This is a genomic window from Draconibacterium halophilum (assembly GCF_010448835.1).
Taxonomy (GTDB): Bacteria; Bacteroidota; Bacteroidia; order Bacteroidales; family Prolixibacteraceae; genus Draconibacterium; species Draconibacterium halophilum.
On the sequence record NZ_CP048409.1, the window covers coordinates 3,637,501 to 3,695,171 of the forward strand.

The window sequence follows — 57,671 nt, forward strand, 5'->3', positions numbered from 1 at the left end:
TTCAACCTGCCCATGGGTAGATCACAGGGTTTCGCGTCTAGCGCCACTAACTTTACGCCCTATTCAGACTCGCTTTCGCTTCGGTTACGGATCTTAAATCCTTAGCCTTGCTAGTGACGACTAACTCGTAGGCTCATTATGCAAAAGGCACGCAGTCACTCCTATAAATAGAAGCTCCTACCGCTTGTAAGCGTACGGTTTCAGGTACTATTTCACTCCCCTGTTCGGGGTGCTTTTCACCTTTCCCTCACGGTACTTGTTCGCTATCGGTCTCTCAGGAGTATTTAGCCTTACCGGATGGTCCCGGCAGATTCAGACAGAATTTCTCGTGTTCCGCCCTACTCAGGGTACTGCTAGGATAGTATTTCTTTTCTGTACCGGACTGTCACCGTCTGTGGTAGGCTTTTCCAAAACCTTTCCAGTTCAAAATATTTCTCCATATCGCAGCCCTACAACCCTGACATTGCCGAAACAATATCAGTTTAGGCTGTTCCCAGTTCGCTCGCCACTACTATGGGAATCATTATTATTTTCCTTTCCTCCGGGTACTTAGATGTTTCAGTTCCCCGGGTTAGCCCCCTTGCGGGTACCCTTGCGGGTGGGTTGCCCCATTCGGAAATCTTCGGATCGATTCATATTTGCTAATCCCCGAAGCTTATCGCAGCTTGTCACGTCCTTCTTCGCCTCTGAGAGCCTAGGCATCCTCCGTACGCCCTTAGTAACTTTCTTTTAGAGAATCCTCGTATTGATTCAATTGTATCTCTGTAAAATTGTCGTCTCTATCTTGTGATTTGATTTGACTCTCGATAATTACATTGTAATTATCAAAATTATTTTTTTCCCAACATGCCAAAGAACTTTTTAACCTCCTGAAAGTTGTCTCAGTAACTCGTACCAAGTACATTTTCCCGGTGTTAACCGTAGATAACCAGGGAATCGAACCCCAATCAAGGCGCCAGCCTTATCTCGTGACAGCCGCAAGTTGTACATCCCTGTACTTTTATATAAACTTGTTCTGTCTTTCAGTATTTCAATTTTTTTTGAACGTTTGCCATTTTCATGGTCTTTCTTCTTTTTCGACTTCCAACCTTATCGGTCTTCTGTCTTTCAACTTTTCAGTCTCTCGTGGAGAATAAGGGAGTCGAACCCTTGACCTCTAGAATGCAAATCTAGCGCTCTAGCCAACTGAGCTAATCCCCGGGCTTTTGAAGATTAGAATGTTGGAGTTTTGAAGATTTGAATGATTTGTGTTTTCACATTTTCTCATTCAGCTATTCTCATATTCCATTATTCCAATATTCCAGTAGTCCCGCCCAGACTTGAACTGGGGACCCCTACATTATCAGTGTAGTACTCTAACCAGCTGAGCTACGGGACTGTTTTACTAAACTCAAGCTCAGAGCTTGTAGCTTTTAGCGCAGCCCCCGCTTGTAACTCTAGTGTAATATTATAAAAAAAAGCAAGGACAACCGTTGTCAATCTCTTCATAGATCACAGTAAACCTGTGCTCCAGAAAGGAGGTGTTCCAGCCACACCTTCCGGTACGGCTACCTTGTTACGACTTAACCCCAGTTACCAGTTTTACCCTAGGACGCTCCTTGCGGTCACATACTTCAGGTACCCCCAGCTTCCATGGTTTGACGGGCGGTGTGTACAAGGCCCGGGAACGTATTCACCGGATCATGGCTGATATCCGATTACTAGCGAATCCAACTTCATGGAGTCGGGTTGCAGACTCCAATCCGAACTGGGATCGGCTTTAGGGATTGGCATCCAGTTGCCTGGTAGCTGCCCTTTGTACCGACCATTGTAACACGTGTGTAGCCCTGGACATAAGGGCCGTGCTGATTTGACGTCATCCCCACCTTCCTCTCACCTTACGGTGGCAGTCTCGCTAGAGTCCTCAGCATTACCTGCTAGCAACTAACGATAGGGGTTGCGCTCGTTATGGGACTTAACCCGACACCTCACGGCACGAGCTGACGACAACCATGCAGCACCTTGTAAACAGCCCCGAAGGGAAAAAGTATTTCTACCTTATGCAGTCTACATTTAAGCCCAGGTAAGGTTCCTCGCGTATCATCGAATTAAACCACATGTTCCTCCGCTTGTGCGGGCCCCCGTCAATTCCTTTGAGTTTCAACCTTGCGATCGTACTCCCCAGGTGGATCACTTAATGCTTTCGCTCAGCCGCCTACAGTGTATCGCAGACAGCGAGTGATCATCGTTTACGGCGTGGACTACCAGGGTATCTAATCCTGTTCGCTCCCCACGCTTTCGTGCCTCAGCGTCAATCGTAGCTTAGTAAGCTGCCTTCGCAATTGGCGTTCTGTGTCATATCTATGCATTTCACCGCTACACAACACATTCCGCCTACCTCAACTACATTCAAGATCTTCAGTATCAATGGCAATTTTACCGTTAAGCGGCAAGATTTCACCACTGACTTAAAGATCCGCCTGCGCACCCTTTAAACCCAATAAATCCGGATAACGCTTGGACCCTCCGTATTACCGCGGCTGCTGGCACGGAGTTAGCCGGTCCTTATTCATTTGCTACCGTCAATACGCTACACGTAGCGTCCTTTCTTGGCAAACAAAAGCAGTTTACAACCCATAGGGCCGTCATCCTGCACGCGGGATGGCTGGTTCAGGCTTGCGCCCATTGACCAATATTCCTCACTGCTGCCTCCCGTAGGAGTCTGGTCCGTGTCTCAGTACCAGTGTGGGGGATAATCCTCTCAGAACCCCTAATGATCGTTGCCTTGGTGAGCCTTTACCTCGCCAACTAGCTAATCATACGCATGCCCATCTTGTACCGCCGAAACTTTAATCACAATAACATGCGAAATTGTGATACTATGAGATATTAATCCACGTTTCCATGGGCTATCTCTCTGTACAAGGAAGGTTGCATACGCGTTACGCACCCGTGCGCCGGTCGTCAGCTGGTGCAAGCACCACTGTTACCCCTCGACTTGCATGTGTTAGGCCTCCCGCTAGCGTTCATCCTGAGCCAGGATCAAACTCTCCGTTGTAAATATAAAAAGTTTAATATCTTTCGCTCCAGGTTTACTTATCTCTCAGAAATCAACAAAGTTGTTTTAAATTAACCTTGCTTTTTTTATGCTTCAAAATTTTAAAGAACTCGCGTAAAAAAACCAGCATCTTAATTATTACCTCGCAATGCCGGCCATTTACTTTTCTATTATATCTTACTGGCTTTCTCTTCTCCTCTTAATCTCTCTCGTTTGCCAGAACTCATTTCCCTTTTAACGGGGCGACAAAGGTAACTACTTTTTCAAAACCTCCAAAACTTTTTTAGCTTTTTTTGAAACTTTATTTCTAATGCTCCATGCGGCTTTGACGTGATTTCTACAACCATTTTACCGGCCGTTTTGTTCACTCGTTTTTACTCTCATTATGTCGCCTGAACGTTGCTTCGTTTTAAAAGCGGGTGCAAAGGTAATTGCTTTTCTGAATCCTCCAAAACATTTTTTCATTTTTTTGAAATTTTATTTTGAAGTCTTTTGCGGTCGATCACTTGAATTTTAACAGCTCGTTTGCCGTCTCACCCAAACTCTCTTCCTTTCATCATTTTCCCTTTGAACGTCGCTATCTGTTAAAGCGGCTGCAAAGGTAAATCTATTTTTGTCTCTGCCAAATACTTTTTTAAGTTTTTTAGAAACTTTTTTGCCGAACCGATTTACCGCTGTAAAGACCGAAATCCTTACTCCTTCCACCTGCTCTCCTTTGCCGTCCTATATCCCATCTTTTCTATGAACTCGCTTCTCTTAAAGCGGCTGCAAAAGTAATCAAGGTTTTTAATCTTCCAAACTTTTACCTCGCTTTTGTGCATCTTTTTTTCGTCTTTTTGCTAATCAATTGAAATTCAGAAGCCATCAAATTTCAAAAAAAATAGAGACGGATAAACTGATACGAGAAGGACAGTGAAGAGTTACACTTCTCGCCCTAATAATTGGAGTAAAATTGACACCTCTATAAGAAGCAAAGAAGCCCCGGGAAATCTATTCCAGGGCTTTAATACATTATAATAATACTTCTGCTATTTCAGGAAAAGCTCAATTACCGGTATCTCAACATTCGGTTTATTTACGGGTAACTGCAGATTAATATCGTTTTCAGCCTGTTCTTGTTCTACCCAATGCCCGTATGGTTTCCCCATTTTGATTTCGGATGCATCGTGCAAAAACTGCGCATATTTCACTTTATCGCCATAACCGCGCATCAGAAAATTCCTCATTGGATAATCCAACAGGTGCACATACAAACGGTTTGTTTCAGGATTGTATGTTAATAATGTGTTATCCGGCGCTTCAAATTCATCGGGCGCCTGGGTACAATTATATATAGACCTGTCGTTGTATTTCATCCACTCCCCCATTTCAGCGAGTGCTTTATCGGCCCGCTCATCAAAAGTGCCGCGTGCTGTTGGCCCTACATTTAATAACAAGTTACCTCCTTTACTCACCGATTCTATTAATAATACAAGCAACTGCTTATTGTCTTTCCAGGTATGTTCGTCGCGGTAATATCCCCACGAACCGGAAAAAGTCTGACAGGTTTCCCAGGGAATACGCACGCCGTTTTCTTCGGGCCACTTATCTACCTTAAACTGTTCGGGTGTTGTAAAATCCCATCCGCCCCAATAATCTTTCAAGTCGGCACGATCATTTACAATAATACCCGGTTGCAATTCACGAACTAATTTCATTAATTCAACCGATCCCCAGTCCTCTCTTCCTTTGCCAAATTCTCCGGGGAACGAATAATCCAGCCAAAGAATATCGATCTTACCGTAATTGGTTAGTATCTCACGCACCTGGTTTTTCAAATATTCACGATAAATACTCATGTCGCGATCTTTGTTCAGCTCATCATATTCCTCTTGTGTAGCTGCACTCTGCGGATGCACCCGATCGATCGTATATTCAGGATGATGCCAGTCGATTAAGGAATAATAAAAACCAATTCCCAAACCTTCGGCACGAAAAGCGTCCACCCATTCTTTTATAATGTCTTTTCCGTAGGGCGTATTCATTATATTATAATCGGTATATTTTGACGCAAACATGTTAAAACCCTCGTGATGTTTGGTTGTAATAACCGCATATTTCATCCCGGCAGCTTTTGCCTTTTTTGCCCATTCGGCAGGATCAAAGAGATCGGGATTGAAAATTTCGAAGTATTTTTGGTAGTCTTCATCAGAAATCCGCTCTCTTTTCTTCACCCATTCGTGACGTGCAGCCTGCGCATACAATCCCCAGTGAATAAACATACCGAAGCGTGCATCGGTCCACCATTTCATTCGCTCTACTTTTTCCTCCTGAGTTTCGTCCCAAATTTTCTTTTGCGAGAATGCCGGTTGAAATCCAATAAGCATTATCATGATCATCAAAATTGTCCGTTTCATATTAATAGGTTTAGTTTATATATATTATTGTGTAGTGACATCGAATTCTGCAATTCCTAATTTGCCATTTTCTTCGGCCGGCGAAACAGCTGTAAATTTTATATAGCGAGCAGCAACCGGATCAAAACTTTTTGTTTGCCAAACCGGACTGTTTCGAATATTCGAAAACTCACCTTCTGAAACCGGTTGTTTCCAGTTTTTGCCGTCGGAACTTAAATACAACTTGTAATTAAAGATAATACCGGGATCAAATCGTTGCTGATCGGGCAAGTATTTAAAACCTTTAATTGTCAAGCTTTCTCCAAGATCGACAACAAAATCAACCGGTGCTTTTTCATCAACTGTAAATGCTGTCTTTTCATTGCCATCGAAAATCAAATTCGCCCTTTCAGCATTTTCATATTTTCCAACTAATTTCCATTTTGTTTTTGGCACGTCAAAATCAACGACAGAAACTGTACTTGTTTTGTTCTCATTCGGATCAACAACAATAGCTTTAACGGTTGCCTTTTGAGACAACTCAAAAGGTTCATTATATTTTACATCCGGGCTCGAACCATCTATCGTATAATATATATCGAGTCCACTATCAAACGCCTCTATACTAACAACACCATCTTTCGATCTTGAAATTTTGGGCTCAACAATAACTTTTGGTGCATGATAAATACCGATTTTTGTAATTACCGGACAAGCTTTTGAATCCTCCACTGAAAATCTCACTTTTGAGGCTGTGGTTTCAGGCAGCCGAAGAATCCGTTTTCTACCAATAGTAGTTTGAGAATCGATCTGCTTCCACTTATTATTAATATATGCCTCCACTGAAAATTTCTTTACCCGCTGCCCTAAACGAATATCTTCCTTAACCAGAAAACGATTAAATGTTGTTTCTTCTCCTAAATCAATAGTCAATGAAGCTTGAACAACACCATCGTCGGTTGCCCAGTAGGTATCCGGATCGTCATCAATTACATTTAGTGCATTGAACTTTTTTGAATTACCTCGTACATTTGATGCTTCTGCCGTTCTAACGGCTGCAAGATCGTGTGCCAAGTCAGCCTTCACTGCTTCGGCCAGTTTAAGTATCTGCTCTTCGTCTTTTTCATGAATCAATCCCCGCGTATCAACCGGAAAGTTGATAAGCAACGATCCATTTCTACCTATACTATTATAATATATGTCGAGCAGCTGAGGTAAGGTTTTCACTTTGTGATCTTCGTATGGATGATAATACCAACCCGGACGAATGGAAACATCAGCCTCGGCAGGCACCCAGTGAGTTCCATTCTCCTGCCCCTTACTGTATTTTTTTGAATATTCGGGCATGCCACCGTAAATTTCATCTCTCATTAAATTCGACCAGGTTGTTGGATAAGCATAGCCATGTTCATTTCCTACCCATCTCACATCGGGGCCTGCATCGGAAAAGATTACAGCACCAGGCTGCAATTCTCGAATAATTTTATACGTGTTATCCCAATCGTAATAAGTAAGTTTATCTACTCGGCGCTCTTCGTTTGCACCACCATAATACCCGGTTCCACCGTTGGCTCCATCAAACCAAACCTCGAAAACGTCACCATAATTTGACATCAATTCACGCAACTGTGCTCTGAAAATGTCAATGTACTCATCATTACCATATTCCGGATTATTACGATCCCACGGCGACAGATAAAGTCCCAACTTCAGATCGTATTCTTCGCAGGCATCAGCTAGTTCACGCACCACATCTCCTTCTCCATTCTTCCATGGCGAATTTATTACCGAGTGTTCCGTTGTTGCTGTCGGCCACAAACAAAACCCATCATGATGCTTGGCAGTAAGAATAATGCCTTTCATTCCAGCCTCTTTACAAATTCGTGCCCATTGTCGACAATCAAGTTCGGAAGGATTAAACAATTCCGGACTTTCGTCGCCAAATCCCCACTCCATATTAGAAAAGGTATTCATATTAAAATGAATAAACGCATAATATTCCATGTCGTTCCAGGCCAACTGCCGTTCGGAAGGAACGGGCAGCACCGGCTCCGGAGGAGCAACATTACTGCACGAAACAGCAATTAACAGCAAAACCAGCCAAAATAATCTGTTGATCATCGATTTTAGATTTTAATTTTTTTATAAACTTCGTAAATCATTAGTGTCCACTAAAAATTAAACAACGTTCTTTGAAACAATTGTAAATCTATACTTTACGCGGCTTTTTTGAGCGTGACGATTTGAATCAGTTAAGTTCGTGGATTTTAATTATCACATGAACACCGGAAAATACGTTTTCGCTCAACTAATAGGTTTTTTACCACAAAGGGTATTCGATAAATTTGTTACCAACTATTCCGGCAACAAGTATGTAAGGCACTTTACCTGCTGGAACCAGTTGCTTTGTATGATTTTCGGTCAACTGACCAATCGTGATAGTTTGCGCGATTTGATAGTTATTATTCATGCTCACCGAAGCAAAGCTTATCATCTTGGTTTTGGGAAATCAGTAACAAGAAGCAACCTGGCCAAAGCTAACGAAAAGCGCAATTACAGAATCTTTGAAGATTTTGCTTATTACATGATTGACTTGGCCAGAAAAAAGCTTGCTAACGATGATTTTGAAATAAAAGGAAAAATTTATGCTTTCGATTCTTCAACCATCGATTTGTGTTTAAGCGTTTTCTGGTGGGCGAGTTTTCGTAAAACAAAAGGAGGTATAAAGCTCCACACGCTTTACGATATTACCACGCAAATACCAGCATTTATACACATTACGGCAGCTTCGGTTCACGATGTCAATGTAATGGATGTTATTCCATACGAAACAGGAGCATATTACATTTTCGACCGTGGGTATGTTGACTTTGAACGCCTTTATCGGATAACAACACTTTCTGCATTTTTTGTAGTAAGGGCAAAAGCAAACCTGAAGTTTAACAGGATGTATTCGAATAAAGTCGATAGACAATCAGGTCTGATTTGCGATCAGATTGGAAAATTGTCTGGTTTCTATGTCTCAAAAGATTATCCTGATAAATTACGGAGAATCAAATTCTTTGATGCTGAAAGTAACCGCTACTTCGTTTACTTGACAAACAACATGGAATTGACAGCCGAAGAGATTGTGCTCCTATACAAAAACAGATGGCAGGTTGAATTATTCTTTAAATGGATAAAACAACACCTGAAGATTAAAGCATTCTGGGGTACGTCAGAAAACGCAGTCAGGATACAAATTCATTCAGCGATTATAGCTTACTGTTTAGTTGCCATTGTAGGTAAAGAGTTAAAAATTGAACGCTCAACCTACGAAATATTACAGATTTTAGGAATATCCCTACTGGATAAAACGCCTATAAATGAGCTTCTTACAAATATAGATTACAAAAATGTCAAAGAACTAAATTATAAACAGCTGTCCCTCAATCTATTTTAAGTGGACAGCAATGACAGTAAATATATAATGATTTCTCAACTAAGTGAAAACTTCTGTTTGATGATAGCATAATATACATTCCAGTACCTAAGAACTTATTTAGATATACAATTTTCTATGCTTTACTATTAAGTGCATATTGCTTTCGTATTGCATATTTCTGTGGCAAAGTCTATTTATCTATTAATTTATTGCCCATTTCAAGCCCGGGAAATAAATTTAATATAAAAATACTTACAGGTGTGTATTTTGTCTCTAAGAGAGTTTTGTCCCACCCGGGACATTCTAAGCACAAATCAATAACACTTAATGCACTGTTTTTCTGCATGTTAAAAACATAGGCATATCATTTGCTTACTGTAGAGTACAAGCGTACTAAACATTATTAAAAAGAGATATGGACAACACAAATCACAAATTTAAATTTGCATTTTATAACATTAAGTCATAATTTGCATAAGTAATTTATTGATACTGAAATTTAAAGAAGGTAGGAAATAAGGGGTTATCGAATCTTTCCAAGAATTTCACATCAAATCTTTTTAAAACACAACACACAATATAATAAGCTTATGCTTATTGATTGATGAATCTTCTTATGCGGTGAAATGATATAGTTAATAATCAAAATCTACCGATATGAGAAAGTTTATACCCAATCCGATTTTAACACGAACTCTACTACTGGGGTTGGTGTTTTTGTTTTTAGGAGTAACAAAAGGTTATTCTCAATATCCCCTTGACGGGAATTATGATGTAGCAGAATATGAAGATGGACAATCACTCATAATTAATCCAACAGCATCTGGTACATGTGAAGTTGGAGAAGTATTCGCTGTTGTGAAAGATACAATAGTATTAATCGGATTTCAAAACGGAAATGCAGGCAACGCCATATTCCGCTACTACTTTAATATTGATCCTGACTTTGGACTTGAATACGAAGTTTTTAAAGGAGATACAGTATTTACCAACGGAGCAGATATGGTATTACAACTGCAGGCGAATGACGGATCAACTCTTGAAGTATTCCAGCTGGATTCCGTTACACAAACATGGCAACAAGATGGAAATGGAATTACTGCAATGGTTGGTGATTATGATCCTAGTGACGGAAAATTCATTGAAATAATGATTTCACTTGGAGAGAGTACATTTTATAACGTTTGTGATTTGGAGAATGACGGAGCCATTGATTTAGCAACTTATGTTTCCTTCTCCGGCGGAAGTACTAAGTCCAATCCCTGCTACTTTGAAATAGTTGGATTCACAATTAATCTAAACGGTGCCGTTACATCCGACGAAGAGTTCTGTATTGGGGAAAATACATCACATACCCTATCTTTGTCTGGAGAATGGGATGAAATAGTTCGTTGGGAGTCAAGTACAGACAGCCTTTTATGGAGTCCAATATCAAACACTTCATCTTCATATACAACTCCCTCTAATCTGATAGAAACAACTTATTATCGAGCAATAATAAAAGGATCTTTATGTGATGACATCGAACTAGAATCCTCCACAGCAAAAATCACGCTTGAAGAATGTTGTACCGAAACTGTTTCAGCTTCAGCATTAGATTCTTCAGTATGCGAAGATGAAACCATTTCGTTAAATGCTACTTTTTCCGATGGAACAAACTACAATTCTATTACATGGAATGGTCCAAACGGATTTTCTTCTTTAGCAAAAGACACTACTTTTGATGCATTATCAATAGCTGCTTCCGGTGATTATATCGTTACTGTTTATTATGGTGATGGCTGTGTGGCAGTGGATACAGTTAATGTAATTGTATATGCGTTGCCGACTGCTGTTATTACTCAGTCACATATTGAACTGACTTGCGATACCTCTTCCATTAACCTGGATGCAGCTACCAACGATGCTTCATACTTGTGGAGTACAGGTAGTACTGATCCTGATATCGATGTAACAACAATTGGTGAATACAGCGTGATTGTTACTGATTTGACCAGCGGATGTATGGCTTATGATACGGTAACAATCGGACAGGATGTTAATACACCGACTGCTGTTATTACCCAGTCACATATTGAATTTACTTGCGATACCACTTCGATTAACCTGGATGCAGCTACCAACGATGCTTCATACTTGTGGAGTACAGGTAGTACTGATCCTGATATCGAGGTAACAACAATTGGTGAATACAGCGTGATTGTTACTGATTTGACCAGCGGATGTATGGCTTATGATACGGTAACAATCGGACAGGATGTTAATACACCGACTGCTGTTATTACCCAGTCACATATTGAATTTACTTGCGATACCTCTTCGATTAACCTGGATGCAGCTACCAACGATGCTTCATACTTGTGGAGTACAGGTAGTACTGATCCTGATATCGATGTAACAACAATTGGTGAATACAGCGTGATTGTTACTGATTTGACCAGCGGATGTATGGCTTATGATACGGTAACAATCGGTCAGGATATAAATACACCGACTGCTGTTATTACCCAGTCACATATTGAATTTACTTGCGATACCTCTTCCATTAACCTGGATGCAGCTACCAACGATGCTTCATACTTGTGGAGTACAGGTAGTACTGATCCTGATATCGATGTAACAACAATTGGTGAATACAGCGTGATTGTTACTGATTTGACCAGCGGATGTATGGCTTATGATACGGTAACAATCGGTCAGGATATAAATACACCGACTGCTGTTATTACTCAGTCACATATTGAACTGACTTGCGATACCACTTCGATTAACCTGGATGCAGCTACCAACGATGCTTCATACTTGTGGAGTACAGGTAGTACTGATCCTGATATCGATGTAACAACAATTGGTGAATACAGCGTGATTGTTACTGATTTGACCAGCGGATGTATGGCTTATGATACGGTAACAATCGGTCAGGATATAAATACACCGACTGCTGTTATTACTCAGTCACATATTGAACTGACTTGCGATACCTCTTCCATTAACCTGGATGCAGCTACCAACGATGCTTCATACTTGTGGAGTACAGGTAGTACTGATCCTGATATCGATGTAACAACAATTGGTGAATACAGCGTGATTGTTACTGATTTGACCAGCGGATGTATGGCTTACGATACGGTAACAATCGGACAGGATGTTAATACACCGACTGCTGTTATTACCCAGTCACATATTGAACTGACTTGCGATACCTCTTCCATTAACCTGGATGCAGCTACCAACGATGCTTCATACTTGTGGAGTACAGGTAGTACTGATCCTGATATCGAGGTAACAACAATTGGTGAATACAGCGTGATTGTTACTGATTTGACCAGCGGATGTATGGCTTATGATACGGTAACAATCGGTCAGGATATAAATACACCGACTGCTGTTATTACTCAGTCACATATTGAATTTACTTGCGATACCACTTCGATTAACCTGGATGCAGCTACCAACGATGCTTCATACTTGTGGAGTACAGGTAGTACTGATCCTGATATCGAGGTAACAACAATTGGTGAATACAGCGTGATTGTTACTGATTTGACCAGCGGATGTATGGCTTACGATACGGTAACAATCGGTCAGGATATAAATACACCGACTGCTGTTATTACTCAGTCACATATTGAATTTACTTGCGATACCACTTCGATTAACCTGGATGCAGCTACCAACGATGCTTCATACTTGTGGAGTACAGGTAGTACTGATCCTGATATCGAGGTAACAACAATTGGTGAATACAGCGTGATTGTTACTGATTTGACCAGCGGATGTATGGCTTATGATACGGTAACAATCGGTCAGGATATAAATACACCGACTGCTGTTATTACTCAGTCACATATTGAATTTACTTGCGATACCACTTCGATTAACCTGGATGCAGCTACCAACGATGCTTCATACTTGTGGAGTACAGGTAGTACTGATCCTGATATCGAGGTAACAACAATTGGTGAATACAGCGTGATTGTTACTGATTTGACCAGCGGATGTATGGCTTACGATACGGTAACAATCGGTCAGGATATAAATACACCGACTGCTGTTATTACTCAGTCACATATTGAATTTACTTGCGATACCACTTCGATTAACCTGGATGCAGCTACCAACGATGCTTCATACTTGTGGAGTACAGGTAGTACTGATCCTGATATCGAGGTAACAACAATTGGTGAATACAGCGTGATTGTTACTGATTTGACCAGCGGATGTATGGCTTACGATACGGTAACAATCGGTCAGGATATAAATACACCGACTGCTGTTATTACTCAGTCACATATTGAATTTACTTGCGATACCTCTTCCATTAACCTGGATGCAGCTACCAACGATGCTTCATACTTGTGGAGTACAGGTAGTACTGATCCTGATATCGATGTAACAACAATTGGTGAATACAGCGTGATTGTTACTGATTTGACCAGCGGATGTATGGCTTATGATACGGTAACAATCGGTCAGGATATAAATACACCGACTGCTGTTATTACTCAGTCACATATTGAATTTACTTGCGATACCACTTCGATTAACCTGGATGCAGCTACCAACGATGCTTCATACTTGTGGAGTACAGGTAGTACTGATCCTGATATCGATGTAACAACAATTGGTGAATACAGCGTGATTGTTACTGATTTGACCAGCGGATGTATGGCTTATGATACGGTAACAATCGGTCAGGATATAAATACACCGACTGCTGTTATTACTCAGTCACATATTGAACTGACTTGCGATACCACTTCGATTAACCTGGATGCAGCTACCAACGATGCTTCATACTTGTGGAGTACAGGTAGTACTGATCCTGATATCGATGTAACAACAATTGGTGAATACAGCGTGATTGTTACTGATTTGACCAGCGGATGTATGGCTTATGATACGGTAACAATCGGTCAGGATATAAATACACCGACTGCTGTTATTACTCAGTCACATATTGAATTTACTTGCGATACCTCTTCCATTAACCTGGATGCAGCTACCAACGATGCTTCATACTTGTGGAGTACAGGTAGTACTGATCCTGATATCGATGTAACAACAATTGGTGAATACAGCGTGATTGTTACTGATTTGACCAGCGGATGTATGGCTTACGATACGGTAACAATCGGTCAGGATATAAATACACCGACTGCTGTTATTACTCAGTCACATATTGAATTTACTTGCGATACCTCTTCGATTAACCTGGATGCAGCTACCAACGATGCTTCATACTTGTGGAGTACAGGTAGTACTGATCCTGATATCGATGTAACAACAATTGGTGAATACAGCGTGATTGTTACTGATTTGACCAGCGGATGTATGGCTTATGATACGGTAACAATCGGTCAGGATATAAATACACCGACTGCTGTTATTACTCAGTCACATATTGAACTGACTTGCGATACCTCTTCCATTAACCTGGATGCAGCTACCAACGATGCTTCATACTTGTGGAGTACAGGTAGTACTGATCCTGATATCGATGTAACAACAATTGGTGAATACAGCGTGATTGTTACTGATTTGACCAGCGGATGTATGGCTTACGATACGGTAACAATCGGACAGGATGTTAATACACCGACTGCTGTTATTACCCAGTCACATATTGAATTTACTTGCGATACCTCTTCCATTAACCTGGATGCAGCTACCAACGATGCTTCATACTTGTGGAGTACAGGTAGTACTGATCCTGATATCGATGTAACAACAATTGGTGAATACAGCGTGATTGTTACTGATTTGACCAGCGGATGTATGGCTTATGATACGGTAACAATCGGTCAGGATGTTAATACACCGACTGCTGTTATTATAGGCAGTCTTGAAATCTGCTCAAATGAACAAACAATCTTAGATGCAAGTTCTTCTATAACCCAGGAATCGGCGATATATGCTTGGTTCAAAGACAATAGTCTTTTAGCAGGACAAATAGGTGACACTCTAGTTGTAACAGAATCTGGTGATTATACTGTAGAAATTACTGATAGTAGAAATGGATGTACAAATACAGATACTGTAACTGTAAAAGTTAACGAATTACCAATTCTTGAAGAGCTTATCGCAGATGTGGAAGAATGTGATTCGTATGAATTGCCTGAGCTTCCTGAAGGATTTGCATATTATGCACAATCAATGGGTGTTGAGCCGGTTTCAGGTCCGATTACTGAAGATTCTACAATCTACGTATTCGCTGCTACCGGTACTGACAACTTATGCTGGGCAGAAGATACTTTCAACGTAGTAATAAATACGACTCCATCTATCAAGCCTTTAGCAGATGTGGAAGAATGTGATTCGTATGAATTACCTGAGCTTCCTGATGGTTTTGCATATTATGCACAATCAATGGGTGTTGAACCGGTTTCTGGTACAATTACTGAAGATTCTACAATCTTTGTTTTCGCTGCTACTGGTACTGACAACTTATGCTGGACAGAAGATACTTTCAACGTAAGTATTTTAAAAAGCACTGAAGCAACTATCGATACTACTGTTTGTGACGAACTGGTAATCAACGGTGAGACATTTACATCTAATGATACTTATATTCAGAACTTAACTAATGCAGCAGGTTGCGACAGCACACTGACAATTAACCTGACCGTATTGGAAAGTACTTCCAGCAGAGTTGAAGTTGCCGAATGCGATTCATACACATGGAACGGAACCACTTACAACGAAAGCGGTACTTATACATTCGAAACAACAAATGCTGCCGGTTGTGATTCTGTTGCAACGCTGGTATTAACCATACTTGAAAGTGGAGAACAAACCATTACAAGAACGGAATGTAACAGTTATACATTTAACGGAACTACATACAACGAAAGTGGAACATACACCATTATCACTGAAAATAACAATGGATGTACACTTACAACTACATTAAATCTAACAATTCTTGAAACTACTTACGGTACAGATACACAAACGGTTTGTAAAGAGTTCACCTGGATTGACGGTAACACTTATACTGAAAACAACAACACTGCAACTTACACCATAGAAAACGCTGCAGGTTGTGATTCGATTGTTACATTAAATCTGACAATTCTTGATCCGATTGAGTTAACCAGCGAAGCAAGCGACTTAACAGTTGAATGCGACGGACTGGGTAATACTGCTGAGTTCGAGAATTGGCTACTTTCAAATGGTGCTACAGGAACTGCCGACGTTGGAGTTGGAGACATCACCTGGAGCAACGATTATGAAGGTTTAACTTCAGGTTGTGGTAACACAGGCGAAACAACAGTTACATTTACCGCAATGGACGAATGTGGGAACACTGTTTCAACAACAGCTACATTTAGAATTGAAGATACTACCGCTCCTGATGTAATCTGTAACGATATAACCGTTCAGTTAGACGCCAACGGCGTGGCATCTATTTCTGTTGACGATATCGACGGTGGAACAACTGACAACTGCGGTGGTATCGACACTATATTTATCAGTCAGGAAAACTTCTACTGTGAAAACCTTGGTGAAAACGTAGTAACATTAACTGCAATTGACGAGTGTGGAAATGTTTCAACCTGTACAGCTACAGTAACTGTTGAACAAGGAGAATACGATTGTGGTGTTCAACCATTCAACGCAAATGATGATATACTCACCTTGATTTACTGCCCGGGCGGTACAGTTTCAGGTAGCATTGACTTATTTGCCAACGATGAAGGGTTTACCCGCGAAAATGTAAGTTTCAACATACTTACTGACCTGCCGGATGGCGTAAGTGTTACCGATGGCGAATTACTTTACGTGAACGAAGCAGCAAATGAAGCTGTTCTTACTTTCACTTATTCAGTTTGCCATACCGTTAATACTGAAAACTGCGACACGGCAGAGGTAACAATCCACGTTCTTTTAGATACAGACTGCGACGGTATTCCTAATAGGGATGACATCGACGATGACGATGATGGTATTTTAGATATTATCGAAGAAGAAAATGCATTAAATCAAACAACTCTGGATTCTGATGGCGACGGTATTGTTGACCGTTTGGATATAGATTCTGATAATGACGGAATTCCTGATAATATCGAGTGGCAACAGAACATCGAAGAAGGTATTCTATACGGTTCTTACTCTTATGGTACTGATATGGGATACGATTATTACCCGCCACTGGGTACCGATGAAAACAGCGATGGTTGGGACGACCGATACGATAGAGATGGTTTCACTTACGAACCTGTCGATATGGATGGCGACGGAACACCAGACTACCTTGATATAGACTCGGATGGCGATGGACTTGAAGACTGGATAGAAGGTTGGGATGCTGCTCCGCACGATACAATTGCCGATACAGATATTGGCGCTACTGATTCTGACGGTGATGGTTTATTCGACAATTACGACTCGTACGACACCAGCGAAGAATGGTTGCACGGATTAAATGCAATTGGTTCGTTTGCTCCGCTACAGGATATGGCCGCTGATACTGCCAATAACATCCGCGACTGGAGAGATGTTATCGAACCTTCTGAGCAAACTCCGGAACCATTGGCTAGTTTCCCATATATCCCTGACGGATTCTCACCAAATCAGGATAGTTATAATGATTACTTCCAAATTGTAATGCGAGATGAAGCCGGAACTACTTTCGATAATTTTGGTGAAGCATTCCCTGATGCAAAAATAGAAATCTATAACCGCTGGGGGAATCGAATATATCAAAAGGCTAATTATGGAAACTATAATGAATGGGGAACCACAGAAGCGTGGTGGGACGGAACATCGATGCACGATATGCAGATTGGCAACGACAAACTGCCAACAGCTACTTACTTCTACATTCTCTACCTGAATAATGGAAGTGAACCAATTACAGGATCAATATTCCTAAATAATTAATTGATTGATAATTAATGAATGTTAAATCTGAAAAAATTAAAATGATGAAAGCAAAATTAAATATAATCAAAGGTTTAGGGATTCTGGCAATAGTAGTAGCTGCATTTACCTCAAATGCCCAGCAAGACCCAATGTATACACAATACATGTTCAATACTCAAACCATTAACCCGGCTTATGCCGGTACATGGGAATCGGTAGGATTTATGGCGCTTGGCCGCCACCAGTGGACCGGATGGGACGGTGCTCCCGAAACATATACATTTACATTTCAGGCACCACTAAAGAATGAGCGTGTTGCTCTGGGGCTTGACCTGATCAGCGATAAAGTGGGATTGGAAAAACGATTCTATATGTTTGCCGACTATTCCTACCTGGTGCCGATTAGTGAGAAAACGAATCTGCGATTGGGGCTAAAAGGTGGGTTTACCAATTATTCAAATAATTTAAATGAATATGGTACTGTTGATCCGGGTGATCCTAACTTTGTTGGAGAAATAAAAAATGCCTTCAAACCTAATTTCGGAGTTGGTGCTTTCTTATACAGTAAAAGAGCTTTTGTTGGATTTTCGATTCCAAAACTGGTAAGTACCAAATTCGAAAACGACATGGAAACGTTTTCGGTAGAAGGCGAATTGAGACATTACTTCCTGATTGCAGGAGCGGTATTCGACCTTGGTGAGAACTTAAAGTTTAAACCTACTGCTTTTACAAAAGCCTCGTTTACTTCTGAAACCGGAACTCCTGTTCAGTTCGACCTAACAGGAAACTTCCTGATTAAAGAAAGACTGTGGTTAGGAGCCATGTGGCGATCGGGCGATTCTTACGGATTTATTGCGCAGTTCCTTTTTGCCGATAAACTTCGATTGGGCTATGCCATTGATTTTTCAACATCAAACCTGAAAAATTACAACAATGGGACTCACGAAGTAATGATCTCTTACGAGTTAAGATTTAAGAAAGAAAAAGTTGTATCGCCTAGATACTTCTAGAAAAATATTTTGATGTTGTGTTTAAAACCCGAGTCGCAACTTTCTTTGTTGTGGCTTGGGTTTTGTTTTTTTATGATCTTCAACCAAATCATCAATAAAACAATATGCACGAAAGATACATAGTTTTTAAATTTCGAATGAACTTAGAAAATACGAAATACAATTGGGAAGAAGAGAAGTCCCAAAACAGGAAGAACGGTTCATTTAACTTCTCGCAATTAACCTGAGGGTTCAAGCGTAAAACGTACCATATAAAATGAAATTTTTAGAAAAAAGAGCTGCAATAATCCCGAATATCTGAGAATAAGATATTAACCACTACCAAAAAATAAAAATCGCAATCTCCAACTCCTTATACAACCATTAGCAATTTTCTTGATTGCATACCATTCATAACAGATCTAATCAATCCGATTATCGATTTTAGATCAACTGCACACTTTTGTCCCATTTTGAGACCAAACCAATCCTTTCCCCAATCGACTATATGCCTGAACTACTGAACATTAGGTCACGCGGCACAACTATTGATATAATTCTATCAAACGTACTAAACAAAACAATACAGAGTTATGGATGGATTCAATCAAAAAATATTATTTGGATAATATATTTTTTAGTCATAATTTGTGTGACGAAATGTAAATATTTTGAAATTTAAAGAAGGTAAAAAATAAGGGGTTATTTAGTTTCTTTCCGAAAATTTCAATCTAGATTTTTTAACCAAACGGACAATAGATGCAATTCAATTGTATTTAAACTCCATGCTTTTAGGTGCTCTAATAATTAGAGACATACTTGTAAATGCTTAATACATACAATATGAAAACATTTTTACCCAAGCTTAAAATTTCGCAAACCTTATTACTCGTAATAGGTTTTGTATTATTTATTCCTACAGTCAATTATGCTCAGGTGGATACAACCACTCAAATAGTAGATCAGTTTTTTGACTATGATCAGTTAGGAGGTCCGGTTTATATTGGAGAAGTAGAACCATTTACTTTACCAGCGGATAACACGCTAATGAAATCGGCAATGATAAAAACCAGTCCGATTTTATTAAAATCGACAGTGCATACAGAACTGGAATGGCCTGATCCTGGTTCGGTTCATATTGAAAAATATGCCACACCAACGGGAACGGAAGGTCGTTGGAAGATTACGGTTAAAGTTGAAGGGAAAAATATACCTACTACTACTGATGTTGTTTTAGTAATTGACGATTCGGGTAGCATGGGAACCACCAAAATGAACGCGGCAAAAAATGCCGCAAGCGATTTTGTTGATGAATTATTAACGGGAACCACGGGAATAAGAATTGCGGTTGTAACAATTAATGGAGGCTCGGCAGGTTCGGGAACACCAGAAGTTGACCAAGGTTTTACCAGCAATATTGGATATCTGCAAGGAGCTATTGATGACATTGATTCAGATGGTGGAACAAACTTACAAGGTGGTTTTTACGCTGCAAAACAATTGGTTGCTTCAAGTACTGCCGATAAACAAGTTGTTATTTTACTTTCTGATGGAGTTCCTACATATAGTTATCAATCAAATGTTACTTCTTCTGTTACGCCTGTGTTAACACAGTGTTGGCCGCCAGAATGGGATTATACACCTGACGAAATTGAAGATAATTACTTGTTTGTTAATTCAAGTAATTATAACAATGTAGTTGGGTCAGGAGGAGACTTCGATTTTACACTTTTTTCAGTACAGGAACAATGCTACAATGGTGGTTGGAGAACAAGAACATTCAGTGCCGGAAACCATGGCATACCAACTAAATATGAAGCTGCCTTAGTTATGGCAAATGCAGATGTTTATACCATCGGTTTTGATGTTCCTTCTAATGGCGATGCAGAGGATGTATTGATGGGGTCACAAAACAAAGGCTATTTTCCGGCCAACAGTGGTAACATAAGTAACATTTACTCAGAGATACGCTCCAACATTTCGTTTGCAGCAAGCAACTCAATTCTTACCGACCCCATGAGTACCTATATTGTTTTGGAAGCAGGCGGTGCTCCTACCTATACACAACTTCCTACCACAACTGGTGATGTTGTTGTTACCAAAGGATCAGTAACCGCAACACAAAATGGATATGTTTTAAATGATCCGGATAATCCTGCAAGTGGCAACAGTAGCATTATTAAATGGCAGCTAGCCTGGAACATTGGTACTGTTTCGGAACAAGGCGACAGCATGTATTACTATGTAAACATGGCGCCAAATACCGATCCTACTATCTTATATCCAGCCAATGATAAAACATACCTGGACTATACTGATGTTAATGAAGACCCCAATGCTCATCAGGAAACAGAAGGCGACTTCTCCGTACCTTGGGTAAGTGGTGGTAAAGGATCGATTGAAATACATTATTATCTTGTTAATTCGTCGGGGCAACCAATCAGCAGCAACGGAACAGTGGTTACCGACCCAAAATTTGCCTATCAAATTCCCCAAAGCGGAAGTTCAAGTAGTCTGTTTAACGATGGTAGTGGAACCGCATTAGACGTGAATCAAAGTTATTCAGTAGCTCCACAAACGCCCTTAAACTCTTCAAATGGTACAACTTATGTTGTTCATAGTAATTATAATACATCTCAAAACATTACACTTACGTCATCAGAACCAAACAAAGATGCTTGGTTTGGATATACAATTGGTTGCATTGGAACAGTTAATGCCACTTATACATCGACTTGCGTTGGTTCTCCATTACAGTTAACTGCAACCACTACAAATATTACTGATGGAACATATTCGTGGACAGGACCTGATGGTTTCACATCAGACCAACAGAACCCAATCGTTCCCGCAGGGGTTGCAGGAACATATTCGGTAGGCATTGAATACAATAATGGAAATTGCACCATAAGTGATGATGTTGTTGTTACACTCGAAGAAGGTCCTGCAGTATCGATAGAAGGTGATGTGCATGTTTGTGCAGGTAGTGACATCAATCTTTATGAAGTTGGCGGGGAAGCCACCTCATGGTCATGGACTGGGCCTAACGGTTATACTTCTACTGATTCTACACCAACATTTGCAACTACTACATCCGATAATTTTAGTGGATTTTTTGTTGTTACTGCCAGCAATGGAACCTGTACAACGAAGGATTCTATTCAGGTAATTGTAACCAACAGTGTTATTTCAAAAACAGGGTGTCCAACAGACATTGTTGAATGTGCAGACGAAATTGTTGACAATAATCTTGTAAAATATATTGAGTGGCAAACTCCTAATTTTGGATTAAACTGTTTAGGAGGCGAATCGGGCAATTACAGTTTTGTGATGGAATTTGGTCTTCCTGAGGTTAAATGGGCATGCTGGGAATTTAACTCAGTGCAACGTGTTGGGAACAACTCAGGAGTTGTAAATCTTTGGCAGTCAAATGGAACAGGAGATCCTTACATATTAAGTCCAACAGTATATCTGGAACCAGGACTTGACGTTTTCATGGATATTTATGCGCCAACGGGAGAAAATTTTGATTGGACCTTGATTTTAGTAGATGAAACCAATCAGGAACATGTTGTGAACTCAACCCCTATTACTGGAGATAATACCACAAAGAATTATTCGATTTCAATACCAAATACTTTTGTTGATGGAGCATACAAACTAAAATTTAAATTTTCTGAAAACGGAAGTGGTGAACCAAAGAAAAGTGTGGTTGACAATATTTATTTTGATGCAATTATACTTGATAATGCAGGCTGTGAAGGTGGAATAGAATTTATTGTAGAAGGCCCACGACCTGGATACTTTCCAATAATTAATGATTCAACGTTAACATATACTGCTACTTATACTCCATCGAGTGGAGATCCCATCGTTGAAACTTGCAGTTTTAAAGTTACCGTTGAAGGTATTGATGCATCCTCAAGTTCGACTGATGCAAAATGTGGAGAAGACAATGGAACAATTACAATTAATGCTACTCCTTATTCATCAAGTCCCAATTTAGAGTATTCATTAAACGGTGGAATCTGGACTTCTTTTTCAGGAACCAATACCACGATTGAAGACTTGGCTCCCGGTAATTATACAATTAACGTTAGGGACATTTCTACTGCAGGAAATTGCGAACTCCTTTCTCTTTTAAATGAAGAAATTGAGGCTTTACCTCAAACAGATGTAACAATTGGCGAATTTGGACCATATTGTTCGGATGCTCCAAGTATTACACTAAACGGACAGCCCGCAGGTGGAATTTATAAAGGTGATGGCGTTAACCAAAATGGAGAATTTACTCCTACAAATAGTTTAGTTGGATTTAATGTTATTTGGTATGTTTATGAAGATAATAATGGTTGTACTGATTCTGCTTCAACCGTTATTCAGGTTGAAAACTGCTGTACTGAAACAGTTACGGCATTAGTAGATGACAATGAAGTTTGCGAAGGGGAACCATTTACTTTAAGTGCACAACTTACTAATGGTACTTCAGGAACTTATCTGTGGTATGACATTAATGAGAATTATTTATTTGCAGGAGATTCAACGATTGCTTCAGCAAATCTTGCTGATGGTAAAGCTTATATTGTAGAGGCTACATATAATTCTTCTTGTGTGGATAGAGATACTGTGGTGGTTGAAGTTAACGAAACCTATACAGTAAACGAAAATGCAGAAGTTGATACAACAATCTGTGAAGCCGATCTTCCTTTCAATTATGAAGGAACTGAATTTACTGCTGCCGATTCGAAAGACATTACTTTCCAAACCGTTAATGGTTGCGACAGTATTGTTACGGTGAACTTAACAGTAAATCCGACTTTCCTGGCCAGCGAAACAACGCCGGTTGATACCACAATCTGTGAAGCCGATCTTCCTTTCAATTATGAAGGAACTGAATTTACTGCTGCCGATTCGAAAGACATTACTTTCCAAACCGTAAACGGTTGCGACAGTATTGTTACGGTGAACTTAACAGTAAATCCGACTTTCCTGGCCAGCGAAACAACGCCGGTTGATACCACAATCTGTGAAGCCGATCTTCCTTTCAATTATGAAGGAACTGAATTTACTGCTGCCGATTCGAAAGACATTACTTTCCAAACCGTTAATGGTTGCGACAGTATTGTTACGGTGAACTTAACAGTAAATCCGACTTACCTGGCCAGCGAAACAACGCCGGTTGATACCACAATCTGTGAAGCCGATCTTCCTTTCAATTATGAAGGAACTGAATTTACTGCTGCCGATTCGAAAGACATTACTTTCCAAACCGTAAACGGTTGCGACAGTATTGTTACGGTGAACTTAACAGTAAATCCGACTTTCCTGGCCAGCGAAACAACGCCGGTTGATACCACAATCTGTGAAGCCGATCTTCCTTTCAATTATGAAGGAACTGAATTTACTGCTGCCGATTCGAAAGACATTACTTTCCAAACCGTAAACGGTTGCGACAGTATTGTTACGGTGAACTTAACAGTAAATCCGACTTACCTGGCCAGCGAAACAACGCCGGTTGATACCACAATCTGTGAAGCCGATCTTCCTTTCAATTATGAAGGAACTGAATTTACTGCTGCCGATTCGAAAGACATTACTTTCCAAACCGTTAACGGTTGCGACAGTATTGTTACGGTGAACTTAACAGTTAATCCGACTTTCCTGGCCAGCGAAACAACGCCGGTTGATACCACAATCTGTGAAGCCGATCTTCCTTTCAATTATGAAGGAACTGAATTTACTGCTGCCGATTCGAAAGACATTACTTTCCAAACCGTTAATGGTTGCGACAGTATTGTTACGGTGAACTTAACAGTAAATCCGACTTACCTGGCCAGCGAAACAACGCCGGTTGATACCACAATCTGTGAAGCCGATCTTCCTTTCAATTATGAAGGAACTGAATTTACTGCTGCCGATTCGAAAGACATTACTTTCCAAACCGTAAACGGTTGCGACAGTATTGTTACGGTGAACTTAACAGTAAATCCGACTTACCTGGCCAGCGAAACAACGCCGGTTGATACCACAATCTGTGAAGCCGATCTTCCTTTCAATTATGAAGGAACTGAATTTACTGCTGCCGATTCGAAAGACATTACTTTCCAAACCGTAAACGGTTGCGACAGTATTGTTACGGTGAACTTAACAGTAAATCCGACTTACCTGGCCAGCGAAACAACGCCGGTTGATACCACAATCTGTGAAGCCGATCTTCCTTTCAATTATGAAGGAACTGAATTTACTGCTGCCGATTCGAAAGACATTACTTTCCAAACCGTTAACGGTTGCGACAGTATTGTTACGGTGAACTTAACAGTAAATCCGACTTACCTGGCCAGCGAAACAACGCCGGTTGATACCACAATCTGTGAAGCCGATCTTCCTTTCAATTATGAAGGAACTGAATTTACTGCTGCCGATTCGAAAGACATTACTTTCCAAACCGTTAACGGTTGCGACAGTATTGTTACGGTGAACTTAACAGTGAATCCGACTTTCCTGGCCAGCGAAACAACGCCGGTTGATACCACAATCTGTGAAGCCGATCTTCCTTTTAATTATGAAGGAACTGAATTTACTGCTGCCGATTCGAAAGACATTACTTTCCAAACCGTAAACGGTTGCGACAGTATTGTTACGGTGAACTTAACAGTTAATCCGACTTTCCTGGCCAGCGAAACAACGCCGGTTGATACCACAATCTGTGAAGCCGATCTTCCTTTCAATTATGAAGGAACTGAATTTACTGCTGCCGATTCGAAAGACATTACTTTCCAAACCGTAAACGGTTGCGACAGTATTGTTACGGTGAACTTAACAGTAAATCCGACTTTCCTGGCCAGCGAAACAACGCCGGTTGATACCACAATCTGTGAAGCCGATCTTCCTTTTAATTATGAAGGAACTGAATTTACTGCTGCCGATTCGAAAGACATTACTTTCCAAACCGTAAACGGTTGCGACAGTATTGTTACGGTGAACTTAACAGTTAATCCGACTTTCCTGGCCAGCGAAACAACGCCGGTTGATACCACAATCTGTGAAGCCGATCTTCCTTTCAATTATGAAGGAACTGAATTTACTGCTGCCGATTCGAAAGACATTACTTTCCAAACCGTAAACGGTTGCGACAGTATTGTTACGGTGAACTTAACAGTAAATCCGACTTTCCTGGCCAGCGAAACAACGCCGGTTGATACAACAATCTGTGAAGCCGATCTTCCTTTCAATTATGAAGGAACCGAATTTACTGCTGCCGATTCGAAAGACATTACTTTCCAAACCGTAAACGGTTGCGACAGTATTGTTACGGTGAACTTAACAGTTAATCCGACTTTCCTGGCCAGCGAAACAACGCCGGTTGATACCACAATCTGTGAAGCCGATCTTCCTTTCAATTATGAAGGAACTGAATTTACTGCTGCCGATTCGAAAGACATTACTTTCCAAACCGTAAACGGTTGCGACAGTATTGTTACGGTGAACTTAACAGTGAATCCGACTTTCCTGGCCAGCGAAACAACGCCGGTTGATACCACAATCTGTGAAGCCGATCTTCCTTTCAATTATGAAGGAACTGAATTTACTGCTGCCGATTCGAAAGACATTACTTTCCAAACCGTTAATGGTTGCGACAGTATTGTTACGGTGAACTTAACAGTAAATCCGACTTACCTGGCCAGCGAAACAACGCCGGTTGATACCACAATCTGTGAAGCCGATCTTCCTTTCAATTATGAAGGAACTCAATTTACTGCTGCCGATTCGAAAGACATTACTTTCCAAACCGTAAACGGTTGCGACAGTATTGTTACGGTGAACTTAACAGTAAATCCGACTTTCCTGGCCAGCGAAACAACGCCGGTTGATACCACAATCTGTGAAGCCGATCTTCCTTTCAATTATGAAGGAACTGAATTTACTGCTGCCGATTCGAAAGACATTACTTTCCAAACCGTAAACGGTTGCGACAGTATTGTTACGGTGACACTGACCGTATTGGAAAGTACTTCCAGCAGAGTTGAAGTTGCCGAATGCGATTCATACACATGGAACGGAACCACTTACAACGAAAGCGGTACTTATACATTCGAAACAACAAATGCTGCCGGTTGTGATTCTGTTGCAACGCTGGTATTAACCATACTTGAAAGTGGAGAACAAACCATTACAAGAACGGAATGTAACAGTTATACATTTAACGGAACTACATACAACGAAAGTGGAACATACACCATTATCACTGAAAATAACAATGGATGTACACTTACAACTACATTAAATCTAACAATTCTTGAAACTACTTACGGTACAGATACACAAACGGTTTGTAACGAGTTCACCTGGATTGACGGTAACACTTATACTGAAAACAACAACACTGCAACTTACACCATAGAAAACGCTGCAGGTTGTGATTCGATTGTTACATTAGATCTGACAATTCTTGATCCGATTGAGTTAACCAGCGAAGCAAGCGACTTAACAGTTGAATGCGACGGACTGGGTAATACTGCTGAGTTCGAGAATTGGCTACTTTCAAATGGTGCTACAGGAACTGCCGACGTTGGAGTTGGAGACATCACCTGGAGCAACGATTATGAAGGTTTAACTTCAGGTTGTGGTAACACAGGCGAAACAACAGTTACATTTACCGCAATGGACGAATGTGGGAACACTGTTTCAACAACAGCTACATTTAGAATTGAAGATACTACCGCTCCTGATGTAATCTGTAACGATATAACAGTTCAGTTAGACGCCAACGGCGTGGCATCTATTTCTGTTGACGATATCGACGGTGGAACAACTGACAACTGCGGTGGTATCGACACCCTGTTTATCAGTCAGGAAAACTTCTACTGTGAAAACCTTGGTGAAAACGTAGTAACATTAACTGCAATTGACGAGTGTGGAAATGTTTCAACCTGTACAGCTACAGTAACTGTTGAACAAGGAGAATACGATTGTGGTGTTCAACCATTCAACGCAAATGATGATATTCTCACCTTGATTTACTGCCCGGGCGGTACAGTTTCAGGTAGCATTGACTTATTTGCCAACGATGAAGGGTTTACCCGCGAAAATGTAAGTTTCAACATACTTACTGACCTGCCGGATGGCGTAAGTGTTACCGATGGCGAATTACTTTACGTGAACGAAGCAGCAAATGAAGCTGTTCTTACCTTCACTTATTCAGTTTGCCATACCGTTAATACTGAAAACTGCGACACGGCAGAGGTAACAATCCACGTTCTTTTAGATACAGACTGCGACGGTATTCCTAATAGGGATGATATTGATGATGATGATGATGGTATTTTAGATATTATCGAAGAGGAAAATGCATTAAATCAAACAACTCTGGATTCTGATGGCGACGGTATTGTTGACCGTTTGGATATAGATTCTGATAATGACGGAATTCCTGATAATATCGAGTGGCAACAGAACATCGAAGAAGGTATTCTATACGGTTCTTACTCTTATGGTACTGATATGGGATACGATTATTACCCGCCACTGGGTACCGATGAAAACAGCGATGGTTGGGACGACCGATACGATAGAGATGGTTTCACTTACGAACCTGTCGATATGGATGGCGACGGAACACCAGACTACCTTGATATAGACTCGGATGGCGATGGACTTGAAGACTGGATAGAAGGTTGGGATGCTGCTCCGCACGATACAATTGCCGATACAGATATTGGCGCTACTGATTCTGACGGTGATGGTTTATTCGACAATTACGACTCGTACGACACCAGCGAAGAATGGTTGCACGGATTAAATGCAATTGGTTCGTTTGCTCCGCTACAGGATATGGCCGCTGATACTGCCAATAACATCCGCGACTGGAGAGATGTTATCGAACCTTCTGAGCAAACTCCGGAACCATTGGCTAGTTCCCCATATATACCCGACGGATTCTCACCAAATCAGGATAGTTATAATGATTACTTCCAAATTGTAATGCGAGATGAAGCCGGAACGACTTTCGATAATTTTGGTGAAGCATTCCCTGATGCAAAAATAGAGATCTATAACCGCTGGGGGAACCGAATATATCAAAAGGCTAATTATGGAAACTATAATGAATGGGGAACCACAGAAGCCTGGTGGGACGGAACATCGATGCACGATATGCAGATTGGTAACGACAAACTGCCAACAGCTACTTACTTCTACATTCTCTATCTGAATAATGGAAGTGAACCAATTACAGGATCAATATTCCTAAATAATTAATTGATTGATAATTAATGAATGTTAAATCTGAAAAAATTAAAATGATGAAAGCAAAATTAAATATAATCAAAGGTTTAGGGATTCTGGCAATAGTAGTAGCTGCATTTACCTCAAATGCCCAGCAAGACCCAATGTATACACAATACATGTTCAATACTCAAACCATTAATCCGGCTTATGCCGGTACATGGGAATCGGTAGGATTTATGGCGCTTGGCCGCCACCAGTGGACCGGATGGGACGGTGCTCCCGAAACATATACATTTACATTTCAGGCACCACTAAAGAATGAGCGTGTTGCTCTGGGGCTTGACCTGATCAGCGATAAAGTGGGATTGGAAAAACGATTCTATATGTTTGCCGACTATTCCTACCTGGTGCCGATTAGTGAGAAAACGAATCTGCGATTGGGGCTAAAAGGTGGGTTTACCAATTATTCAAATAATTTAAATGAATATGGTACTGTTGATCCGGGTGATCCTAACTTTGTTGGAGAAATAAAAAATGCCTTCAAACCTAATTTCGGAGTTGGTGCTTTCTTATACAGTAAAAGAGCTTTTGTTGGATTTTCGATTCCAAAACTGGTAAGTACCAAATTCGAAAACGACATGGAAACGTTTTCGGTAGAAGGCGAATTGAGACATTACTTCCTGATTGCAGGAGCGGTATTCGACCTTGGTGAGAACTTAAAGTTTAAACCTACTGCTTTTACAAAAGCCTCGTTTACTTCTGAAACCGGAACTCCTGTTCAGTTCGACCTAACAGGAAACTTCCTGATTAAAGAAAGACTGTGGTTAGGAGCCATGTGGCGATCGGGCGATTCTTACGGATTTATTGCGCAGTTCCTTTTTGCCGATAAACTTCGATTGGGATATGCCATTGATTTTTCAACATCAAACCTGAAAAATTACAACAATGGGACTCACGAAGTAATGATCTCTTACGAGTTAAGATTTAAGAAAGAAAAAGTTGTATCGCCTAGATACTTCTAGAAAAATATTTTGATGTTGTGTTTAAAACCCGAGTCGCAACTTTCTTTGTTGTGGCTTGGGTTTTGTTTTTTTATGATCTTCAACCAAATCATCAATAACTGGTAAACAACGTCCACACGAAGTTCCGGCACGCGTTAACGACTGAATTTGGGAAGTAGAATCAGCTCCTTTTTCAAGCAGCTTTTTAATCTCTGCTTCATCAACAAGATTACACATACATACCAACCTGTTTGCCATTATTTCTCAGAATCAATTAGGGTTATTACAATATTTCGAGAACTTCTTGGTCCGTCGAATTCGCATAAAAAAATATTTTGCCAGGTAGACAAGCCCATTTTTCCATTCACAATCGGGATTGTTTCACTGGGACCTACCAAACCTGCTTTTAGGTGCGAGTCGCCGTTATTATCCTGCGCATCATGTTCCCAAATACCGGCAGGGATTAATTTCGTCATCAGGCTAACCACATCGTTCTGCACCGAATCGTCCCAGTTTTCCTGAATCATAATTCCTGCTGTTGCGCCTTGCACGTACACATTAACCAAACCACTGGTAACTCCAGCATTTTTCACGATACTCTCCACTTTAGAAGTAATGTCAACCAGAATATTATGTTGTGGTGTTGATACCGATATAATTTTTTGCATCAGGCAATAAGCTTATTTTCAACAAATACTTTTACTTTCCGGTATATTTCAATAACCGTATCGTTTTTGGGCATCGAATTATAGATCTTTTCCAAGTAACGCTTTTCCATCATTAATTCAAACGAAGGTCTGTAGTTTAAATCGTATACCCACGAGAGTTGCATGACCTTAATATCTAGTTCGTTGGTTATGCTTTCTTTTGCCACCAACGCTCCTTTCAAAATTTGTTTTGAAACGTCTTTTGATACCGTCCCCCCTTTTGGCATTTCCCAGGTTAATGTATGATTTGGTGTTGTCTTCGGATTGGTGTAATAATCAGTAATTACGCGCAGTATATCAAGTTTATCAGCATCTCGGATAAGTTTAGCAAAAAGCCTTTCCTTATCGGTCATTTTTTTTGTCAATCCCAATTTATTGTGCTGTCTGATCGCTAATAAAATTAATTCCACCTGCCCTTCATCCAGATTTTCGAAGAAATCACTTTCCTTTAAAATTTCTACTGCCAATTCTGCATGATCCACAGATTTGGAGTCATTAAAGGTGTTGTATTCTTTTAATTGTTTGAACCTTCCAATATCGTGATACAATCCGATTAAATAAGCAAGATGAGCCTCCGTTTCGTTTAGCTCCATATTTTTTGCCAACACTAAAGCAAGATCAGCAACACGATAGGAATGATTTTTCTTTATCTCAAAATTCTGAAGCTGATCTTCACTAAGTCCCGTAAAAGAATCAACATAATCGTTAAACTTCCGTATTGCCAGTTCTGTTCTCTCCTCCATATTCATAGCTTTATGCCAGCAAATGTAGCGATATAAAAAAATGTGCGATATGTGAAAGACACCATTTTATCAACATTTATTGGTAAGCTAACTTGAAAAAGACCTGCTGACATTCGGGAATTTTGTTACTTTTGCAGCCAATACCGGCCCTATAGTTCAATGGATAGAATGTAAGATTCCGGTTCTTATGATCTGGGTTCGAATCCCGGTAGGGTCACCAAAGTGGGGATTTTATCAGAAATGATGGAATCCCCTTTTTCATTTTCTCCCAGAACCTTTGCTATTTCAGGGGACGAGTTTACCATTTTTAGGAATTCTCTTTATAACTATATTTTATACTGTCAAAGTTCCCGTATTAGGTCGTGTATCACTTCCGGTATCACTTGTGATATATGGAACTTTCTTTACCTGGAAACATGATAAGCTTTTTAGGCCAAACAAAAATCACCAAAAGATAATTGAGAACTTGTCTTTTGGTGATTTGCATTTGATAAACCTATAAGCTACCCCGTCTGCCCATAAAAAATGTATTAATTCTCAGGCAGAGTACCAAATTCAATAACCGGAGATTCACCTAAAACCGGGCGCTCGTGATTCGTATCAATCTCAGAAGTTTCGCTGAAAAATCCACAGTTTTTTAAGTAAAAGCCATTGTCGCCGTTTCTATACCCCCCGGCATAATCTAACCGTGCTTTATCGCGTGCAGTAGCGTCGGCGGTAAACTTTGCTTTGGTAACTTCGTGCCATGTGTCGTTCGTATCGTAAACCCATTGGTTATTGTAATAAGCCATGCGTTCAAGCGGTCCTGTTTTGGTGTCGAAGTTTTCCAAAAATGAATATAAGTTGGTTAAATAAGTACTTATTTTCGGACGTCGCCAGGTAGCGACAAAGAGCCACTCTTCTTGTTCAGTATCAAAAAACCAGGCCGAGTAATCGGTTGTATTTTCACTACTTGGTTCACCCTTCAATAAAAACCGGTAAGTAGTTCCTGCTTTCCAGTTCAACTGCATATAGCTTTGTCCGCCCGAGCCTTCATTTCCAAAATCGTTAGTTGTAGTATTTACACCTTTGGCAATAAGCTGAACACGCTGATCATCGGGGATAGTACTTGGATCATCAGTAGAATACGGACTCCATACCGAAAACAGTACTCTTCGTTCAGTGGAAGAATTTACCTGCATTCCGAAGTACCCCTGGCCAAAACCATTTGCCATGTAATACGATCCAATTACGTCGTTACCTTCCGGAACTGTTATCTCGTTATAAAACCAAACAACGTCAGATGCCTCGGCGGGCACAATATATCCTAAATGCACAGAAGGGCCGCGGCGCCCCCAGTAGAAATAATCTTCGTTTGAAAAATGCACACCCGAACTGCAGGCTTCGCCTCCCAAAGTAATCGATTCAATTGATGCAAACTGTGCTCCGTCTTTATCCACACCTTGCAAATCGATATAATAATATCCCGGCGATGGAACTGTATATGAACCAACAAATACCGAACTGTTTGTTGTTGAGTTTATCTCAATTTCTTTGGTTTGATTCAAGAAAGTTGCCTTAAGAGTTGAACTCCCCTCGCTTACTTTCCCTTTAATTCCAATATGAATTTCGCCTGCGGCCTCAACTCGGAAAAAGGTACGTAATACAGAAGAATTGTTGCTCCAGTTAAAACCGTTATAATCTGCTGTTTGAACTTGATCTCCAGCAACATTTGTAAAAAACCAACTATTTCCTTCGCTAGGAACCTGGTGAGACATCGTTGGTGTTTCCTCTACCGGAGTTTCCTCTTTCTCGCAGGAAAGGGCAGTAAAAGGAAGTACCAGGATTATAAATAGTATTTTCAAATTTAGTTTTGTTCTCATAGTGTTCATGTATAATAATAAAAATCAGACCCCCGAAATGTAAAGATACACCCAAAGAGCCTGATTTATTATCTATTTATTTATTGATTATGGATTTTGAATTAAGTTTGGTTGTGCTAAAATCTGATCCTCAGGAATGTAATCAACAACACGAGGACTGGTAGCCGGAACAGTTAACATTGGATTAGATCCACGGTCGTGAGTTCCCGGATAACGACGGTCTAAAGTCAATCCATTTCTGAAAATATCGTAACGACGATGTGCTTCAAAAGCCAACTCAAGACGACGTTCTTCAAGTATAATGTCCATAATAGTTTTGTCCTCCGGAACAGCAGTATAAGCCGGAATATTTGCACGTTCTCTTATCAGATTTAAATCTTCCAGAGCACCTTCGGTGTTGCCTGTTTTAGCTCGTGCCTCGGCGCGGTTAAGGTACATCTCAGCTAAACGCGAGATAATTGGCGAGAATAACTGCGGCTGCCCTTCCTGGTTCGAACATTTTATTACAAAGAATTTCGGGTAGCCCTGGCGGACCGGCATTTTTTTATCTAAACGCACGTAGGTTTTTCCACTAATGTGTTCGCCTTCGGTGATGTAATATTTTGTTACGCCATCAATATCTTCGGTCATTACAGTTTGTGTACCGTTGTACTCGTACTCCCAGCTATCTCCGTTACTTGTAACGTCATACATTTTAAACATTCTCGAACCTTCAGGAGAAGACTTGTCGTATGAATAAGTAATTTCATAGGTTTCGCCATCGTTATATTGTGGCTCGATAAATTTATGTCTTCTGTCATCTGGATTTTGATCCAACAGATCGCGGTAAGGTTCTGAAGCATACATTTCGCCCCAGCCAACTCCGTCAATTGTGGCATACATTCCACCGAAAGCATACCAACCGTAGTCATCTTCATCCTTTAATGCGCGACAAGCAAAAATTACTTCCGAATTATCTTCAGGAACCATTGTTGGGAACGTTTCATAATCCGATCCCTGCAACAGTGCAAAATCGTTCGACTCAATCACCTCGGTAGCAAAACTTGCTGCTTTGGCATTGTCGTCCATGTACAAATAAACTCTCGACAGCAACGCTTTGGCTGCTTGCTCTGAAGCGTAAATGTTGTATTCAGCATCAATTCGTTTAAAGCCACTCATCAGTTCAGCTCCTGTTGTCAGGTCTTCGATGATCAGATCATAAACCTCTTTAACAGTAGCGCGCGGAGGCATGTTATCAACATCAGGTTCTGCATCTAAAACAATAGGAACACCCCAGTTATTGGTAGGATCCTGGGTATAAGGACGGCCCCAAATATTAACCAGGTTAAAGTAGAAAAAAGCACGCAGGTAATACATTTCGCCAATTACGTGGTTCATTCTGTCGGTACCTTGCTGAGCTTTCGCAATAACTTTGTTGGCGTTCACAATACCCTTGTAACAAGTAGACCACAAACTGTTTAAGTGGTAGTTTGTTGGGGTATGCTGATAGTTGTACATGTAGTACAAATGGTCGGTAGTCGATCCACTCAATGCAATGTTATCGCCACCAAATTCGCCATGAAAATGGTAAGGACGCATAAATGTATTGGTTTTTAATAAGGCGTAAGTTCCTAATGCGGCTGCCTCAATTCCTAACTCGTCGGCAAACACCATTTCATCCGATAAATCCTGAAACGGATCTCTGCTAATGTCGCAAGCAACAAAAGAGAGCGTTAGAAGTATTGCTATAAAAGAATATATTTTTTCATCTTAATACTGTTATTCATGAATATTTTTTTTGCTTAAAAGTCGATTTTAACTCCTGCCATAATCTTTTTCGATAGTGGATAAAGCGCACCTGTTTCAGGATCCATACCCGACCAATCGGTAATAGTAACCAGGTTGTCGCCACTAATGTAAACCGAAGCATTTTTAACTTTAATAGCATCGGTAGCTACTTTAGGCAAGCGGTACGATAGCGTTACATTACGTAAACGAACATAACTGGCATCTTCCAGGTAACGTGATGAGTTTTTGTTTGCGTTTACACCTCCGTTAAATGGTTTTGGATGTGTAGCAATGTCGCCGGGTTTTTCCCAACGGTTCCAACCATCGGCAAGGTTCATGTTGTTAAACGATGCATACGAACCATCGCTGTCGAATAACTCGCGGTTACTGTTGTATTTGTAAATATCTTCAACAAAACTAATGTTCGCAGTTAAGGTAAAATCATCGAAAGTAAGTGTGTTTAAAATACCACCGGTATAAGTTGGTGTTCCTTTCGAACCGACAAATTGCAAGGTAGCACTGGCATAATCCGATGTAAGTTCAGTCGACTCTGTTCCATCTTCGTTCTCTACAACTTTTTCCCACAGTGGTTCACCATTTGATGGATTTGCACCGTACCAAATACGCTGGTAGTAAGAATCCATGTCGTAACCCTGCTCAATACGAACGTTACCCGAAGTATATGCTTTATCTTCGAATAATTCTTTTACCTGGTTTTTGTTATAGGCCAGGTTAATGGTCATGTTCCACTTTAATCTCGAGGTTTTTACGATCTCAGGCGTTACCGATAATTCGTAACCTTTGTTGGTAACACGACCTACATTCATCCAAATACCATTGTAACCTGACAAAGCAGGAAGTGGTACATAAGTTAACAGGTTGTCGCTGTTTTTATAATACAAATCGAGGTTTAAACCAACGCGGTTAAATAAACGAGTATTAATGGCAGTATTGTAGCTGGTAACTTTCTCCCAACTAATATCAGGATTTCCTTTTTGGTAGGGCGTTGCAGCACTGTTTCCATTGTATTGGGCAACAAATGCGTAGTAACCAAGGTACTGGAATCCACCAGGAGCATTACCAACCTGTCCCATACTGGCTGACCACTTTAGTACGTCTACCCATTTAAGGTTGCTCATAAAATCTTCGTGATGCAGGTTCCAACCTACACTTGCCGACCAGAAATTACCGTACTGATTATTCGGACCAAAACTACTTGACCCCTGACGGTTAAACGATGCTGTTGCCAAATACTTATTGTCGTATGCATATTGTAAATTAACCAACATACTTTGCTTGGCACTCTCCCACTTCGATCCTCCAACACCAACTGCTTCGGCCGTTGCGTTTAGTACAGTTAAACCTGCCGCAACACCTTTACCTGTGGCATTAGCGCCATCCGAATAATAATCGCTGTACTCCCAGGCTACAAATGCATTCAGGTTATGGTTATCAATGGTTTTTTTGAAACGAAGCATCTGGTTGGTAAAACGTGTTCTGCTAAAGCTATACGCTTCATATAATCTTCCCCGGTCGGCCTGACCACTTATCGAACGCGGATCGGTATAAGATTCGTTTTGTCCGTTACCAAGCGCAACATTGTTCATTGATGAGAAAGTAAGCCAGTCGTTTATTTTGTAATCAATACCTATATTAATGCGGAAATTATTACCGCGCGATTTGCCGTAATTGTATTGCAGATCGTACAAATAGTTGTTTTCATCACGACCATACCACACTTTATCGTTTTCAAGCAGGTATTCTTTTCCGCTATCAACCCGTGGGTCTAAAACCGATCCGTCGGGCAAATAAGGCTCGTCCCACGGCATGTAGGTAAACATGTTATAAGTAGAGTGTTCCTGGCTGTACGTGTTGGTATAATTACCTGAAAGATTAGCTTTAATCGTCAGTCGTTTTGATGCATTTACTTCAATGTTTGCAATACCCGAAAAACGTTCGTATTCATAACCTTTTAAAGCACCGGTTTCGTTGTAGTAAGTACCTGACAAATAGGCCAGAATTTTTTCCGTTCCTCCCGAATAGTTTACGTTGTATTCCTGTGCTTGTCCGGTTTGGGTTCCTATGTTCATCCAGTCGGTATCGGTATTCAATACATCTTCGGTTACGTTAGGATTCCATGTTTTTTGGTAATCGTATAATTCCTGAGAATTCATAACCGAAAAGTTTCCGGTATTAAATGTGGTGGCACCGTACGATGCATTAACATTAACAACAGATACTCCTTTTTTTGCTCTTTTGGTTTGCAGCAAAATAACACCATTTGCCGCCAACGAACCGTATAATGAAGTTGCCGATGCATCTTTTAATACAGTAATACTCTCAATATCATCAGGACTATATCCGGGATCGTCGTTACCCATAATAATACCATCCACAACCCACAGCGGTTTAGTGGTACCCGAAAGCGAACCTTTACCACGAATAGTGATTTGTGTGCCCGCACCAGGCTTACCACTGCTTGTACTGGTGTGCATACCTGCAACTTTACCCTGTAACATGGCCGCTACGTTAGGAGAAAAAACATCCTGTAGCTCTTCTGCATCTATGGCAACTGCCGAACCTGTTAGATTCGACTTTTTTGTCGTTCCGTAGGCAACAACCATTACCTCATCCAAATCGGTAGTAGAACTTTCCATCGCAACATCAATTGACGTTTTACCTTCAGTTGCAATTTCCTGGCTTTGGTAACCTATGAACGAAAACACCAAAGTTACATTGGATTCCGGCACATTAAGCGAATATTTTCCATCCATATCGGTTGTTATACCGTTGGTGGTGCCTTTTACGATAATACTAACGCCCGGCAACGATTCGTTGTTGGTCTTATCTACTACCTGCCCGGTGATTGTGGTTGTTTGTGCATTTGCAAATGTGGCAAATACAGCCATAAAAACAACCAAACTAATTGCCTTGTATATGCCCGACAGAAAGCTGCTATTCTGGCTTTCATTATTGTTTTTTCGATAGAAATCGAAATGTTGTAAATATCTCATATTTATTGTCTTTGTTCTGGAATTGTTGAATTACTTTTTATTCACCTTATTATTCGTAATCGTGTTGGCACTAATAGGGTAATAAACCATCATCGAAAACTTTAATCTCACTCATTGTAGTGTGGGTTAATCCCGGAGTACGTGTTTCAACAATTCGAATTCTAAAGTATTTTGAAGAATAATTTTTGTCGAGAGAAACGTCGTTTTTTGAAGGACGGGCTGCGGTTTCTAGCACATCTGAAGTCCAGACGGTGGTATAATCAACTCCATCGGCACTGGTTTGCACATCAAATTGTACCGGGTCATTTCCGCGTTGGCTGGAGCTTCTTGTCCAGAACTGGAAACCACCGATGTTTTTAGCTTCGGCAAATGTAATTTGAATGTAGTGAGGAAGCGGTGCTACACCACCCGACCATGCCGAATGCCAGTAGGTATTAAAATCATTATCAACCAAGGCCTCTTTTGGCCCTCTGAAGCCTCCTGAGTATAAGTATCAATCATGTCCGGAGTTAAGGCATGGAACGTTTTTCCTGCCTTTGTAGAAAAAGCAACGGTTTCACCATACGAAGTTCCTGCTTCGTTAGCAGCATAGGCACGAACTTTATAATCCGATTTTGCTGTTAAACCACTTAAAGTTACCGAATAGTCCCAATATTCTTCGGCTATTCCTTCCTTGGTAAATTCCCCAACAGCCACGAAGTTGTCCATTGTTGTGGGCTCCTTGTCTTCATCGGTCCAGCAAATACCCATTGCAATTATTTCCGCTCCCCCATTATCGGTAACAGTACCACTAATAACGGCATTAATGTCAGCAATGTCGGTAACTTCGCCGGTAGTTGTGGTTGGCAAGGTACCAACTTCTTCGTCGTCGCAACTGGCAGTAAAGAAAACTGCTGCCAATGCAAGCATAAAAACGGAGCATTTGGCAATACCGTTTTGCCGCATTTTTTGATAATTACTTCTTTTCATTTTTTGATTTTTCATAGATTAATTTGTTTTGCATAACCAATATTTGGATTGGTTGATAGTTCTTATTTTTCATCTACTCAGTGTGGCACAGAAACGAGTTCTCGCCAATTATTTATTAACTGACGAGCCTCAATCCTGAGCACCCTACATCAAAAGTTGATAAAAATGAAAGAAAAGTAAATTATTGTCTTTTTACGTATCCATATAACGACATAGTGATTACATATCAATCAAATTGAAGCAATATGCAAATTAATATAATTTGGGTTAAACAATAGGGGAACACATAATTTGCCCCGAAAAAAAGTCAGCCCGAAGCATACTATTCTGATTTAACGATAGGCTTCGCCAAATCTTTGAAGTTTTAAAATTCCTATTTTTCTACCTTTGGTTTGTATAAGTCTTCTTTTTCTTAAGTCTGATATTATTCGTATTGTATTTTCTTCGTTAGCTCCAATGTGCCCGGCGATTTCAAATCGTTTTATCGGAACGTTAATCATATTGTCCTCATCTAAATTAAATCGCTCGCGCAAATCCAGTAAGAGATCAATTATTCGCTGTCTGTTTGATTTTTGAGAAAAACTAATAATGGTGTTTTGAGCAACTCTTAACTCGCGACTGCTTTGTTCCAATAGCATTTTTCTAACCTGAACACTATGGGCGAAAAGTTTAGTAACAATTTTAATAGGTACAAATATCAGACGGGCTTTTTCCATACAGGTTGTAAACTCGGTAGCAGGTATTTGGTTAAGTGCCGAATCGAAGCCAACCATTTCGTTATAGCTGAGTAACTGATAGATTTGTTCTTTATTTTTAGAACCAATTTTGAATTGTTTTAAAACACCGCGTTCGATAAAATAAATACCTTTTAATTTTTGACCGGGCCGGTAAAGGGTTTCTCCAACATTCAGTTCAACCAACTCAAGGTCTTTACTTATTTCTTCCAGCTCATCAAGCGTTAAGTGCTTAAATATATGAATAAACCGAAGGTTTATGGTTTTACTATTTAGTCTGCTTCTTTTCAAAACTACCTCACTATTTATGCACTTAACAATGTAATTAATTTGCTGTTTGATTTATAGACGAAAATGAGAACCAAACACCCTACTACAGAAAATTACAATTGAGATATTTTGTATAGCAGAAGTAATAAGGGGAGGTAATCTTTTAGTTCGGTGCGCAGTGTTTTTAATGCCCGGCTAATCAGTGCTTCCACCCCTTTTACCGAAATATCCATTTTTTCAGCAATTTCAGGATAAGTGAGCTCTTCGAACCGGCTATATTCAAATGCAATTCGGCAGCGCTCCGGTAAATTCGATAATGCTACAATTAATTTTTCCTCGAATTCATGAGCAAGTACCAGATTCTCGGTAGTATTTTCGGCTTCATCATTCAACGATTGCTGTTGATGTGTTTTATTAATTACGTTTACCTTTCGCATGTAATCGATGCATTGGTTACGCACCATAGATGTCAGATAGCTGGGCAGATTTTTTATTGACTCGGCCTGTTCGCGTTTTCCCCACAGTTTTATAAACGATTCCTGAACGATTCCCTGAGCAGTGTCAATATCCTTTACATACACAGTTGCCTGCGCACAAAGTGCTTTGTAATATTTCCTGAAAATATAGTCAAAAGCTCTTTCCTGCCCTTTGGCAAGCTCTGCTAACACGAAGCTGTTATTTTGGATTTCGCTTTCCGGCATTGCTGTTTTCTTACGGCTTTAATATAGCCAATAAAGCCTAATTACATGTTTTACTCACTCTTGCTATTAGTAATTTCAAGTGCCATTTCTGCTGCCTTTTAACGCAACTCATTTAACTTTTCCAAGGCAGGTTTATAATTCATTCCGGCTGCTATCTGCAGATCGTTCATTGCCGATGGCCGATCGTTTGTTTGCATATAAAACAAGGCACGGTTAAAATAGGTTTCCGGATTATTTGCCGCCCTCGAAATGGCTTGCGAATACACCTCAAGTGCTTTGTTACTCTCTTGCAATTCCTGATACACTTTAGCCTTGGCAAAATAGGCCGATAAATCATCCGCATCTAACTGAATCGATGTTTCAAAATCAGCCAATGCTTTTTCGTAATTTTTTGTAATCGCATTAACGACTCCGCGGTTCACATAGGTTACATTACTTTCCGGATTAAGTTCAATCGACCGGTTAAAATCGGCTAAAGCTTTTTCCGGATTTCTTTTATTTCGCCATAACATTCCCCGGTTATTGTAGGCCATAAAATTCATTTTGTCGATGGCGATAGCCCGATTAAAATCTGCCATGGCTTTATCCTCGTTATTTAAAGTAAGACTAGCGTTTCCCCGACTTAACAAATATTCCACTTTTTCAGGTTTCAGCTCAACTGCTTTGTTGAAATGAAGAATTGCCTCATTGGGCTTTTTCAGCAGCATCAGTGCATGTGCTTTACCATGATGTGCATCCGAATTATTCGTATTCAAATCAAGCGCATTATTAAAATACTCCAGCGCTTCCTCATACTTTTTCTCTTTCGATTTTATTTCACCCATACGCAAGGCAAAAGCATCATCTTCCAAAAACTTTGGAACAATTTCAATTTTTGCGTCAGGCGACATATTTATAAACTCCGGAATATTGGCCGCCCTCTTTCCCGAAGCAAAATACTCGAGATAAACAGGTGGCGAGTCATTACCATTTTCATCAATATGGGTAAGCAACAACTGTGTGTATGGTCCGTATTTTTTTGATGAAAAAACCATCCAGCGGCTGTTGGGCGATATCGAATGCCACGAGTTCATATTATCCGAATTACAATTCATTAAACGCGTTTCGCCTCCGTTTACCGGCTGGATATACAGTTTGCTGTCGGGCATTAGCAACATAAAACTTTCGGCTTTACAAAAAATCATAAACTTTCCATCGGGGGTAAATCGCGGGAAATAGTTGCTCATACCGTTGTTTGATGCTCCCGGAACCGGCTCGGCTTTTCCACCCTTACCATTGTTAAACGGAATGCGGTAAATATCGAATTTAAAAAGTTTTTCGCGCTCTAAAAAGGCATTCAAAAATTTGTTGTATGCTTTATAATCAACAGCCTGAGAACCTCTAAAAATACCACTTTCTTCGAGGTGGGCAGCACGTGAGCGTGTAAAATAAATGTACTCTCCATTTGGTCCCCAGCTGGGGTTACTATGTACGTAATTGGAATCGTTGGCACCTTCCAGCTCGAAATACTTTTCTTCAACCCGATCATAAAAACCCAAAATACCTTTAAATGGAAAGAACAGTTGCGAATATTCCAAATCGTTGCGATCAACAAAAATCTCCGAGTCTTTTAATGTACTTACCACATACCTTCCATCTGCAGAAATTTGAGAAAGCAAGCCGTAAGTAAATTCACCATTAACAAAATTGCTCCAATTTATAATCTCATTTTCGGACATAATAGTTTCCTCGCCTAACTCAACAATGGCATAAGCTCCTTTTTCGTCGCGGGCATCCACATCCATTGCCAAAGTACTTCCATCGGCCGAAACGGAATGACAATTGCCACACACCGGAATATCGCTTAGCACAGTAGAAGGAGCATCCTGAGAGCCAATATTGCCCAATTGCCAGCGCACCTCGGTTAAATTCTCGCGGGCAAATTTAAAAGGCAGCGGTACCGATCGGTAAAAAATTGGTGCCTCAACCGAATCGGCAGAAAACTGAATAGAAACCGTATCAACCGGAAAGGATTTTTGCTTTTCATCGACAGCAGATAAAATAAGGGATACGGATCGCTGGTTTGTATGTTTTTTTATTGCTTCCCAGGTTTCCGAGGAGGGCGTCCAACGATTTTTACCACCAATTTCGGATTCGTGCAAAATTTGCTTTTCCGAATCCAACACGCTTATTCTCCATGAAAAACTTTCATTATTGCCGGTTTCCCAAAAACAGGTGGGCGGCGGAAATTCGGGTGGAAAAACGGTGCCATCAGCCGGATAGCTGATTTTTGCATTTATTGTTTTGGGCGGCTGTGTATTACATGCCAGCCATAAAACGCTTACGGCGAATAAGAAAAGCGTTTTTGTAATGATTGATTTATTTAGCATATAAACTTTGTTAACAATAACCATTCTTGCATTAAGGATTTTGAATTAAATTATCCTGAACAAGAATTTGTGATTCGGGAATATAAAATACAACCCGCGGATGTTCGGGAGGGACACTTAATAGGGCATCGCCCTGTTCATGAGTTCCGGGATAGTTGCGATCCAGTGTCAAACCATTTCTGAAAATATCCCACTTTCGTTGCGCTTCAAAAGCCAGTTCTAACCTGCGTTCCTCCAAAACTACGGTAAATACACTTTCTCTGCCTTTTAAATCAGTGGGAGAATAGAGGGCATCGCCAGTTAAACCGGCACGTTTACGTATTAAATTTACATCGCTAATAGCTTCTTCGTTTAATCCTAATTTGGCATTGGCCTCTGCCCGGTTTAAATACATTTCGGCTAAACGCAGGTACACCGGAGAACTTAAAGTGGGACGTTCTTCCTGCATCGAAAACTTATTGATATAGTATATCGGATAGCCATTTCTTTCTTTTAAGGTAAATCCATCGCTCTCGTATTGCGGCTCAATAAAGGCATGACGTGCGTCTTCCGGGTGCTGATCAAGTAATTCGCGATAAGGTTTTGATGCATACATTTCGCCCCACCCCTGACTTTCAATATGGTTATACATCGATCCAATCGATTCCCAGCCACGGTCGTCCACATCTACAGTATGTTTTACTGCAAATATGGTTTCGGTATTTTGCTCGGGCAATTTTCTGAAGTAGGTTTTAAAAGCCTCGGTTCCTAAAAGCCGGTACCTGTCGGATTCAATTACTTTATTGGCGTAGTCTTTTGCTTTTTGCGCATAAATTAAATTGGGATTTTCGGGTGTTCCCGACATGTAAAGATACACGCGCGAAAGTAAGGCCTGCGCCACTTCTTTTGATGCATAAACATTGGATCTTTCAATTCCCATAAGCTCTTCGGCCAAAAGCAAATCTGCTATTATTTGTTCGTAAACTTTTTGTACAGTTCCGCGATTTGGCACATTTACAACCTCATCGTCAAACTTTATGGGAATTCCCAGGTTTGTTTCGGGATTCTGATAATAAGGCCTTCCAAAAGTATTTGTCAGATGAAACAGGGTTTGTGCCCTAAGAAAAAGATTTTCGCCTTTCAGCTGTTTTAGCTCCTCTGAAGCATCGTTATCGATGGACAAAATCACCTTGTTACAGCCTACAATTAGCTGGTACGCTTTTTCCCAGAAGAAAGTGGTTGAATTCATGGCCGGGAAATGTTGGTAGTTATAGCAATAAAACAAATGATCGCTGGTTGTTCCGCTTAACGAAACATTATCGCCGCCATACTCTCCAAAAAAATGAAAATTGCGCTGATAATAGGCATCTTTCAAGTAATTGTAATTTCCAACAGTTGCACCATTTAAGCCAATTATATCATCTTTAAGTTCCGACTCCGGAATACCATCGTAAGGCTGATAGTTAAGGTTACAGCTAGTAACACCGAATACAATCAGCAGGTATATAAATAATCTCTTTATCATCGTTAAGTCCATTAGCTGCATTAAAAGTTTATTTCCAATCCGAATATATATTTGCGTGTTACCGGATATAAAGTTCCTCCATACCCTTCAATACCCACTTCAGGATCCATCCCTGAGAAGTTCGTTGATGTCCAGATATTCTCTCCGGAAAGCTTAAGCACTGCACTGTTTAATCCAACTTTCCGGATAAACGAGCCCGTTAGAGAATATGATAAGCTCAGATAATTTAAGCGCAGGTAGCTTCCATCTTCCAAATAACGCGATGATGGTTTGTTCGACAGTTTATTGCCCAATAAAACCGGCCGGGGATGCGTAGCTATATCTCCCGGTTTTTCCCAACGGCTCCACCCTTCGTGTAATTTCATGGCGTTGTAAGTGGGGTAAGCTCCGTCGTTATCGAGCAGCTCGCGCAATTGGTGGTATATTTTATTGCCCCATACAAAGTTGAAGTTTGCATCCAGTTTAAAATGTTTATAAATGAAAGTATTCATAAAACCACCAAAATACCTGGGCGACGAGGTACCAACGTTTTGCAGGGTTGCCGCACTGTAATTCGATGTTTTTTCAATAATCTTTGAACCATCTTGAGCAATGGTAACTTTTTCCCACAAAGGATTACCGTTCGAGGCATCGACTCCTGCCCATTTTCGCAAGTACCAGGTGTTTATGTCCCAGCCTTCGCGAATAATTTTATTGCCCATCGAAATGTCTTTCCCATTGTTCAACTTCAATACTTTGTTTTTATTAAAACTCATATTAAGGCTTGCATTCCAGTTAAATGCAGACGACTTTACAATTTCGGCATCCCAACTAAACTCTACTCCCCGGTTTTGAATTGACCCAACATTGTCGGTATACCAATAAAAACCAGTTACCAGAGGAAGTGGAACATCTTGCAATAAGTTTTCTGTCTTTTTATTGTAGGCATCCAGTGTTAGATTTATCCTGTCAAACAATCGGGTATCAACTCCAAAATTGAAGTTTTTGTTCGATTCCCATGTAAGGTCGGGATTGGGTAGCCTGCGCGGAAATCCGCCTGGTTCGCCATTGTACTGTACCGTCATATTATAAAGTCCCAGAGCCACATAATCCGATATATTTGCATTTCCTACCGAACCATAACTTAGTCTTAGTTTTAAATTATTGATGCCTCCTAAGGATTGCATAAAGTTCTCTTTTGTGATAACCCACGATGTGCCTAGAGAATAAAAATCTCCGAATCGTTGATTGGCTCCAAATCTTGATGACCCGTCGCGACGATAGGAAAGCTGTACCATGTACTTGTTTTTGTACACGTATTGCGCATTCGACAATATGGATAAAAATGCCGATTTTGATTTTATTCCGGCAATCGATTTCGGTTCCGAAGCCCCGTTCAGTATTTCCAGCGAAGGGTAAATTCCTTTTCCTTCACCGTTCATCCCGTCGGAATACGATTGAGAATATTCGTAAGCCACAATTCCGAATATCGAATGATCGGTATAATCTGTTTTAAATCGAAAAATATTACTGGTTGACAAATCACGCATATACGAATAACTGTTATACAGTGTTCCCGAATCGGCTTGCCCTTCAGGTGTACGCGAATCTTCGAGTGCTTCAAATCTCGATGTGTATGTTTTTATCCTGTTGTTCGAAATAAATGTTAGCCAGTTGGTAAGTTTGTATTCAACCCCCAAATCGGTCATATATTGAGTGCTTCGGTTTTTAGTATAATTGTATTGCCGGGCATATAATGGATTCCACTGGTTTCGCCCATACCATTTCATGCCATCAATTTCAGTTCGCCCAACTTTTATTGTCCCATCATCAAAATAAGGGTTATCCCACGGTAGCAAAACGTAAGATCCGTATACCAGTTCGTTCTCGTTGTTAAAATTATTTTGGAAAATACCTTCTCCTTTCAACAGTAATTTTACTTTGTCTGATGCTTTATAATCGAGATTTATACGGCCCGAAAATTTTTCCCATTTGTGTCCACGTGCAACTCCTTCTTCATTAAAATACCCCAAACTGGTATAAACCATTGTTTTTTCTTGTCCGCCACTGTATGATAAATTATAGTCGTGAACAATTCCATTCTGAAAGGCAATATCCTGCCAATCGACACCATTTATTACACCTTCCGAACCTGCCGGAGGAAATTGGCCTGCAAGCTTTTCGCCATCCATCGACATGACATAATCGTGTAACTCCTGCCCATTCATCAGGTTTAAGTTACCATGATTAACCTGGGAAATTCCGGTACTTGTTTTTAACTTGAAACTTGACGTGTTTAGTTTCCCTGTTTTAGTACGAATCAAAATTATCCCATTTGAAGCGCGCGAACCATAAAGTGCAGCTGCGGCAGCATCCTTTAATACTGACACAGATTCGATATCGTTCGGGTTAATGTCAGGCGAATCTGTTCCAAAAATAACACCGTCGACCACCCAAAGTGGTTCGTTTGTGTAATTAATTGAACCTTCACCACGAATACGTAATGCAGGTTTTTCGCCCGGTACTCCTGATAAATTTGAGACCAGCAAACCAGTTACTTCGCCTTGTATTTGGTTCAATAGGTGCGGACTTGTAACTGTCATTAACTGTTCTTCATTTATTGCCTGAACGGAGCCTGTAAGCGTAGATGCAGTTTGGGTACCATAGGCAACAACAATTACCTCATCTATATTCCTGCTCGATTCGTCCATGGTAATGATTAGATTCTCCTGTCCGGAGTAATTTACTGTTTGTTTCTCCATCCCAATAAATGAGAATTCGAGAATTACAGGAGATCTAAATGCGTCGATGCTAAAAATACCCCGGTTATTAGTTACAGTACCCAAAACAGTACCGCTGATAACTACCGATACCCCGGGAAGCGGTAAGCCTGTTTTGTCAATTACTTTTCCTTTAATTGTTGTTTTCCCGCTGTTGGCTGCATTTGCATCGGTGGGGAAAATAATAACTGTTTGATCTTGTATGATAAAGTCCACCGGTTGCCCTTCGAAAAGAAGCGCTACTACTTCATCAATACTTTTGTTTTGAATGTTGAGATTAACTTTACGTTTAACATCCATTAAATTGTTGTTGTATAAAAAATAATACTGATTTTGGTCTTCAATTACCTGCAGTGCTTCTTGAATAGTTACATCAACCAGGTTAAGGCTAATGCGCATATTCTGCGAATTAACCTTTGTTGAAAGAAATGAGAGGGCTAGTAATGATGCTATAAAAATTACCAGTTTCATAATCTAAATCACTTTTAAAAAATAGAATTACGAGGAACGTCCTGTCACTCTACTTTTTTTATTATTTTTGATGTGAATTAGATTCAAAAAAGTTTATTGCCTGAGTGCAAGTCAGGTAAATTCAAACAGGGAAGAGTTCAATCTTCCCTGTTTTTTTGAATAAACTTAAAACCATTTCTATCTATTATTGCGCTCCTTTATAATGATTTTTCTTTTCGAATAAATACCGTTCTTGTTTTTTGAAGCTTGTATGATCGAGTAGTCTATAGGTGATGAGATACTTAATAAATTAAGAACCTGCTCAAGCGATTCGTTTATAAATGTTGCTGTAAAAATTAGTTCATTCAATTCTTCGTCAGCAATTTCAACATCTACATTGTACCAATTTTCCAGTTTTTGTACTACCGTTTCAATTCCATCCTCAAAAAATACAATTCGTCCATCTTTCCAGGCATTGTATTTATTCAAACTCCTTTCTTTATGAATTACGATATCCTTTTCTTTGTTATTGTAAACAGCCACTTCGTTTGGTGTTAATGAAACCAAAGCGTTATCATCGCCGGAATTTGCTTTAAGAAGACTTACTTTTCCTTCTTTTAGCGCTACGGTTAAATCCGGTGCATTTTCATAGGCCGAAACATTAAAAGCTGTTCCCAGCACTTTAACATCAAGCGCCGATGTTTGCACAACAAATGGTTTCTCTGCATTTTTTGTCACCTCGAAAAATGCTTCACCTACCAATTCGATTCTTCGTTCTTCCATGTTGTTGAAAGAGTTTGGATAGTGTATGCGGCTTCCCGAGTTTAACCAAACTTTGGTACCATCAGCAAGTTCAAATTCGGTTTGAGTGCCGTATGCTGTTGATATATCCTGATAGACAACGTGTTCTTTTTCAGGCACCGAAAAATAAGTGTACAAACCGGAAATTGTTATAGAAACCAACAGCACTGCCGCCACCTGCCTTGCAATAATCAGCCACCGCTTTTTCGAATCAGAAAACGAAATTCGCTTTTTCGTTTTTAGCAACGAATCTTCCACATCAATAACATCACCAACAACTAATTCCTCAGATTTCTTCCATAATTGTTGATAAGCCTCATAATCTTTGGCATTTTCTTCCGATTCAGCAATCCATTTATTGAGTTGTGATTTCTCATCTTTACTTAACTCTTCAAAAACAGACTTAGCAAGCAGGTGCTCGATATTTTTATTCGTATTGGTCATTAATTAAAATTGTATTACTTACATAAAGACGTATCCTGACTGTACACACCCTACACAAAAAATGTAATACATTACATATTAAGCAATTAAAATTATACAGACAATAAATAACTGTCCAAAATTATAATTCTTAATCAGAATACTTATGTCCTTACAAGCATTTTTTCCGGTACCAATTACTCTATGTTTAACTGCCCTTCCGAGTTTGCTTTATTTAGGTTATGCACTTTTGTTGTGCCGCCACCTTTTAGCGTTAATTCAACAGGTTTATTTGTTTTCCATGCACCACGGGTAAAATCCGGAACGTCAATTGGTTTGGAACCGTTTGCAATTGACCACTCACTTAATGGAGTAATACAACTCCATGCTGCTGCATCATAAACATCCATATCCATTGGTAATCCGTTTCGTAAACAGTCGATTAAACGCCAATCCATTAAAAAGTCCATTCCTCCATGACCTCCAACTTGTTTTGCCATGGCACCAATTCTACTTACAATCTCGGGCGTGTATTTTTCTTGTAACTCCTTCATTTTAGCATCATCCGCTATATTATGACCAAATGCGATGTGTTGCAGTGGCCATTTTTGTGCGAAACACTTTGTACCGCTCAACATATGAATACGCGAGTACGGGCGCGGAGAACTAATATCATGCTGAATCATTATTGTACGCCCCTTCACGGTACGTATCATTTGCAGATCCATATTGCCACGCATTTCTACACCTACAAACTGCTGTAAATCCGGACGGTCAGGCGCTAATTCCTTAATTCGGTTTTTTAAAGTAAAGTCGTCAGACATCATTGCAGTTAGGTAATCCAAACGGTCTCCCCTGTTAATATCCATTGCCTGACAAATTGGGCCTAAACCATGTGTTGGGTATACATTTGCTTTACGTGTGTTTTCGTGCAAACGCCATAATTTATCGTAAGCGCCATCGCCACGTGGCTTATCGTCTTGTGGTTTATTAAAGTGCCAGTAATCTAAATCATGAATGTAAGCACCTTCACCATGTACCAGGTCACCAAATACACCCTGACGAGCCATGTTTAAGGTTAACAGTTCAAAGAAATCGTAACAACAATTTTCAAGGATTACACAGTGCTTTTTGGTTTGTTCCGAAACCTCAACCATTTCCCAGCATTCGTCCATTGTTTTTGCGGTGGAAACTTCTACTGCTGCATGGCTGCCGCCACGCATTGCTGCCAGGGCAACAGGTACGTGCCACTCCCAGGGTGTTGCAATATACACCAGGTCTACCAGTCCGCTTTCGCACAGTGCTTTAAATGCAGTATCGCTTCCGGTAAATTCTTTTGCTTTAGGCAATCCGGATTTTGCCAATGAAGCCTGGGCACCATCAATGGCAGCCTGACGTGTATCACAAAGGGCAGTAACTTCAACACCATCAATAAACCCCATACGGTCTACTGCTCCAATTCCCCTGTCTCCAATTCCAACAAAACCAATTCGTACTTTATCCAATTTAGGCGCAGCATAACCACACATGTTAAAGTTCATTGCCGGAGTATGTTCGGCAGTTTTACGGATAGATTTAAATTTTTCCTTTTCAGTTACACTACCTGATGCCATTAACGGGGTACTGGCAACAACTCCTGCTCCAAGTCCTATATTCTTTAAAAATGTTCTACGATTTGTACTCATCTTATTTGTTAATTTTAGTATTTGTTTAGCTATTTTACTTTATTGACGAATATTTCATCCGCACACCCTACATGCAAATGCGGAATATCTTTGTTCTGAAATCTTGATTTTGCCTTATAATTTCAACCTTTAAAACTACCTAAACCCTCTATTAATCGGGCTTAACAACATTGCTTACATCAGATATAAAAGTTTGAGCTTCTTGTTCTGTTTCTGCCTCAGCGTAAATCCTGATAATCGGCTCTGTATTCGACTTGCGCAAGTGAACCCAACCAGCGGGAAAATTAATTTTTACCCCATCAACAGAATTACACGGATATTTCGCAAATTTTTCGCGAACTCCGTTAAGAATTGCATCCAGATCAATATTATCATCCAGTTCTAATTTATGTTTTACCATTTTGTAATCAGCATATTGCGCTCGCAATTCTGACGACGTTTTTTTTGATTTGGCCAGATGGCTTAAAAACAACGCAACTCCAACCAAAGCATCTCTTCCGTAATGAAGCTCAGGGTAAATAATGCCTCCGTTGCCCTCTCCTCCAATGGATGCTTTTTGCTCTTTCATTTCCTTTACAACATTAACTTCGCCCACTGCCGATTCGAAAAACTCAACACCATGTTTTTTTGCCATATCTTTTAAGGCCATGGTTGATGACAAATTCGCGACTAACGGACCTTTAGAGTTTTCAAGAATGTAATCAGCAACAGAAACCAGCGTATATTCCTCACCAAATGGTTCGCCATTTTCGCAAACCAAAGCCAGGCGATCGACATCAGGATCGACTATAATTCCAAGATCAAGCTTTGTGGTTTTAACCAAAGAACATATTTCATTTATGTTTTCAGGCAGGGGTTCCGGATTATGCGCAAACTCTCCGTCCGGCGTACAATTAATTTCTTTTATAGTATTTACGCCCAAAGCCTTTAGTAACTTTGGAATTGCAATTCCTCCAACAGAGTTTACCGCATCAATAGCAATTGAGAAACCTGCTTGTTCAATCAGTTTTTTGTTCACCAAGGGAAGATTTAATATATGCCCGATATGCTTATCCAAATAATCTTCCTTTGAATACGTACCTAAATCATCCACTTCGTTAAAGGTATATTTCTGGCTTTCCACCATTTTTAGCAAGTCTTTACCATCCTGATCGGAGATAAACTCTCCCTGACTATTTAATAGCTTTAAGGCATTCCAGTTTTTAGGATTGTGACTCGCAGTTATGATAATTCCTCCTCCTGCGTAGTGATCGGTTACAGCCATTTCAACAGAAGGAGTGGTTGCCAAACCAAGATCGATCACATCTATACCTACTGAAAGCAAAGAACCTACAACAAGTTGGTTAACCATTTCACCACTGATTCGTGCATCGCGGCCTATTATTACCTTTTTATTGCCACCACTATTCTTTAACCAAACGCCAAAAGCACTTGAAATGCTTACGATATCCATTGGTGTTAATGCCTCTCCGGGTTTGCCTCCTATCGTTCCTCGGATTCCGGAAATTGATTTTATTAATGTCATCTATTATTTTTTTTGATAAAAGATTATTAATTACTCCATAATTTTGCAGGGTAGACACCTTGTTTTACCAATGTATTGATGCTACTTATTGCCTTTTCTTTATCCTCCTTATATGTTACACCAAACCACCGTGCTTCAGACTTCAATACTTTGACTTTCGTTTCCCCTTCACTAATAATTTCGCTTACTACAAAAGGGATATAAAACTCGGATTTTAACTCTTGTCCGTATTGTTTGAGAAACTGTGTGAATTGAGTTTCCAAATGACTAAATATACCTGGTGTAAAGCCCCAAAAATTCATAGAAACGATTGCTTGACTATCAATAAAAATCCACTTATGGGAATCACGATAGGCAATTCCGGCATCCTTCTTTTCAACCTGCGTTCGTTCAACAACCGACAGCAATTGATCATTATTATCCGTGTTACAAACACCCCTTGAAACAGAACCATTCTCGGATATTGTATTTTGTAAACGATACCCTACCATACCAAACTCGTCATCAGTGCATTCATGCATTAAAAATTCTGCCATTGTAAAAAAGGCCTCTCTCCCGTAATAGTCGTCGGCATTAATAACCGCAAAAGGCTCATTGATACATTTTTTAGCCATTAAAATAGCGTGTCCGGTTCCCCAGGGTTTTGATCTTTCCGGCGTGTAATTACATCCTGCAGGAACTTTATGCACTTCCTGCGTTACATATTCAGCCGTAATTTTTCCCTCCAGCTTTTTATTAAAAAGAGCTTTGAACTCCTCTTCAAAACTTTCTCTGACAACAAAAACGATCTTACCAAATCCCGCATCAATGGCATCATTAATCGAGTAATCAATAATCGTTTCTCCCGAAGGGCCAATAGGATCTATTTGTTTTAAACCTCCATAGCGGCTTCCCATTCCTGCAGCTAATACTAATAATGTTGGTTTCATCTTTATTATTTTTTCAGGTATTCTTTGTTTTAAAGATTTGCCTTGACAACCTTTTTCATTCCGTCGTACTGCTCTTCAATACTTTGCAATAACTTGTATTGTGCACGTGTGCGTACAAGGTTATGTTCGGCATATTTTGTTTTGTAGTAATTATCGCCATCAATATAATCCATCAGAAACCTCAACACCTGTTCGTAAGTAATATATTTAGCTGAAAACGCCAGGTAATCGATCTCCACCTGTGTTAAGAATGATTTTGCTTCTGAAAGGTAACCGCGGGTATATGCCTCAAATATTTTCATATCCATCGAGACCTTGTCAAGATCCTTATCATCCTCCAGTCCGGTATTTGTATACGACCGAATGGCATCTCCAAAATCGTTTAAAGCAGTACTGCTTAATACGGTATCTAAATCAATCACACACAGCACATCTCCTTTATCGTCGAAAAGAATATTATTGATTTTAGTATCATTATGTGTAACTCTTGTTGGTATAATCCCGGTTTCAACTTTCTTCCAGAATTCGAGCATTTCTTCTCTTCTTTCCTCAATCCAGGCAATCTCCTCTTCCAGTTCTTTTTTACGATCAACCGGATCTTTAGCCAACACTTCGTCCCACTGCTTAAAACGGAAGCGTATATTATGAAACCCAGGTAAAATATCCGATAATTTTTCTGCAAAATCTGAGGTCATGCGTTGGAATTTACCAATTCCCTTTCCACCTGCATAAGCTAACTCAGGAGTATCGGCAGCTTCGTAGGTAACACTGCCGGATATAAACAAACAAACCGCCCAATACTCACCTTCCTCATCAACATGATATAAAGCTCCTTCATTCGTTTTAATAACGGTTAATGCCTCACGCATTGGATCTCCTCCCCGGGCACTAATCTTGTTCTTCAGGTGCGAGGTAATTCGTTCAATATTATCCATCATGGCCGGAACATCTGTAAAGATTTTCCTGTTTTTTCGTTGCATCAGGTAATCGGGAGAAGCATCCGATTCTGTTTTTATGATAAACGTATCATTGATAAACCCTTCTCCTAAAGTAGCTATATTTTTAATCTCGCCTTCCAGGTGAAAGTGCTCAGCTATTTCGTATAAGTTCGTTTTCATATCTATTTGGTTTGATTATTATTTTCTGATTTTAGATCCTTTTACAGCAAAGAATAAGATATAGAGGTAAGCGGGGATGTAAATCCAAAAGGCACTTTTATAATTGGCTACGGTGGTTATTTCCGATGTTCGAACCATATCGATGATAAATCCAAATATAAAAGGGAGTACGGCTCCTCCAACTATTCCCATTACCAGTAACGAAGCACCGGTTTTGGTAAATTTTCCCAAATCAGCTATTGCCAAAGGCCAAATGGCAGGCCACATTAATGAGTTGGCAAAACCAATTAATGCCATTGCATAAATCCCAAATTTCCCTGGTAAGAATATCAGTAATAAAGCCGCTCCAATTCCAATCAGGCTAAACGCCTTGAGTGCAGTTGACTGCGACATATATTTTGGTATCATAACCACTCCGAACAAATACCCAATTACCAATCCTAAAGGCACATAAATCGAGAAATGATCCAGGTTCATGGACGAGTCTCCAAATACAGCTTTGGCATATCCGATTATCGATACCATTGGCAGTGTTTCAACTCCTACGTACACAAATAAAGCGGCTACTCCCAGCAATAGATGAGGAAACTGAAAAATACTTGACTTAGATGAAGTCTCGCCAGTAGATACATCTGAGCTGTCTTCTTCTCCTTCTGCTTTTACTTCGGGCAGTGGCGCAAAAATCATAAAAACACCTAAAGCCAGTAATATCCCGGTTACAATATAAAATGGTAGTGTTATATCTTCCAGTCTTACATTTTTTAAGTCCAAAAAAATTCCCAGAAACAAAGAGGATAACCACCACGCTGATTTGTTCATAATCCCCATTAAACTCATTCGCATTGCGGCGCTTTCTTTTGGTCCGATTATGGTTACATAAGGATTTACTGAAGCCTGTAATACAGTATTGCCGATGCCACCAATAAACAATGCGAGCAGGAATAGTGGAAAACTTAACTGTTTTGAGGAAGGGATAAACAGAAACATTCCTAATGCCATAATAAAAAAGGCAATTACCATTCCGTTTTTATAGCCCACTTTTTTAATGATTGCTCCAGCCGGGGCTCCAAATATTACAAATGCAGAAAAAATGGCTACCGTAACCAGGTACGATTGCGATGTTGACAAATGAAAGGCATCCTGCAAAAACGGTGTTAAAAAGCCACTGATTCCTATCCCGAAGCCAATTACAAAAAACAGTATACTCACAATTGCCAGTGGCAACAAATAATTACTTCGATTTAATTGTATCGATTTTTCCATATTTTTATTTTTAATGTCGGTTATGCTTCAATTAAAATTTCGCCAAAGAATTCAAGTAGGTGAAAGCCAGGATTATCAGCGATAAATGATTCTATTCATCACTTTCTCACTTTAAAGATTGTTGCCATTTCCAGGCCGAAGCCAGCATATTTTCAAGGTCGCGACTTGCTTTCCACTCCAATTTCTGGTTGGCTAAATCTGTTTCTGCATATATTTTTTCGATATCTCCGGGGCGGCGATCCACAATTTTATAATTAAGAGGCTTGCCGCTCACTTTCTCAAAAGAGTTAATAATGTTTAGGACACTGTAACCATTGCCGGTTCCAACATTAAAATGTTCGTAGTTATTATCCGATGCCCTACTCAAAAGTCGCTTAACAGCAGCAATGTGTGCTTTTGCCAAATCCACAACATGAATATAATCCCTGATGGCAGTTCCATCTTCAGTATCATAATCATCTCCAAAAACTTTTAATTCAGGAAGAATATCTGCTCCTGTCTGCGTAATAAATGGGATGAGGTTATTAGGTACGCCTTTCGGTAATTCGCCAATCAAAGCTGTATCATGCGCACCAACCGGATTAAAATAACGTAGCGAAATAACATTCAGTTCTTTAGCAGCCTTACAACAATCCTGAAGAATCTCTTCACATATTTTTTTGGTATTGCCATACGGCGATTCAGCATTTTTTAAAGGTGCGTCTTCAGTTACCGGCAGCTTATCGGGCTGGCCATAAACCGTGCATGACGAAGAGAACACAAGATTTTTGCTTGCACACTCATTCAGTTCGTCCAGTACATTCATCAAGGAAAGCAAATTGTTTTTGTAATACTTAACCGGATGCTCAACTGATTCTCCCACAGCCTTAAAAGCAGCAAAATGGATGATGCCATCAATATCGTTATTCTCCTTAAAAAAAGAAGTCAACTTTGCGCTGTCACACAAGTCAAATTGATAAAATTGAGGTTTAATTCCCGTAATTTTTTCAATTCTGGAAATCACTTCCATCTCCGAATTAGAAAGATCATCAATAATTACAACTTCAAATCCTTCTTTTATTAATTCAACTACGGTGTGAGAACCAATGTATCCGGTTCCTCCAGTCACTAAAATCTTCTTTTTTCCCAATTAAATATCCTCCCTTATTTTCATTTACTCATAAAATTACCGTGCAAACATATATAATTTTTTGCAAATTGTTCACGTGATCATTTCAATTTTATTTAAATGTTCGGAATCGAATTACGTAATAATATACATTACTAACCCATATATACGAGTCACTCAAGGAAATTACGATTGACATGATCACAAAACTTATTGTTCTCGTGATCATTTAGCTAAAAAACAAAGAGGCCATCCCTGAGTAAAATCAATATTTAACTTGAATGGAGATGTTTATAATGATACAAGGAGATTGTTTTGAGTTTACTATTAGTCGAAAACTCCTTTATATGGTTCCACTGAAATGAAACTTCTGATATGACAAGTTTCCGGATAAATGAAGAAATGGGAATGATTATTCTAAGAAATAGGAATAATTTTCTTTCACTATGATCTCTATCGGGAGTAGTTTTTGTTTTGGAACATCTTTATTAAACGCCAGGTGATCCACCAATAGATTGATGGCACTGCTCGTCTGTAACCCCGGATTCTGAAATATAAGAAACTCAATGTTGCCTTTTTTCAAGTGATCTAAATTATCGCGTACCAAATCATAACCAAGAAGTACCAAATCAAGTTTATAGGCCTCGATTACATCTGCCACATAATGTACCTTTGAAGTGGTTACTATTACACCTTTAATTTTAGGAAATTTATCCAGTAATGCCAACAACTGCTTTTCGATAGATTTACGATTTGCAACTTTTAAAACTTTAATCTTATCCCGTTCTATATTATTAGATGTCAAATAGTGTATAATACCTTTTTCCTTTTCCTGCATGTGCCTTGCGTTGGAAATATCTTCATCAATATGAACGATCAGATATTCATTCTGCTGTGTTAACAGCCTTTTCAGCAAACTGGCCGCAATCTCACCACTATTAAATAAATCCTGACCAACATGACACAGGGTATTAATCTCTTTAATATCTGTGTTGAAAGTGGCATAAGGAATACCTTTTGCCTTACACTCTTTAAAAAATTCAATAGCC

At 39.9% G+C, this 57,671-nt stretch carries 28 protein-coding genes, 3 tRNA genes and 2 rRNA genes (2 of these 33 only partly in view); 6 read left to right on the top strand and 27 right to left on the bottom strand.

All coding sequences use genetic code 11. The features are described 5' to 3' along the window. From G0Q07_RS14740 to G0Q07_RS14765, 6 genes are all read right to left on the bottom strand, one after another. Window positions 1–729 (bottom strand): 23S ribosomal RNA (locus tag G0Q07_RS14740) (it extends 2,069 nt beyond the left edge of the window). A 397-nt stretch (window positions 730–1,126) separates the two neighbouring features. Further along, a tRNA-Ala gene (locus tag G0Q07_RS14745) sits at window positions 1,127–1,199 on the bottom strand. A 105-nt stretch (window positions 1,200–1,304) separates the two neighbouring features. Next, window positions 1,305–1,378: transfer RNA gene (locus G0Q07_RS14750), tRNA-Ile, on the bottom strand. 135 nt (window positions 1,379–1,513) lie between these two features. Then, window positions 1,514–3,037 (bottom strand): 16S ribosomal RNA (locus tag G0Q07_RS14755). The 16S and 23S rRNA genes sit together here with 2 tRNA genes alongside, the layout of an rRNA operon. 1,028 nt (window positions 3,038–4,065) lie before the next feature. Further along, window positions 4,066–5,433 carry an alpha-L-fucosidase gene (locus G0Q07_RS14760; protein WP_163347498.1) on the bottom strand — a complete coding sequence of 456 codons (1,368 nt, stop codon included), beginning with the start codon at window positions 5,431–5,433 and terminating at the stop codon, window positions 4,066–4,068. 24 nt (window positions 5,434–5,457) lie between these two features. Then, complete coding sequence (locus tag G0Q07_RS14765) at window positions 5,458–7,533, bottom strand: alpha-L-fucosidase (protein WP_163347501.1); 2,076 nt, start codon at window positions 7,531–7,533, stop codon at window positions 5,458–5,460. Window positions 7,534–7,690: 157 nt separating this feature from the next. Between G0Q07_RS14765 and G0Q07_RS14770 the strand changes: the two genes are divergently transcribed. The 5 genes from G0Q07_RS14770 to G0Q07_RS14790 all read left to right on the top strand — a co-directional run bounded on the left by G0Q07_RS14770 (window position 7,691) and on the right by G0Q07_RS14790 (window position 29,942). Further along, complete coding sequence (locus tag G0Q07_RS14770) at window positions 7,691–8,854, top strand: IS4 family transposase (RefSeq protein WP_163348876.1); 1,164 nt, start codon at window positions 7,691–7,693, stop codon at window positions 8,852–8,854. A gap of 639 nt (window positions 8,855–9,493) precedes the next feature. Further along, window positions 9,494–17,722, top strand: coding sequence for a gliding motility-associated C-terminal domain-containing protein (locus G0Q07_RS14775; protein WP_163347503.1), 8,229 nt, complete (start codon window positions 9,494–9,496; stop codon window positions 17,720–17,722). A 41-nt stretch (window positions 17,723–17,763) separates the two neighbouring features. Next, entirely contained in the window at window positions 17,764–18,714 is a 951-nt protein-coding gene (locus tag G0Q07_RS14780; RefSeq protein ID WP_163347505.1) for a PorP/SprF family type IX secretion system membrane protein, read from the top strand. A gap of 822 nt (window positions 18,715–19,536) precedes the next feature. Beyond that, entirely contained in the window at window positions 19,537–28,950 is a 9,414-nt protein-coding gene (locus tag G0Q07_RS14785) for a T9SS type B sorting domain-containing protein (protein ID WP_163347507.1), read from the top strand. A gap of 41 nt (window positions 28,951–28,991) precedes the next feature. Beyond that, entirely contained in the window at window positions 28,992–29,942 is a 951-nt protein-coding gene (locus G0Q07_RS14790) for a PorP/SprF family type IX secretion system membrane protein (RefSeq protein ID WP_163347505.1), read from the top strand. Window positions 29,943–29,963: 21 nt separating this feature from the next. Here the strand turns inward: G0Q07_RS14790 and G0Q07_RS14795 are convergent, their stop codons facing one another. From G0Q07_RS14795 to G0Q07_RS14805, 3 genes are read right to left on the bottom strand one after another with little or no spacing between them, the layout of a single operon-like run. Further along, window positions 29,964–30,158, bottom strand: a complete 195-nt coding sequence (locus G0Q07_RS14795; RefSeq protein ID WP_163347509.1) for a (2Fe-2S)-binding protein — start codon at window positions 30,156–30,158, stop codon at window positions 29,964–29,966. A 20-nt stretch (window positions 30,159–30,178) separates the two neighbouring features. Next, a complete protein-coding gene (locus G0Q07_RS14800; RefSeq protein WP_163347511.1) occupies window positions 30,179–30,589 on the bottom strand; it encodes a secondary thiamine-phosphate synthase enzyme YjbQ in 411 nt (136 codons plus the stop codon). After that, the gene (locus G0Q07_RS14805; protein ID WP_163347514.1) at window positions 30,589–31,371 is read right to left on the bottom strand and encodes an HD domain-containing protein; all 783 of its coding nucleotides are present in this window, start codon (window positions 31,369–31,371) and stop codon (window positions 30,589–30,591) included. Before G0Q07_RS14805 ends, G0Q07_RS14800 begins: the two co-directional genes overlap by 1 nt. A 145-nt stretch (window positions 31,372–31,516) precedes the next feature. Here G0Q07_RS14805 and G0Q07_RS14810 point away from each other — a divergent pair. Further along, window positions 31,517–31,591: transfer RNA gene (locus G0Q07_RS14810), tRNA-Arg, on the top strand. Between the two features lie 310 nt (window positions 31,592–31,901). On the opposite strand, the gene G0Q07_RS14815 is transcribed toward G0Q07_RS14810, so the two are convergent. The 18 genes from G0Q07_RS14815 to G0Q07_RS14900 all read right to left on the bottom strand — a co-directional run. Continuing rightward, entirely contained in the window at window positions 31,902–33,233 is a 1,332-nt protein-coding gene (locus tag G0Q07_RS14815) for a DUF3472 domain-containing protein (protein WP_203532564.1), read from the bottom strand. 87 nt (window positions 33,234–33,320) lie between these two features. Next, complete coding sequence (locus G0Q07_RS14820; RefSeq protein WP_163347518.1) at window positions 33,321–34,886, bottom strand: RagB/SusD family nutrient uptake outer membrane protein; 1,566 nt, start codon at window positions 34,884–34,886, stop codon at window positions 33,321–33,323. Between the two features lie 128 nt (window positions 34,887–35,014). After that, the gene (locus tag G0Q07_RS14825) at window positions 35,015–38,014 is read right to left on the bottom strand and encodes a SusC/RagA family TonB-linked outer membrane protein (RefSeq protein WP_163347526.1); all 3,000 of its coding nucleotides are present in this window, start codon (window positions 38,012–38,014) and stop codon (window positions 35,015–35,017) included. Window positions 38,015–38,084: 70 nt separating this feature from the next. Beyond that, window positions 38,085–38,468, bottom strand: a complete 384-nt coding sequence (locus G0Q07_RS14830) for a discoidin domain-containing protein (RefSeq protein ID WP_163347528.1) — start codon at window positions 38,466–38,468, stop codon at window positions 38,085–38,087. Then, window positions 38,414–38,998 carry a hypothetical protein gene (locus tag G0Q07_RS14835; protein WP_163347530.1) on the bottom strand — a complete coding sequence of 195 codons (585 nt, stop codon included), beginning with the start codon at window positions 38,996–38,998 and terminating at the stop codon, window positions 38,414–38,416. Before G0Q07_RS14835 ends, G0Q07_RS14830 begins: the two co-directional genes overlap by 55 nt. A gap of 317 nt (window positions 38,999–39,315) precedes the next feature. Continuing rightward, window positions 39,316–40,008 (bottom strand): Crp/Fnr family transcriptional regulator, encoded by a 693-nt coding sequence (locus G0Q07_RS14840; protein ID WP_163347532.1) that lies wholly within the window; start codon window positions 40,006–40,008, stop codon window positions 39,316–39,318. A gap of 92 nt (window positions 40,009–40,100) precedes the next feature. Further along, the gene (locus G0Q07_RS14845; protein WP_163347534.1) at window positions 40,101–40,655 is read right to left on the bottom strand and encodes an RNA polymerase sigma-70 factor; all 555 of its coding nucleotides are present in this window, start codon (window positions 40,653–40,655) and stop codon (window positions 40,101–40,103) included. 131 nt (window positions 40,656–40,786) lie between these two features. Continuing rightward, window positions 40,787–43,057 (bottom strand): tetratricopeptide repeat protein, encoded by a 2,271-nt coding sequence (locus G0Q07_RS14850; protein WP_163347536.1) that lies wholly within the window; start codon window positions 43,055–43,057, stop codon window positions 40,787–40,789. Window positions 43,058–43,088: 31 nt separating this feature from the next. Beyond that, window positions 43,089–44,561 (bottom strand): RagB/SusD family nutrient uptake outer membrane protein, encoded by a 1,473-nt coding sequence (locus tag G0Q07_RS14855; protein WP_203532565.1) that lies wholly within the window; start codon window positions 44,559–44,561, stop codon window positions 43,089–43,091. A 20-nt stretch (window positions 44,562–44,581) separates the two neighbouring features. After that, complete coding sequence (locus G0Q07_RS14860) at window positions 44,582–47,791, bottom strand: SusC/RagA family TonB-linked outer membrane protein (protein ID WP_163347544.1); 3,210 nt, start codon at window positions 47,789–47,791, stop codon at window positions 44,582–44,584. A gap of 177 nt (window positions 47,792–47,968) precedes the next feature. After that, window positions 47,969–49,015: a FecR family protein gene (locus G0Q07_RS14865; protein ID WP_163347546.1), complete on the bottom strand. Its 1,047-nt coding sequence runs from the start codon at window positions 49,013–49,015 to the stop codon at window positions 47,969–47,971. A 176-nt stretch (window positions 49,016–49,191) separates the two neighbouring features. Next, entirely contained in the window at window positions 49,192–50,679 is a 1,488-nt protein-coding gene (locus G0Q07_RS14870; RefSeq protein ID WP_163347548.1) for a Gfo/Idh/MocA family protein, read from the bottom strand. Between the two features lie 151 nt (window positions 50,680–50,830). After that, window positions 50,831–52,204: a phosphoglucosamine mutase gene (gene glmM / locus G0Q07_RS14875; protein ID WP_163347550.1), complete on the bottom strand. Its 1,374-nt coding sequence runs from the start codon at window positions 52,202–52,204 to the stop codon at window positions 50,831–50,833. A 26-nt stretch (window positions 52,205–52,230) separates the two neighbouring features. Continuing rightward, window positions 52,231–53,133, bottom strand: a complete 903-nt coding sequence (locus G0Q07_RS14880; RefSeq protein ID WP_163347552.1) for a nucleotidyltransferase family protein — start codon at window positions 53,131–53,133, stop codon at window positions 52,231–52,233. A gap of 29 nt (window positions 53,134–53,162) precedes the next feature. Then, complete coding sequence (locus G0Q07_RS14885) at window positions 53,163–54,251, bottom strand: phosphotransferase enzyme family protein (protein ID WP_163347555.1); 1,089 nt, start codon at window positions 54,249–54,251, stop codon at window positions 53,163–53,165. Window positions 54,252–54,269: 18 nt separating this feature from the next. Further along, window positions 54,270–55,514: an MFS transporter gene (locus tag G0Q07_RS14890; RefSeq protein ID WP_163347557.1), complete on the bottom strand. Its 1,245-nt coding sequence runs from the start codon at window positions 55,512–55,514 to the stop codon at window positions 54,270–54,272. Between the two features lie 106 nt (window positions 55,515–55,620). Next, window positions 55,621–56,622, bottom strand: coding sequence for a UDP-glucose 4-epimerase GalE (gene galE, locus G0Q07_RS14895; protein WP_262887968.1), 1,002 nt, complete (start codon window positions 56,620–56,622; stop codon window positions 55,621–55,623). 412 nt (window positions 56,623–57,034) lie between these two features. Beyond that, window positions 57,035–57,671 carry the 3' portion of a LacI family DNA-binding transcriptional regulator gene (locus tag G0Q07_RS14900; protein WP_262887969.1) on the bottom strand. 413 nt of this gene lie beyond the right edge of the window, so only the last 637 of its 1,050 coding nucleotides appear in the window; its start codon lies off the right edge, out of view; its stop codon occupies window positions 57,035–57,037.

Excerpts from the sequence above, each read along its gene's own strand:
- G0Q07_RS14760 (WP_163347498.1), bottom strand. The coding sequence starts at position 5,433 with ATGAAACGGACAATTTTGATGATCATGATAATGCTTATTGGATTTCAA.
- G0Q07_RS14765 (WP_163347501.1), bottom strand. The coding sequence starts at position 7,533 with ATGATCAACAGATTATTTTGGCTGGTTTTGCTGTTAATTGCTGTTTCG.
- G0Q07_RS14770 (WP_163348876.1), top strand. The coding sequence starts at position 7,691 with ATGAACACCGGAAAATACGTTTTCGCTCAACTAATAGGTTTTTTACCA.
- G0Q07_RS14775 (WP_163347503.1), top strand. The coding sequence starts at position 9,494 with ATGAGAAAGTTTATACCCAATCCGATTTTAACACGAACTCTACTACTG.
- G0Q07_RS14780 (WP_163347505.1), top strand. The coding sequence starts at position 17,764 with ATGATGAAAGCAAAATTAAATATAATCAAAGGTTTAGGGATTCTGGCA.
- G0Q07_RS14785 (WP_163347507.1), top strand. The coding sequence starts at position 19,537 with ATGAAAACATTTTTACCCAAGCTTAAAATTTCGCAAACCTTATTACTC.
- G0Q07_RS14790 (WP_163347505.1), top strand. The coding sequence starts at position 28,992 with ATGATGAAAGCAAAATTAAATATAATCAAAGGTTTAGGGATTCTGGCA.
- G0Q07_RS14795 (WP_163347509.1), bottom strand. The coding sequence starts at position 30,158 with ATGTGTAATCTTGTTGATGAAGCAGAGATTAAAAAGCTGCTTGAAAAA.
- G0Q07_RS14800 (WP_163347511.1), bottom strand. The coding sequence starts at position 30,589 with ATGCAAAAAATTATATCGGTATCAACACCACAACATAATATTCTGGTT.
- G0Q07_RS14805 (WP_163347514.1), bottom strand. The coding sequence starts at position 31,371 with ATGGAGGAGAGAACAGAACTGGCAATACGGAAGTTTAACGATTATGTT.
- G0Q07_RS14815 (WP_203532564.1), bottom strand. The coding sequence starts at position 33,233 with ATGAGAACAAAACTAAATTTGAAAATACTATTTATAATCCTGGTACTT.
- G0Q07_RS14820 (WP_163347518.1), bottom strand. The coding sequence starts at position 34,886 with ATGGTGTTTGCCGACGAGTTAGGAATTGAGGCAGCCGCATTAGGAACT.
- G0Q07_RS14825 (WP_163347526.1), bottom strand. The coding sequence starts at position 38,014 with ATGAGATATTTACAACATTTCGATTTCTATCGAAAAAACAATAATGAA.
- G0Q07_RS14835 (WP_163347530.1), bottom strand. The coding sequence starts at position 38,998 with ATGAAAAATCAAAAAATGAAAAGAAGTAATTATCAAAAAATGCGGCAA.
- G0Q07_RS14850 (WP_163347536.1), bottom strand. The coding sequence starts at position 43,057 with ATGCTAAATAAATCAATCATTACAAAAACGCTTTTCTTATTCGCCGTA.
- G0Q07_RS14855 (WP_203532565.1), bottom strand. The coding sequence starts at position 44,561 with ATGATAAAGAGATTATTTATATACCTGCTGATTGTATTCGGTGTTACT.
- G0Q07_RS14860 (WP_163347544.1), bottom strand. The coding sequence starts at position 47,791 with ATGAAACTGGTAATTTTTATAGCATCATTACTAGCCCTCTCATTTCTT.
- G0Q07_RS14865 (WP_163347546.1), bottom strand. The coding sequence starts at position 49,015 with ATGACCAATACGAATAAAAATATCGAGCACCTGCTTGCTAAGTCTGTT.
- G0Q07_RS14870 (WP_163347548.1), bottom strand. The coding sequence starts at position 50,679 with ATGAGTACAAATCGTAGAACATTTTTAAAGAATATAGGACTTGGAGCA.
- glmM (WP_163347550.1), bottom strand. The coding sequence starts at position 52,204 with ATGACATTAATAAAATCAATTTCCGGAATCCGAGGAACGATAGGAGGC.
- G0Q07_RS14880 (WP_163347552.1), bottom strand. The coding sequence starts at position 53,133 with ATGAAACCAACATTATTAGTATTAGCTGCAGGAATGGGAAGCCGCTAT.
- G0Q07_RS14885 (WP_163347555.1), bottom strand. The coding sequence starts at position 54,251 with ATGAAAACGAACTTATACGAAATAGCTGAGCACTTTCACCTGGAAGGC.
- G0Q07_RS14890 (WP_163347557.1), bottom strand. The coding sequence starts at position 55,514 with ATGGAAAAATCGATACAATTAAATCGAAGTAATTATTTGTTGCCACTG.